Raw genomic sequence first — 42855 nt, forward strand, 5'->3', positions numbered from 1 at the left:
TCGCTGACGTCCGTACTCACCTAAGGAAAGCTAAAAAAAGATTGATTTAAGGAACAATCAAAACTAAAAATTATTTGGAGAAAAAATGTCAGAATATAAACATATCATCGTAACCGGTGGAGCTGGTTTCATCGGTTCAAACTTCGTACACTATGTCTACAACAACCATCCAGACGTACATGTGACTGTCCTTGACAAACTCACTTACGCTGGTAACCGTGCCAATATCGAAGAAATCCTTGGAGATCGTGTCGAGTTGGTGGTGGGAGACATCGCTGATGCTGAATTAGTTGACAAATTGGCTGCCAAGGCTGATGCTATTGTTCACTATGCGGCTGAAAGCCACAATGACAACTCCCTCAAGGACCCATCTCCATTTATCTACACAAACTTTGTTGGAACTTATACACTCTTGGAAGCTGCTCGTAAATACGACATTCGTTTCCACCACGTGTCAACAGACGAAGTGTATGGAGACCTTCCATTGCGTGAAGATCTTCCTGGACATGGGGAAGGTCCTGGTGAAAAATTCACTGCTGAAACCAAATACAACCCATCATCACCTTATTCATCAACCAAGGCTGCTTCTGACTTGATTGTGAAAGCTTGGGTTCGTTCATTTGGTGTTAAAGCAACGATTTCTAACTGTTCAAACAACTACGGTCCATACCAACACATTGAAAAATTCATCCCACGTCAAATCACCAACATCTTGTCTGGCATCAAGCCAAAACTTTACGGTGAAGGGAAGAACGTCCGTGACTGGATCCACACCAACGACCACTCAACTGGTGTTTGGGCGATTCTTACTAAAGGCCGTATCGGTGAAACTTACTTGATCGGTGCTGACGGTGAAAAGAACAACAAGGAAGTGCTTGAATTGATCCTTGAAAAAATGGGTCAACCAAAAGACGCCTACGATCGTGTAACAGACCGTGCTGGTCACGATTTGCGTTACGCCATCGATTCAACCAAATTGCGTGAAGAATTGGGTTGGGAACCACAATTCACAAACTTCGAAGCAGGTTTGGAAGACACCATCAAGTGGTACACAGAAAACCAAGATTGGTGGAAGGCTGAAAAAGAAGCTGTAGAAGCCAACTACGCGAAAACACAAAAAGTTTTGAAATAATAAAGAAAGTCCAAGTGGAAAATCGCTTGGACTTTTTCAGATATTTTTCTGAAAATAAAAAAATTAACCATGGATTTGTGGTATAATATGGTTAGTTTTTAGGATAAATCAATAAGGGGGATGTTATGAATCAAAAAGATTGGGTTGAATACTTTGAAGCGGTCAATGGTCGCAAGCCAAGTATGCAAGAATTTCAAGAAGCGCGTGAAAAAGGGGAGTTTGTCGTAGAGCGAAAAGAAGCACCAGCTCCAGCAACTAAAGCACAGGCTCCTGCTCAGGAAGCACCTGTTGCACCTAGCGCACCTCTTTCACAAGAGCAGAAAGCTTTTGTCCAACCGCAGCCATCGGCGAAAACCTTACAACCTGTTCCAAGACCGAAAAAATTGACATTTTCTTTCAATAAACAACCCCAAATTGGGGCCGCAGTTGCGGGACTTGTCGCAGTGATTTCCTTTGCTTGGTTCTTTTTCTTTTCAGGTGGACCAAGTGTAGATGGTGTTTGGTTGCGAAATACGGATTCAAGTCCGGTCACCTATGAATTAAATGGAAAGAAACAAAGAGTTAATGGTGATGAGACCATCAAAAAGGTTCTCAAGGGCAATGAAGCGAAAAAAGAATTTAATACAGCACTTTCTTTGTTAAATGCAAAGGACTTGCATTCACTTGCGGATGTCGATAAGAAATTTAACCTGAAAACGACAGAAATAGTTGTTATTAAATCTGGTGGGAACACACGCTATAATTTGCTCCAAAAAGACGGAAGCAATATTATTTTAAGAAATGATTTATTTGACTTGAAAACTTATAAATCATACGAAGGAAACTTTGAAGAAAATTTGGTCTATCACAAGGTTGAAACACCAAAGGCCATGGTTGGAAAGTGGAAGAATGTGACAGAAGGAGATAATACAACTGTTCAGATTTCAGATCACGGAATTATTAGTGATAAGTATTACGATAGCAAGGCTTACGCATTCTATTCTCTAGCTGATTCAGAAAAGTATGATGGAGACACGACTTCTAAAGAAGAGATCAAACACACATTTGAAGTAATTCAGGAAGCGGTGAAATCACAAGGCTATCAAGTGAAGAGCGCTAAGGAAGTCTATATACAAGCTAATTCAAATTATTGTTTCGTACCTGTCAACGGTGGAAAAAATATACTCGTCTTACGTGGTGGTAATGAATTTGCCGCAAAATTAGAAAAAGTGAAATAATCAAAGGACCGCAAGGTCCTTTTTGTTTCCAAACTTCTTACTGAAAAACTATTCATGTCTAGACAAAAATATGGTAAAATGGATAAGATGTGTCTGAGATGTCTATTGTTTCTCAGGCGACTACAGGTAATGGAGTAGAAAATGCAAAATAGACCTATTATTATTGGTGTTACTGGTGGTTCTGGTGGTGGAAAGACCAGTGTGTCTCGTGCCATTTTGGCCAATTTCCCGAATGAAAAGATTGCCATGATTGAGCATGATTCCTATTACAAGGACCAGAGTCATTTGACCTTTGAGGAGCGGATCAAGACCAACTATGACCATCCTTTTGCCTTTGATACGGACTTGATGATTGCGCAGATCAATGAACTCTTGGAGGGTCGTCCGGTAGATATCCCAACCTATGACTATGCAGAGCATACACGCAGCAGCAAGACCTATCGTCAGGAACCACAAGATGTTTTCATCGTGGAAGGAATCTTAGTTCTTGAAGACAAGCGTCTTCGGGACCTGATGGACATCAAGATTTTTGTTGATACGGATGATGATGTACGGATCATTCGCCGGATCAAGCGCGATATGGAGGAGCGTGGCCGGAGTCTTGATAGTGTCATTGAGCAATACCTTGGTGTAGTAAAACCGATGTATCACCAGTTCATCGAGCCAACCAAGCGTTATGCGGATGTGATCATTCCTGAGGGCGTGACCAACACAGTTGCGATTGACTTGATCACAACCAAGATTGAAAAAATCCTCAACGAAGCGCGTGAGGGAAAATAAAAATAGGGAGAAAGAGGGAAATCGATCTCCAATCCAATAACAATAGTTGGAATTACGGAATGTCGCAGTAGTTGGTGAGACTCGTCATTCGCCTAAAAGCTCGAAAGAGTTCTCAATCAATGTTGCGGGGGTGGTACGAGAAATGGTTTTTAACATTCTATACCACTCCCTCTTTTTCTTAGGGAGAGTGGAAATGAAAAGGGAGTTTCATTCGCGGACCAAGGCGTTCGCTTGTTTATTGACCATGTGTGCTGGTTTTTCAGATGCTTATACTTTTATTTGTCGGGGTGGGACCTTGGCGGCAGGCCAGACGGGAAATGTCGTCTTTCTATCGGTTGGTTTGATTGGCCAGCAGATCTCAGATGTGGAAGTAAAGTTAGCGACCATGCTGGCCTTTATGTTGGGAATCTTTTTGATGACGGTTTTGCGTCGCTTGATTGACAATTCAGTCTGGCGCCTCAGTACCTTGGTACCCTTTATTCTCACAACCTTGGTGACGGGATTTTTGCCAGCATCGGTAAAAAATGTCTTCATCGTGCCTTTTTTTGGCCTGAGTTTGGGAATCGTAGCGACCTCTTTTGGAGAAGTGGATGGCTACGCCTATAATCATTCCTTCATGACGGGAAATCTCAAGAAAACCATGGTGGCTTATGGGAATTTTGTCAGAGAAAAGGAGAAGAAATTCCTTTGGGAAGCTATCTTTATGACCTGCTTGATCGGGAGTTTCGTCTTTGGGGCCATTTTTTCGACCTATTTGATTCAGTTTTATGGATTAGAGACCATCTGGCTGGTGTCCATCATCTTGACGATCTTTTTAATCTACCGTGCCATTCAATATTTTGAAGTCTTTCACTTCAATCGGCGACATGAATAGATAAAGGTATCATAAAAAACTTTCCTTAGGTGAGTGCGGACGTCAGCGAACTTCTTCGAAGAAGTTCCATGACTAAATCAAGATACAAAGGGCGTCTGCGGATAAAGTCAAAATAGGAAGTTTGACGCAGAATCTTTCGATTCTAGGAGGACTTATCTTTTTGACACAATCCGCAGCCCGTGTTCAATTCATATTGAGCCCCTTCGCTCTTCAATTTCTGGGCTCAGGCTAAAACAGTTTCCCAAACTGTTTTACTCTCAATAATTCCGTGTGCCTGAAGCAGTTAAGCTTCAGGCACTTTTCTCACAGCGGAAAGTTTAGTATATTCTTGATCAATTTAAATTAATGAGACCTCGGTTTTATCTCTTTACAGAATCGCTTAAGTTATTTTACTAAAAATTAGTTTATCTATATTCCAGAGGCTGGGACAAAAGTCCTAGCCTCTCAATTGTTTTTGGATTGTCGAGCAAGACGCAGTTGTTGAGTGGGCTCTAATACGCTGATTTCATCAGCTTATACAGGCCTACTCAACTGTGCGGAGGTGGAACGACGAAATCGAATTCTAACGAATGACCGATTTCTGTCCCACTCTCTTTTTTTTCGCTGTTTGAAGCTTAATTTTTGGGCAAAGATTTGGTATAATGGAAGGTATGAAACATTCGGAAAAAGAATCACAATACCAGCTCTTGCTGGCTCAATTAGATGCTCTCTTAATGGGAGAAACCAATGCCTTGGCTAATCTGTCCAATGCCAGTGCTCTCTTAAATCAAGCCCTGCCTCGTTCGGTCTTTGCAGGTTTTTATTTGTATGACCAATCGGAATTGATCTTGGGACCTTTTCAGGGAGGTGTTTCTTGTGTCCATATCGCTCTCGGAAAGGGTGTTTGTGGAGAAGCGGCCCAGAAGCAAGAAACCATGATTGTCGATGATGTCCGCCAACATGCCAACTATATTTCCTGTGATAGTCGAGCCATGAGTGAGATTGTGGTGCCTATGGTCAAGGACGGCCAGCTCCTTGGGGTTTTAGACCTGGATTCGGAGTGTGTCTCTGACTATGATCAGCTGGATCAGGAGTATTTAGAAAAGTTTGTCGCTCTCTTGATCGAAAAGACAAACTGGGACTTTAAGATGTTTGGGGTTAAGAACTAATGTATCAAGCTTTATATCGGAAATACCGTAGCCAGACCTTTGGCCAATTGGTCGGCCAGCAAGTAGTGGCACGGACATTGAGACAGGCTGTCGAGCAGGAGAAGATCAGCCATGCCTATCTCTTTTCTGGTCCTCGTGGTACTGGAAAAACCAGTGTGGCCAAGATCTTTGCTAAGGCTATGAACTGTCCTAATCAAGTCAATGGGGAGCCTTGTAACGACTGCTATATCTGTGAATCCATTACCAATGGGAGCCTAGAAGATGTCATTGAAATCGATGCGGCCTCCAACAATGGGGTGGATGAGATTCGGGATATTCGCGACAAATCCACTTATGCTCCGAGTCTAGCCAAGCACAAGGTCTACATTATCGATGAGGTCCACATGCTCTCGACAGGGGCCTTTAATGCCTTGTTGAAGACGCTGGAAGAGCCAACGGAAAATGTAGTATTTATCCTTGCAACAACGGAGTTACACAAGATTCCTGCGACCATTCTGTCACGGGTGCAACGCTTTGAATTCAAATCCATCAAACTGCCAGATATTGTCCAGCATTTGGAAAATATCCTAGCTACTGAAGGGATTGCCTATGAAGCAGATGCTGTCCAGATCATCGCCCGGCGCGCTGAAGGTGGGATGCGGGATGCCTTGTCCATTTTGGACCAAGCCCTGAGTCTGACTGCGGGTAGTGAGTTGACGACAGCGATCGCTGAAGAGATTACCGGCTCTATCAGCCTAGCTGCGCTTGATCAGTACGTAGCTGCCATCCTGGCTCATGATGCGACAGCGGCGCTGGATCAGCTGGCGATTATCTTTGATAATGGCAAGAATATGGCCCGTTTCGTCACGGACTTACTTCAATACTTGCGGGATCTTTTGATTGTCCAGACAGGTGGAGAAAATACCCACAATAGTGACTTGTTTGCCGTTAATCTTGAAGCCGATCAAGCCCGTCTTTTTGCCCTGATTGACCAGGCGACGACCAGTCTAGCGGATATCAAAAATAGTCTGCAACCGCGCATCTACACTGAAATGATGACCATTAAATTGGCTGAAAGCACAGGCCAAGTTTCTAACTCAGCTACTGTGGAGGTTCCTTCCAATCTGCTAGCTCAGCTGGAAGATTTGAAGAAGGAAGTCGCTCAACTCAAGCAACAGTTAGCGCAATCAGGTAGCAGTCTTCCTGCTTCAAAACCAGCAGTAGCTCGTCCAACCAAGTCGAGCAAGGGCTACCGTGCAGATCGAAACAAGGTCAATGCCATTTTACAAGAGGCGGTTGAAAACCCAGAGTTGGCACGAACCAACTTGATCCGTCTTCAGAACGCTTGGGGGGAAATCATCGAGAGCTTGGCAGGTGCGGATAAAGCCCTCTTAATCGGATCCCAGCCGGTCGCTGCCAATGAAAATCACGCTATTTTAGCCTTTGAGTCTGCCTTTAATGCTGAACAGACCATGAAGCGGGACAACCTCAATACCATGTTTGGAAATATCCTCAGCAATGCTGCTGGCTTCTCGCCAGAGATTTTAGCGGTTTCGATGGAAGAATGGACTCAAATTCGGGCAGAGTTTTCGGCTAAGGCGCGTGGGCAAAAAGCGGAAGTGGTGGAAGAAGAGGAAAGTGTCATCCCTGAGGAATTTCACTTTTTATCCGATAAAATCACCCTGCAAGACGATTAATACATGAATTTTTTACTGAATCATGGTAAAATAATTTTATGAATAGAAAACAATTTGCAGTGATAGCAGTCTTTACTGCTATGGAGACATACTTTTTCAATGAAGCGACCATGGCGGGTCAAATGCTCTTTGCATGCTTTTGGGCCCTCTTGATCTTGCGCAATCTCCAGACGGCCTATATGGTGGAGAAGATTGCTAGTGCCATTGAAAAAGAAATCAGAAAGAAAAGAAAATAAAACCTTTGAAAAGAAATCCTTTTTCAAAGGTTTTTTCTTGTTTTAAAAGGCTTCTTGGCATTGTTTGCGGTAATCTCCTGGGGAGAGGCCGACCTTTTGTTTAAAAGCCTTTGTAAAGTAGGAGTAGTTGTCATAGCCCACCTGGAGGGCGACTTGGTAAATGGGGGTATCGCTTTGCGATAGCATCTCTTTTGCGGCGGCCATCCGTTTATCGGTGATGTATTTCACCAAGGTTTCGCCGGTGTCGCGCTTAAACACACGCGCTAGATGATCTGGACTAAGAAAAACCATTTCTGCCAGCTTGGTGCGACTGATATCCTCCTTGTAATGGTGATCGATGTAGTCAGTGATCCGCTGGATGAGATTGGATTGGTGTTCTAGATCGATCACATAATGGCGAGCAGAGCTCCAGTAATCCCCAATATAGGCTTCAAAAGCTTCGATGGCATGAAAACGTCGTTCGAAGAGAAATTGATGGTGTTTGTTTTGAAATAACTTGTGGGCGAGAATGCCGTTCTTGTCCAGATAAATCCCAATTTGCTGGGTCCAGTCTAGCTGGAGTTCACTCAGAGCTGAGAGCGGGATGCGATCTTGATTCTCTAAGCTATGGATGATTTGGAGGAGCTGTTCCGCCTCTAGCTGATTTGTAAAAGTGAGCGATGTCCGATGAGCGGGCTTTTGAGGTTGTGCATCCAAAGAAGTATAGGAGTGGATACTGTTCCAATGGAAGACTTGTTCTTCACTGTATTGGCAAAGTTGCAGAGCCTTTATCAAGAGCGTCTCAAGGGAAATGGCGTCTGAATAGAGAAGGATAGAGGATCGGTCTAAGTCTTGCTGGATCTTCTGCTGGATAGCCTTTAGGAAGTCTGCACACTCTGTAGTCTGATTCTTTTTGAAGAGGCAGAGGTAGCGATCGGTCTGGCTTTCGATTTTACTGAGGGCGCAGTAGTGGACAGGGAAATCTAGGGAGAGATCCTTGATACAATGGCGGAGTTGCAAGCGCCAAGAAGGGACACTGGGGTGAAAGTCTTCTTCAACTAAGTGGAGAGTGATGAGGACCAAGAGGTAGCCTTCATGTGGTTTGGGACTATAACCCCGTTTTGTCACTTCTTGAAGGAGCTGTTCTGCTTGAGATGGACGCGGTTTTCGCAAGTAGTCATGCCAAAATTCAGCTTCTTTTTGCCCTTGCTGGGCTAATTGGGTCGCACTCTTGTGGCGCTTGATCTTATTGAGGGCTTTTTGAATGATAAATTCTAAGCGGTCGGGGTCAATCGGTTTGAGGTAGTATTCAAAACTTTGGAGTTCAATGGCTTTTTGGGCATAATTGAAATCAGCATAATTGGTAAGGAAGATCGTTTGAATGTCATATTTTTCTGACCGGACCCAGGCTAGGAGATCTAGCCCACTGCCTTGTGGCATCTCGATATCACTGATCATGAGGGCAATCGGGTGACTTTGAATGATGGCTTGGGCTTGGCTCAGACTGGAGGCAGTATATACCTGCTCAATGCCCAAGGCTTCCCAATGGATGGTTTCCTGTAGGGCTTTAATGATAAAACGATCATCGTCAACGAGTAGGATATTCATGTGTGTCTCCTTTGTAGGGTTCATAAGGAAGGCTCAGTTGGATGCGGGCACCTCCTTGGGATCCATTTGAAAATTGAAGCGTGTAGTGATCTGGATAGAGGAGATCTAGTCGCTCCCGTGCATTGGTCAAACCAATGTGGTGGCCATCTTCAGTGACTAAGGATTTTTTCTCTTCTAGATCTTGTAAGATAGCGGAGCTAAAACCAGGACCATTATCCTGAAGAGAAATGGCAAGATGTTGGTTTGCTTCTTCATGAATGGAAAGCTGAATGTGAAAGGAATCTTGGAAAGAAAAGCCGTGTTTGATGGCATTTTCCACAAAGGTTTGTAAAAGCAGAGGGGGAATAGCCGCATCTTTCAGATGAGGATCCCAGTCCAGGTCAAAGTGGATGCTGTCCCCATAGCGGATTTTTTGGATTTCTAGGTAATTTCGGATATGTTGGATTTCATCTACTAAGCGATTGAAATCTTGGTTAGCTTGAAAGAGGTGACGCAAGTAGTTGGAAGTTACCTTGGTCAACTCCTCGATTTCCTTATAGTCCTTGGTCTGCAGCATGCTGTGAATCATGGAAAGCATGTTGAGGTAAAAATGGGGTCGAACTTGATTTTTGAGGTAATTGAGTTCGACTTTTTTGAGGTTGAGTTGCGCGTGGTAGGCTCGAATTTGAAGGTCTTTCATATGGATCAGGACCTGATTGAGCTTGTGATTGGCCTGATCGATCTCTAAGATCCCTTGGTCTTCGATCACATCTAGCTTGGTGGAAGCAGCGTCTAGCTGAGAAAGGCGTTGGGTGAGTCGTTTCATCGGTTGGATCATCCGTTGACGAATATAAAGGATCAGAATGGTAGAGAGAACGGCGATGATCAAAGGGACAAAGGAGAGAAGGGTTTCAAGTACGATATTTGTACGGAAAACGTCCCCGTAATCGACCGTCACATACAGATCAAAAGGCAGGTGGGTTTGATTGCTACCGGCTTGAATAACGGAATCTGTAGCATGGATCTGATTGGGGCGTTCGATGGATAAGCGCCCTTTTTTTCCAATATTGAGCTTTTGCAAGGGTCTTAAAATATCCTGGGTAGAAATGATGGCATAGATAGCCTTGCCCTTGTAATGAAGGGATTTCAAGAGATAATCATGCTGGTTCAGACTGATTCGTTGCCATTTTTGACGGGTCTTGTCTGTTTCTTTGTCATAGGTTTTAAGATGATCTTTCAATTGTACATAGTCCAGGTAGGGCAGTTGAAGACTGGAAGCGTTGAAAAAATGTGGGATATCTTTTGTCTCTATGAAAAAGGTAATGGGGCTATCCATCTGGTACTGAAACTCCGTGAAATCAATCCGCAGTTTTTTTAGATTTTCATGAAAATTTGTGAAATCAAGCGGAGTATTGAGCTCTGTCAAATAGTCGTTGTGACTAATGGTACTGTACATAAAACGCTCAACGGAGTGAAGCTCTGTATTTAAGGAATCCGCATAGATATGAATCGAGTCCTCTAAATGGAGCATATTTTGGTGTTTAATAAAATTTCGGCTAATCCCACCAATCAAAAGGTTGATCAAGGTATTGACAACTAAGAGGAGAAAGAGTAGGCGCGAAAAAAATTGAATCGAGTGATCTCGTGTACTTCTGTGAATAGCTTTCATAATGAGCACCTCACATATATTATAGCACTATTTGAAAACGGATTCATGAACAAAACCGATATTAAAGTAAAAAAAATCGGGAAAGTGCATGTTTTTGTGTGGAGAAAACGGAAAAGTGAATGAAGATGCACGAAAAAGTTCTATAAAGATGGAAAGGATTCCTATAAAATAGAGGAGAAAGAAAAGGAGGGCCTTATGAAAAGCGAAGTAAATGCGAAGCAGAGCAAATTTAAGAAAAATATTCCTTTATATGTGCTGCTCCTGCCATCGATTATTTTATTGATTTTATTTGCCTATATCCCTATGGCGGGTCTAGTCATCGCTTTTAAAGATTACTCTCCCGCTACTGGGATATTTGGAAGTCCTTGGGCTGGTCTCAAGTATTTTAACCAGTTCTTCTCATCCTTCCAATTTGCAACAACCATGAAGAATACCTTGAAAATTTCTATTTACAGTATTCTGGTTGGTTTTCCCTTGCCGATTGTTCTAGCCATCATTTGCAACCAGATTCGTGTGGGCAAGTTCAAAAAAATCTTTCAAGTAACAACTTATTTGCCTCATTTTATCTCGACCATGGTCATGTGTGGGATGATTATTCTTTTTCTCTCTCCAAGTAGTGGACTGTTAGCCAATGTCCTCAAATTGGTCGGCTTAAAGATGCCTGCCCTCTTATCCAAACCGGGTAGCTTTGCAGGTGTCTATGTCTGGAGCGATGTCTGGCAACATATCGGTTGGGATAGTATCATCTATCTAGCCGCTTTATCAGCCATTGATCCAACCTTTTATGAAGCAGCGACCATGGACGGGGCGAGTCGATTGCAAAAAATCCGTCATATTGACTTACCCTTACTGTTACCAACGGCGATGATTCTCTTGATTCTCAGAGCAGGAAGCCTACTCAGTGTTGGTTTTGAAAAGGTCTTGCTCTTGCAAAATCCACTTAATCTGGCAGGAAGTGAAATCATTTCGACCTATGTCTACAAAGTGGGGATGATTAATTTCCAATATAGTTATTCGACAGCGATCGGTCTCTTTAATACCTTGGTCAACTTGATCATCTTATTGTCGGTCAACTGGTTTGCGAAACGCTATACCAAGACGGGATTGTTCTAGAAAGGAGGAGAAATTGTGAAATTGTTTCAACATGCGAGAAAGACCAAGTCAGAAATCCTCTTTGATATTTTTATCTATGGTCTAGCGATTTGCTTGATTCTCTTGATTGTCTACCCTTTGTGGTTTGTCATTATTGCCTCCTTCAGTAATCCGTCTGATGTGGCAACTGGTAAGGTTTGGTTTATCCCGAGGGAATGGCGACTAGACGGCTATCAACGCTTGATTGAGCAACCATTGTTTCTAAAGAGCTATCTCAACACCATCCTTTACACAGTTGTGGGGACCATCGTTGCCCTGGTCATTAATATCCCGGCTGGTTACGCCTTGTCGCGAAAGGACCTCTTTGCTAAGAAATGGGTCAGTGTCTTCTTTATCGTTCCCATGTTTGTCTCTGGGGGCTTGATTCCCATTTATTTGACAGTGAAACAATTGGGATTGGTCGACACCTTCTGGGTAATGGTCGTACCGTTTGCAGTATCTCCTTACAATATTGTTGTAGCTCGAACTTTCTTTAACAATAGTATTCCAGAAGGAATGTGGGAAGCCGCTCAGATCGATGGTTGCGGAACCATTTATTACTTCAGAAAGATCGTGCTCCCTTTGTCCAAGGCTATTATTGCTGTTATTGGACTTTGGACAGCAGTAGGGATCTGGAATTCTTGGTTCAATGCTCTGATTTATTTGACCAATGAAAATCTTCAACCCCTGCAACTGATTCTGCGCCGTCTCTTAATTAGTAATCAAATGTTGCAATCGCAAGCAACAGGGGAGGTAGCTTCTGACCTCCGTATTAAGGCTGATATGATGAAATATGCAGCCATCGTTATATCAACAGCACCGATTATGATGCTGTATCCATTCGTCCAAAAATACTTTAATCAAGGTGTCATGATAGGTGCCTTGAAAGAATAGGAGAAGATCATGAAAAACAGGAAATTTGCCTATCTGCTCCTTGGAGCAGCTGCTTTAGCTGGCTTGACGGCTTGTGGAGCTTCCACAAATAAATCAAGCAATGACAAGAATGATGGAAATACCTTCAAGATCACGACCGTTCGTTGGTCGGATTGGGGGGAAGACTATCACAAAGGTTTTCTAGATGATTCAGCCAAGGAATCAGGTATCAAGATCAAATGGGATACCATGGTGGCTGCAGACTGGTCGGATAAGAAATCTGTCCTTGTAGCCAGTGGAGATTTACCAGACGCATTCTTGGGATCCAATGCCTTCACGGATTCTGAAATCGCTCAGAACCAAAACATGTTCATTCCATTGGAAGACTTGATCAAGGATAATATGCCAAACTTGAACAAGGCCTTTGAAAAAGAACCGAAATTAAAAGCTATGGTGACCAACCCAGATGGTCATATTTACAGCCTGCCTAAGAAATTGCCGATGCGGCCAATCGTCGGCAACCAGCTCTTTATTAATAAGAAATGGTTGGATAACCTTGGCTTGAAGATGCCAGAAACCTATGATGAATTGGTGACTGTTTTACAAGCCTTCAAGGATAAGGATGCCAATGGCAATGGGGATGTCAATGATGAAATTCCATTTGGTTCTGGTAACTTTGATCCGACTTTCTCTTATATCTTGCCATTCAACAACCGTCTGGGTGGAGATAATACCTATGAAATGTCCGTCAAAGATGGCAAACCGGTCTACCTCCGGACGGAAGAAAGTTATAAACAAGGGATAGCGGCTATGCATGAAGCCTACAAGAAAGGCTTGATCGACCCTGAACTCTTTACAGAAGATACCTCTATGTCTGTTGCCAAACGGATGGACAAGGGAGTGGCGCGTGTCGGTGTATCAAGTGGTTGGATAGCAGATGCAACCTTTGGCCAACATGCCAGCGAATATGCTCCTCTTCCAGCATTGAAAGGCCCTGATGGCAAACAATATGTCATTTCTGACCCAGATCATTTGAACTATGGACGCAATGAAATCTTGATCACGAATAAGTGCAAGGACCCTGCAAAATTGCTCAAATGGTTGGATAAATTCTACACGGATGATGCCAGCATCCAAAACTTCTATGGTTCCTTTGGCATTGCAACTGAAAAAGATGGTGACAAGTACAAGGTCTTGGCTCCAAAAGATGGTAAATCAGCCGATGAATGGGCTTGGATCAATTCCCTTCGTGACTTTGGACCAAAATATGTGTCAGATGATATCAATAGTCATGTCGACATCGACCAAACACAAGGTGATGGTCTCAAATTGAAGATGGACAAAGAATTGAAACAATATGCTTTGCCAGCATATCCAAATGTCATCTACTCTCAAGAAGAATTGAACAAATTGTCCTCTATTTATGTAGATATCAACTCTTATGTTACCCAACAAGCTTCTAAATGGGTAGTCGAAGGGGGAGTCGAAAAAGAATGGGATGATTACAAAGCAACCTTGAAGAAGATGGGCATTGATGACTTTATGAAGATTCAACAGGATGCCTATGATCGTTACCAAAAAGAAGTGAAGTAATAGGGGTCTAAATGGATTCAAGTAAATAACTCAGGGGCTCTACGCCCCTGAGTGCTTCCTTAGAGGAAGTAGCAGAAATTGGGATGAAGAACAAGGAGAAGAAGATGCAAAAATTATTTTCATTGGATGGACGCTTGGTCAAGACCTTGACTCGGTTGACAGACATCATTATCTTGAACACCTTGTTTATCGTTTGCTGCCTTCCGATTTTCACGATCGGTGCATCGCTTACGGCTTTAGCAACCATGTGGCACCGCTTGTTGAAAGGGGAAGATACGGATCTTGTCTTTCATTTTTTCCGTCTCTTTCGCGCTAATTTCAAGCAAGCGACGATGATTTGGCTGACTTGTCTAGGCTTATCAGTACTACTTTATCTGGATTACTGTCTTTTTTCAAATACGGCCTTCTTAAGCGAGTATGGGATTTGGATCTTGCTCCCTTTTATCGTCCTTTTATGTGGAGGGATGACCTTGATCTTCCCTTATATCGGTCTCTTTGAAGATCCTACAAGAAAGGTCTGTTTGAATAGCTTCCTCATTGCTCTCTTAAATCCTATTCAAACCATCTTTCTTGTCTTCTTCAATCTAGCAGTAGTTTATATCAGTCTTAGTAGTCCTGAACGGTTACTGACAGCTATTTATCTCTTTACCTTTGGTGGTTTTGCTCTTTGGAGCTTCTTGAATGTTCGACTGACCGATCAGATCTTTTCAAGGATCCAAGAAGGAGAAATCTTTGAAAAATAAGGTCAAGCAAGTGGGACGTATGTTATACAGAATATTATATAAATCGAATAAAGTTTCCTAGATTTTTAGAAAACTATAGAGAGTAACACAGCTTTTTTTGCAAAAAAACTAAGTGATGTTGAAAAGAATAAATGATATCGGCTTTTAACCTTATTCAAACATATGCTGAAACTTTCTGCTGTGAGAAAAGTGCTAGAAACATAATTGTTTCTAGCACTCGGGAGTTTTGGAACTTTAGGTCCAAAACTAAGTCATGGAACTTCGAAGAAGTTCGCTGACGTCCGTCCTCACCTAAGGAAAGTTTCTCTGGTGACTTTTTCTCAATCCGAAGTTTTCTAGAAAATCTAGGAAACTTTTTCTATTTCATAAACATTTCACATTTCTTTTCTATAATAACTATAACAAATGATGAAAGCGTCCACATTGCATTGCCGTGGACCTTGAAATGGAGGGTGAGATCATGCTCTTACAACAGGCAATCGCCTATATTTCTCGAAAAAGAACGAGGAATCTGGTCCTCTTTCTGATTCTGCTCTTAATCCTCTCTTGCTTGTATTTCTGTTTTTCACTGATGCAAGTGGGAGGAAGGTTAGAGGACCACATCAAGCAATCGGCTGGGACCAGTTTTGCTCTGACCAGTAAGCAGGGGGATAGGCCCTTTGCTCTGAAGGAGGCTGAAAAGGTGAAAGAGCTTTCTGGGGTGGGAGCCATGGTTCCCCAATATGAAAGTCCCGTTCGCATTCTTGGAAAAGAAGCGGTGACGGGACAGCAGTCGGTGGAGCGAGACGATTTGGGTCAGGAAGCCAAGCAAGCGCTAGGCGCTGTCTTTACCCAGAAGACAGACCAGCACCTGGATTTCCGCAGTGGCAGTTTCCAACTGGTGCAAGGCAAGCACTTATCCGAAAAGGCTCGCGGCCAGATCTTGATCCACCAAGAGTTGGCTAAGAAGAACAAGCTAAAGGTCGGAGATTCCTTGACCTTATCCAGCTTTCAGATGGGAGAGACTCCTGCCAAAGAGCAAACCTTTAAAATCGTAGGGATCTTTTCAGGTAAGAAACAGGAAAAATTCACAGGAATGACCTCTGATTTGAGTGAAAACCAAGTCTACCTCCCTTATGAGGATGCGACCAAGCTCCTAGGTCTCAGTCAGCAAGAAGTGACCCAGGTCACCTTTGGGGTCAAAGATTCTGAGAAAATCGATGCCCTCTTGAAGCAAGTCAAAAGCTTGGATCTGGATTGGCAGTCTCTACGCGTGATCGAAGATCGCAAGGCCTTTGACCAGATGAAAGAATCCTCTCAGACCCTAGAAGGCCTGGTACGAATCATGATGATCGTCCTCCTGGTGACGGGAGCAGGTGCCCTTTCTCTCTTACTGAGTCTCTGGACACGGGAGCGGATTCACGAAATCGGGGTGCTCTTATCCATTGGGAAGAGCAAGGGACGGATCTTTGGACAGTTCCTCTTGGAAGTGGTGCTGGTATCCTTACTAGCGGTGATCCCAGCCTTTCTCATCGGGCGGATGGTCAGCCATCGTTTCTTAGAGCAGTTTGTCGGACAGACTGGTCAACAGCAGACCCTAGACTTGCTCAACCAAATCCCTCAAGGCCTTTCCTTAGGAATCGCCTATGCTAGCCTCTTGTGCTTGATCCTTCTGTCGCTCGGTATAACTACCAGCATGATCTGGCGCAAGACCCCAAAAGAAATATTAACAAAAATGAGTTAAGGAGAAATGACACATATGTTAGAACTCAAACATGTATCCTATAGTTACCAAAGCTACCAAGAAGAGATCTTCTCAGACGTGAACTATCAGTTCAAAAATGGGACATTTTACAGCATTATCGGTCAGTCTGGAGCTGGGAAATCGACCCTCCTCTCTCTCTTGGCTGGTCTGGACAATCCTAAGAAGGGGCAGGTTTTCTTTGATGGGGAGGACATCCAGACCAAAGGGTCTAGCTACCACCGCAAGCACCATGTTTCTCTGGTCTTTCAGAATTACAATCTGATTGACTATTTGACGCCACTTGAAAATGTCCGCCTGGTCAACAAACAAGCTGGGAAAGACATTCTCTTGGAGTTGGGATTGGACGAAACGCAAATCAAACGCAATGTCCTTCAACTATCCGGAGGGCAGCAACAGCGGGTGGCCATTGCGCGTGCGCTCGTTTCAGAAGCACCTGTCATCTTGGCGGATGAGCCGACAGGAAACCTTGACGAACAGACAGCAGGTGACATCATTGCCATTTTAAAGAAACTGGCCAAGGAACGCCAAAAATGTGTCATCGTTGTCACTCACAGTAAGGAAGTGGCAGAGGCCTCCGATGTGGTCTTGGAATTGAGTCGCCGTAGCCTCGTTGAGAAGAGCAAGTAAGGAGGGAATGCTATGTTGCGAAATGCTTTTGCTTATATCACACGTAAATGGCCCAAGTCTCTCTTGCTCTTTGCCATCATTCTCCTCATGGGGACCTTGAGCTTGATCGGACTCTCCATGAAGGGAGCGACCCAAAAAGCTTCATCGGAAAGCCTGGGATCCATCACCAATAGCTTCTCCATGCAGATCAATCGACGTACCAATCCGGGAACCCCACGGGGAGCAGGGAATCTCAGAGGAGAAGATATCGAAAAAATCAGCCAGGTAGAGGGGATCACCTCCTCCATCAGGCGGATCAATGCCATCGCAGATATCCTAGACCACGAGATCATTGAGACCGAAGAAACCCTGCAAAATCAATCTCCAGAGCGGGCCAAGCACTTTAAGAATACCTTGATGGTGACGGGGGTCAATGACTCTTCTAAAGAAGATAAGTTTGTCTCTGGAGCTTACAAACTGGTCCAAGGGGAGCATCTGACGGATAAGGACAAAAACCAAATCCTCATGCACGAAGATTTGGCGAAAAAGAATGGCCTCAAGGTAGGCGATAAGGTTCGCCTCAAGTCCAATCTCTACGATGCTGACAATGAAAAAGGGGCCAATGAAACTGTCGAAGTGACCATCAAGGGCTTGTTCTCAGGGAAGAACCAAGCTCCTCTAACTTACGCCCAAGAGTTGTATGAAGATACGCTCATCTCTGACCTAGATACAGCTGCCAAGCTCTATGGTAATACCGTCCAAACAGCTACCTATGAGGATGCGACCTTCTTTGCCAAGGGGGATCAGGACCTGGATAAATTGATTGAAAAAATCAAAGCCTTGGATATCCCATGGAATTACTTTGACTTGGTTAAGAGCTCTTCCAACTACCCAGCCTTGCAAAAATCGATCAGCGGCATGTTCCAAGTGGCGGACTACTTGTTTATCGGTAGCCTCATCTTTGCTAGCTTGCTTCTCACCCTTCTCCTTGTCTTGTGGCTCAATGCCCGTCGCAGAGAAGTGGGAATCTTACTGGCTTTAGGACTTTCTAAGGTACAGATTGCGGGGCAATTCGTGGCAGAATTAGTCATGATTTCCATCCCAGCCTTCCTCCTCTCCTATGGAGTCGCAGGACTTCTAGCCAAAGCAGTGGGAGATACGGTGCTTAAGAACGTAACCAGTGGCATTGCCAAACAAATGGCTCAAGAATCTTCTGCAGCCAACCTTGGTGGAGGAGCTGAGGCAGAAAGCTTCAGTAAGACCCTGACGGAACTCCATATGGACATCCAACCGAGCCAATTGCTGGTGATTGTGTTGGTTGGTGGCCTCCTCTTGATTCTGGTATCCATCCTTTCTTCACAATGGCTCTTGCATAAGAAACCAAAGGAACTCTTGGTGGATGTCGAATAAGAGATTGTTTCCTAAAATAGAAATAGGGTATAATAGGAGGTAGAAGAAGTTTCTTAGATAAAGGAAAGTGTATGAAGATACTAATCGTAGAAGATGAAGTCCTGATTCGCGAAGGGATGAGCGACTATCTCATGGAATGTGGCTATGAAGTCTTTGAAGCAGGTGATGGGCAGGAGGCCCTGGACCTTTTTCACAGAGAGGCGCCGGATCTGGTCTTGCTGGATATCCAGCTCCCTATCCTCAATGGCTTGGAAGTGCTCAAGACCATCCGGAAGACCAGCTCAGTCCCTGTCCTCATGCTGACGGCCTTCCATGACGAGGACTATAAGTTAACAGCCTTTGGAGAATTGGCAGATGGCTACCTGGAAAAACCCTTCTCCTTGTCCCTCTTGAAGGTCCGCATCGAAGCTATTTTTAAAAAGCTCCAGCCTTCCCGGGTCTTCACCTATGGAGAGGCACGGGTGGATTTTGAGAGCTACACAGCCAGCCTAGCAGGGCAAGCCATCTCCATGAACGCCAAGGAGTTGGAAATCTTGGAATACTTGCTCCAGCATGAAGGCAAGGCCCGGACCCGCTCTCAGATCCTCGATGCCGTCTGGAAGGAGACGGAGGAGATTCCATTTGACCGGGTGATCGATGTCTATATCAAGGAACTACGAAAAAAACTAGAGCTGGACTGTATCGTCACGGTGCGCAATGTCGGCTATAAATTGGAGAGACCATGACCAAACGGAGTATCTTTGCAAAGATCTTTCTGATCACCTTTGCCCTTTTTAGTAGCTTAGTCATCCTTCTACATGCTTCGGTTTACTTTATTTTCCCGTCGACCTATATCGAGTCCCAGCGCCAGACGATTTTGAAGAAATCACAGGCCCTAGCCAAGAGTTTCCAAGGGCAGGAAGAAGGAACCATTGAGTCCGTCATCGACCTTTATTCCAAGACCAATGATATCAAGGTCTCAATCAAGGGCAAGGAAAAACAAAATGCCCTAGAGGTCAAGGATGACTTGCTCGTGAACCCGGACAGCCAGAACAATTCCCTGGTCATTGAGGAGCGAAAAATTCAGACCAAAGAGGGGAAGGACTTGACCTTGCAATTCTTAGCAACTGTCGATTCCCAAAAGGAAGCGCGGAACATCAGTCTAGGCTTCCTTCCCTATAGTCTCCTTGCTTCCTTTGTCCTGTCACTGCTTGCCTCCTATCTCTATGCCCGCCTGATTTCTGCTCCGATCTTGGAGATCAAGCAGATGACCAAGCGGATGAAGCGCTTGGATCGGACAGCCAGTCTTCCTGTTCACTCGCAGGATGAGATCGGTGTTCTCAAGCAACAGATCAACGACCTTTATCACCATCTCCTAGAAGTAATCGACAATCTGGAGCAGCAGAAACAGGAAAATCTGAAGTTGGAGCAGATGAAGGTCGAATTCCTACGGGGAGCCTCGCATGAGCTCAAGACGCCTCTAGCTAGCTTGAAGATTATCCTAGAAAATATGCGGGATAAGATCGGCCGCTACAAGGATCGGGACCGCTATCTGTCAGTCTCCCTCGATATCGTTGATGAGATGAACCAGATCGTCCTAGAAATTCTATCCCTGTCCTCTGTTCAAGAATTAGCCGGTGACAAGGAGTGGATCCAGCTGGATCTGGCCTTAGAGCAAATCCTCGACCAGTACAAGGTCTTGGCTCAATCTCGCTCGCTCACGATTGACAATCAGATCCCAGCTAAACCAATCTATATGGACCCAGCGATTCTGAAATTGGTCCTCTCAAATGTTATCAGTAATGCCGTTAAGCATTCGGATGCCGGTGGAGAGATCCAGCTCCGTCTCGAAGAGAAAGGGACGCATGTGGCTATTGAAAATACCAGCCAGGAAATGGTAGAGACCGCTGAGATGCCAATGATTGCTAGCCGTCAGAAGAAGGAAGGCGGTCTGGGACTCTTCGTGGTCCAACACTTGCTAGACCATGAAGAACTGGTCTACCAATTTGATAAAACAGCTATGGGCTTACGCTTCCGTATGGAACTGCCCAAAGAGCCTCAAGAATAACCCAAAAGTGAAACCAAGACTTTTTCTAACAGAAAAGAAGAGGCTGGGACAAAAGTCCTAGCCTCTCAATTGTTTTTGGATTGTCGAGCAAGACGCAGTTGTTGAGTGGGCTCTAATACGCTGATTTCATCAGCTTATACAGGCCTACTCAACTGTGCGTAGGTGGGACGACGAAATCGAATTCTAACGAATGACCGATTTCTGTCCCACTCTCGAAAAGGAGCGAAATAGCCCGTATTTTGGGGCTATTTCGCTCCTTTGTTTTTGAATAAGTTCACAAAAGCTTTTCAATCGTCTCCCATCTTTATTGGTGAAAGATTCGGTAAGTATCATCTTACTTATAAAATGAAGAAAGAAACTCGGTCTATCAAATTTTTCACTTACCATCGGAAAGAATCTAAAAGATACTTTTGCAAAGCATGTAAGTGGTAATTTCCACCTAATTCCGTCCATTCAAGGTTATGATAAAACCACCAAACCTTGCGATATTCTTGATCATTTTGAACTCTCCATGGTTCTTCATGAGGTAAATAGGAAATCATTCCTGGAAAATCTTGGCCTGTAGGTAAGGGATGATCTGCCTTGCATGTAGGATGATCAAGGTCGTTGTAGTCAACATCTAGCTCCAACCAATTCGATTTAGATAGACAATTGAAATCGTTTTGACCATCCCCTTCCAATTTCAATGACCTGTCACCTAGTTTCTCCATCATCGTCTGAGAGGTATTTTCCTTCTGACAAGCAGGAACATTTATGAAGAAAACCTTCGGAGTAACGGTTTCATGTTTCCGTGAAGCATAAGGAATTTTTACGGTGGCGATTGGATAGCCTTTTAAATCGATGCTAAATAAGCCCTCCAAATTTTTTGTAATAAGGATATTTTGGTCGAGGTACAGGGCTTTCTCTTCCTCCACAAAATCAACGATTAAAGAATGAAAACGATCAAAATCATCAAATGTTAAAGGGGTATTTTCAGATAGACGACAATCGATAATATCTGAATCAAACTCCTCTAATCGTCTTTTCATTTGTTGAAACCATTCATATGGGAAATCATGATGAATGAGATAAAAACGAATGGATCGGTTATGAAAACAAATCGATTTTATGACCGTATGAATGTTGTTCACATCATCAAAGTTGCAGGCTAAAATGATTGCTTTTTTCTCTTCTTGATGGATGTGAGAAAAATTGTTTAGTAACTCTCTTTTTTCCTTCATTTGATAAAAAATAGGAGATTTTGGTAATCCTCGATTTTCAATTTCTGAAATAAAGAAATTTAAGGAATCCCGATATCCTTTTTTATAGGCTCTTAGTGGATATCCTAGAGTCGCCAACATTGATAATCGTTCCTCTTGAATTAAAAGACTCTCATTAAACCAGTCAAGCGTCCAATTTCGTGATAAACTTTCTCCCCGATGTCGATAAATATAAGATCCTTTGTGGATGTAGACTATTTTTTCTGCTTTTAGGAAAACTTTCAAATTAAATACGGCATCTTCCCCCATCCGTCCCAATGGAAAGTGAAGATTATTAAGAATTTCTTTTCGATAAATTTTTGCCCAAGGAACAATTAAAGCGGAATTTTTCGACTCACTAGAATCGTTTAATAAGTTCATCACGGAATAATTGTCATAAATTTCTTCATAATAGTCATTTGACATATGGAAGTAAAAATTGGAATCTTCATCGTTGAAACTGGTATAATTTTGAAAAACAATGTCTGCTTGATATTCTTCAATTTTTTCATATAAGACTTCAACATAAGTCGGTTCAATCCAATCATCAGAGTCTATAAAGAGAACATAATCAGAAGTGACAGCATCTAATCCGACATTCCGCGCATCTGAAACACCGCCGTTTTCTTTTTTTAGATAAACAATTCGCTCATCAATTTTTGCATATTCTTGGCAAATGGTATCTGAACCATCCGTCGAACCATCATTCACAAGAATAATCTCTAACGGACGAAAAGTCTGTCTTAAAATACTATCCAAACATTGTCTTAAGTATTTTTCCACGTTATAAATCGGTACGATAATACTAACTAGTTTTTCCATTCATTTCTCTCTTCTTTCTCCACTCATCCTTCTGTGGAGATACTTTTTGTCGTTTCTTACTTACAGACCTTGAAACCTTGCAGATCAACCCTTCAAACAGAATAGGGGGGGCTTCATCGCATTTAATCTATTTATTACTTCCCTCACCATTCCGTCAAAGAGATTTCTCCGCTATTGAGCCAGATTTCTTCCTGATTGTCCAATTGGACCAAGAGTTGGCCGGTATCAGAGATATCTTTGGCGATGCCTTGATAGGTTTGCTGATTTTGCTCGAAAGTGACAGTTCGTCCTAGGACCAGAGAGCGCTCTTTATACAGGTAGACCAGTTCATCGATATCCGTTTGGAAGAATTCCTTCCAGATTTCGCTGATGAGGTCATTGCGGGTGATGGGACAAGGCCCTTCAAATAAGGAACCAGCCTTGCTTTGTAGCTCTTCTGGGAAAGTAGGGATGGCTAAATTGAGACCGACTCCGATAATGACATCTGTGACAAGACCAGTCTCGATCGACGTGATAGCTTCGGTAAGGATTCCCCCAATTTTTTTATGGCGGTAGTAAATATCATTGACCCACTTGATATCGATATCGATCAGGGTCAGGTTTTTAATAGCCTTGTAGATGGCTCCAGCGACCATGAGGGTATAAGGAGGGAGCTCTGCAGGTGGTAATTGAGGCTTGAGATGAAGGGACATGTAGATGCCCCCTTGATCGGGGCAATAGTAGTCACGACCAAAGCGGCCCTTTCCAGCGGATTGCGAATTGGCTAGGTAGAGCGCCTTGCCTTCTTGATGGGCTTCTATGCCTAATTTAGCATCCAATTGGGTGGAGCTACATTGTTCGTTTAAGGACACGGTCAACTGGGTATTTTTTGCGATCACTTCAGGAAGCAGAATATCGCCTGAGACCAATTTGTAGCCCTTCTTTTTTAGGGATTCGATGACGACCCCATCTTTTTCTAGACGTTGGATGGCCTTCCAGATAGAGGTGCGGGAAACACCTAGTTCTTTCGCCAGTTGCTCCCCGTTGACATAATCATCTGCCTGAGAAAGGGTTTGAAAGAGGATTTCGTGTGTTTTCATAAGACCTCCTAGCGACTGCTGTCACGAATCGTCAGTTTAGTGGCTAATTTGACCATATAGGGAACACTTGGTTGATTCCCTTGAAAGGCTTGCCGGAGCATTTGAATGGCTTGCTTACCCATTTCTTCTGTATAGACGGTTACTGTAGAGAGGGCAGGAAAGACATACTTAGCAATCGATGTATCATTGAAGGAAATGATACTGACACGATCAGGAATTGCGATTTGGTGCTCCTGAAGAGAGCGAAGGGCTCCGACAGCCAAGGCATCACTGGCCATGAAAAAGGCAGTTGGCAAGTCGTCGCCCAAGTCTTGAATCAGCTGCTCCATCATCTGATAACCCGACTCGGTCGAGAATTGCCCAACTGAGACAAATCGCTCCTCATAAAGTCCTTTTTCCGTGAGAAACTGTTGAAAGGTCCGTTGACGGGGATCCATTTGAAGCGGTGTCGCATCTGCTGTCTCTTCCTGACCAACCAAGAGCCCGATCTCCTTGTGGCCATGATCAAGGAAATACTCGAGAGCCGTGATGACAGAATCTTCTAGATCGGTCGTCACACAGGAATGCCCTAAATAGAGGGTATTGCTATCGACAAAGATCAGGGGTTTGCCGTAGCTTTCCAGATCTTGGATGGTCTTGGGGCTGAATTTCCCAAGAGCGATAATGCCGTCTGCTTCTTGAATCAAGGACCAATCGTCATTATTGAAGATACGAAAGATCTCATATCCTAATTCCTGGGCTTGTTTTTCTAACCCCATCCGAATGGCATAGTAGTAGAGGTCATCTAATTCTTCTTCGCGTGTGTACCATTCAAAGATGACGATTTTATGAAAATCCTCAACTGGTTGAGGCGCTGTTTTGCGGCTCTTCTTTTGGTAATGCAGGTCCTCAGCGATGCGAAGAATCCGACTGCGCGTGTCTTCACCGACCGATAAGGTTGCATCCTGGTTGAGGACGCGAGAGACCGTTGCCTGAGAAACGCCTGCTTTTTCCGCAATGTCTTTAATCGTTGCCATAGTTCATCCTTTATTGATTTCTACTTCCAGTATACTCTAAAAACTAGTAAAAAGAAATAAAATTTTACTAAATTTTATGTTTGCTGCGATATTGGCTAGGAGTCAGTAGGCTATAGGCCTTAAATGCCTTTGAAAAATAGAGGGGATCTGAAAAGCCCACCGAGTAAGCTACAATCTTAATGCTTTCGTCCGTATTGGTCAGTAACTGCTGGGCACGCTGCATGCGGACCGAGTGCAAGAATTCCTTGGGAGAGATCTGGTGAAACTCCTTAAAGACAGTTGTCAGATAGGAGCGATGGACATTGAGGTCATCGGCGATCTCTTGAATACTCAAGTGTTCTTTACCGTAATGCGTCTCAATCACATGCTTACAGGTCAGGTAGAGTTGATAGGTTGGAGAGAGATAGCTCTTTTGTATGTTGGGAGCTATTTCCCCAATGAGATAAAGCAGTTCATAGATCTGCGAGAGAAGGTGGAGTTGGTAATGAGAAGTCATTTTCGAAGCCTCTGCCTTGTGGACGAGCTGCTCCATAAACTGGCCGATCTTTTCTGTTTCCACCTCTGTTTTCTTTAAAAAGCCTTTTTCATGCAAGGTTGAAAAACGCATGAAATCACTCACCTTGGTGCCACTGATGCCAATCCAGTAGTAGGACCAAGGTTCTTCTTCATCTGCCTTGTAGTAGGTCACCTTATTTTTGGGGAGAAGGAAGAGATCCCCGGCCTCTAGGTGGATTTCTTTTTTATTGAAGTGGAAGACTCCCTTTCCCTTGGTAATAAAATGCAGAACAAAATTGTCCCGAACGCTGGGGCCAAATTCATAGTTTTTAGGACAATCTTCGTAGCCATAAAAATCAAGGGCTAGGTCAATGGTATCAGTTTGGTATTCAGAAAAGACTAACATAGGTAAACCTCCTACCTAACATTTTACCATATATGTCCAACAAAATTCTATTTTAGTAAACGTTTACATAATGTAAGATAAAGACATGTTAAAAAAGAAAGTTATTGGAACTGAATTTAAAAATACATAGTGATATTTTTGGGGTCCAATGGAGGAAGATATGGCAATTCGTATTGAACAGAATTTGTTCTATGTAGAAAGTAAGGGACTGAGCCTCATCCTTGAAAATCGGGATGGCTACCTGATGCTCAAGCATCTGGGACGTCCGATCCCGTCTTATCATTTTTCCAATACGGTGCATGAAAAAGATCATGCCTTCTCTGGGAATCCAACACCTGACAATCGAACCTTCAGCTTGGATACCCAGCGTCAGATCTTAGGACAGCACGGGCTTGGAGATTTCCGAAAGCCGTCTATTCAAATCCAGCACGGCGCCACAGAGGTGACGGATTTCCTCTATGTCGGAGCCAATATCTACTCTGGCAGTGTCGAGGCAACTGGTCTTCCGAATCCTCACTCGGTAGATCAGGCTGAAACCTTAGCCCTGGTCTTTGAAGATGATCAAGCAGCCCTCCGGTTGACCATCTACTACACAGCCTACGAGGACCGGGCAACCATCACCAGCTTTTCAAAGATTGAAAACTGCAGTGATGAAAGCGTCGTGATCCACAAGGCGCTCAGTGTGTTGGCAGATGTCCCAGCAGGTGACTATGATGTCATCACCCTTCAAGGGGCCTATGCGAGAGAAAAAACAGTTCGCCGTCAGCAAGTGGAACAAGGAATCTTCTCCATCATCTCCAACCGTGGTGCTTCTGGACACGCCCAGACCCCAGCCCTCATCCTTGCTGAGCATGAAGTGACAGAAGATGCGGGTTCAGCCCTTGCTTTCCAACTGCTCTACAGTGGGAATTTTGAAGGATTGGTTCAAAAGAATCAACTCAATGAAGTGCGGGTTGGATTGGGAATCAATCCAGAAAACTTCTCCTGGGAGTTAGCGCCAAATCAGAGTTTTGATACGCCGGTAGCCATGATCAGCTACTCACATGAGGGATTGACTGGTCTCAGTCAAGAGAGTCAAGCATTTGTCCAAAACCATATCATTCCAACACAGTTTGCCCATAAAGAACGTCCAATTCTGATCAACAACTGGGAAGCGACCTACTTTGACTTTAAGAAAGACAAATTATTGGAGTTAGCAGATGAGGCTCAAAAAGTAGGGATCGAACTCTTTGTTCTGGATGATGGCTGGTTCGGCAATCGCTATGATGACAATCGGGCTCTCGGTGATTGGACTGTCAATGAAGAGAAATTAGGAGGAAGTCTAGCAGAATTGATCCAAGGCATCCACGACAAGGGACTTCAATTTGGCCTTTGGGTGGAGCCAGAAATGATTTCTGTTGATAGCGACCTCTATCGGGCTCATCCGGACTGGGCTATTCAAGTCCCAGGCTATGAACACACCTATTCACGGAATCAACTAGTGCTTGATTTCGCAAATAAAGAAGTAGTGGCTTATATCAAGCAGGTCTTGGATGACTTACTTGGAAATCATGAGATCGACTATATCAAATGGGACATGAACCGTAATATCACCAAACTTGGAAATGGGAAAACCTACCTTGAAACCAAGATGCAATCCCATGCTTATATCTTAGGTCTCTATGAAGTAGTTTCTTACTTAACAGAGAAGTACGAGAACATCCTCTTTGAGTCCTGCTCTGGAGGTGGTGGCCGCAACGACCTTGGTATGATGCGGTACTTCCCTCAGGTCTGGGCAAGTGACAATACGGATGCCATTGCCAGACTTCCGATCCAGTATGGTTCTAGCTACCTCTATCCTACCATTTCTATGGGGGCTCACGTATCAGCGGTTCCAAATCACCAGATGGGAAGGATGACACCGCTTGAAACGCGTGGTCATGTGGCCATGATGGGAAATCTGGGCTATGAATTGGATTTAACCAGTCTTCCGAAAGAAGAGTTGGATCGGATCGCAGCACAAGTCGCTCATTACAAAACGATTCGACCACTTGTTCAATTCGGAAAACACTACCGCTTGATCAATCCAAGCCAAGGTAGCAATCAAGCAGCCGTCCAGTTCACTTATCAAGATCGCACGGTTGTAACTTATGTACGGGTCTTATCAACGGTTGAGGAGATCGAGCCGACCCTGAAACTCAAAGGATTGGAAGAAGATGCGCTCTATCGCTTAGAAGGGACGGATCAAGTCTATTCAGGAGCTGAGCTCATGTATGCTGGCTTAACCGTCGTTCTTCCTCAGGGAGATTTCCTCAGCAAACAATATGTTTTTGTCAAAAAATAAAAGGAGACAGCCAAATGAAATGGTATAAAAAAATCGGACTTCTTGCGACTACAGGCCTAGCCTTGTTTGGGCTTGGCGCTTGCTCCAACGATGGAAAATCTGCGGATGGCACAGTGACTATCGAGTATTTCAACCAGAAAAAAGAAATGACCAAAACCTTGGAAGAAATCGCGCGTGATTTTGAAAAGGAAAACCCAAAGGTCAAGGTCAAAGTCGTCAATGTACCGAACGCTGGTGAAGTATTGAAAACACGTGTCCTCGCAGGAGATGTGCCAGATGTGGTCAATATTTACCCACAGTCCATCGAACTACAAGAATGGGCAAAAGCAGGCGTCTTCGAAGATTTGTCCAATAAAGACTATCTGAAACGTGTGAAAAATGGCTACGCTGAAAAATATGCTGTAAATGGAAAAGTCTACAACGTTCCCTTTACAGCCAACGCTTATGGAATTTACTACAACAAAGATAAATTCGAAGAATTGGGCTTGAAGGTTCCTGAAACTTGGGACGAGTTCGAACAGTTAGTAAAAGACATTGTTGCCAAAGGACAAACTCCATTTGGGATTGCAGGAGCAGATGCTTGGACGCTCAATGGGTATAATCAATTAGCCTTTGCGACAGCAGCAGGTGGAGGAAAAGAAGCCAACCAATACCTTCGTTATTCTCAACCAAATGCCATTAAATTGTCTGATCCGATTATGAAGGATGACATCAAGGTCATGGATATCCTTCGCATTAAAGGTTCTAAGCAAAAGAACTGGGAAGGTGCAGGTTATACAGACGTTATCGGAGCCTTCGCGCGTGGAGATGTCCTCATGACACCAAATGGGTCTTGGGCCATCACAGCTATCAATGAACAAAAACCGAAATTTAAGATTGGGACCTTCATGATTCCAGGGAAAGAAAAAGGACAAAGCTTAACCGTTGGTGCGGGAGACTTAGCATGGTCTATCTCAGCTACTACCAAACATCCAAAAGAAGCCAATGCCTTTGTGGAATACATGACCCGTCCAGAAGTCATGCAAAAGTACTATGATGTGGACGGATCTCCAACAGCGATCGAAGGGGTCAAACAAGCAGGAGAGGATTCACCGCTTGCTGGGATGACCAAATATGCCTTTACGGATCGTCATTTGGTGTGGTTGCAACAATACTGGACCAGTGAAGCAGACTTCCATACCTTGACGATGAACTATGTCTTGACAGGTGATAAACAAGGAATGGTCAATGATTTGAATGCCTTCTTTAACCCGATGAAAGCGGATGTGGATTAGGAGTAGAGAGACGATGAAAAAAGTATTACAAAAATATTGGGCATGGGCTTTTGTGGTCATTCCCCTCTTATTACAAGCAATTTTCTTCTATGTGCCAATGTTTCAAGGAGCCTTTTACAGTTTTACTAACTGGACAGGTTTGACCTATAACTACAAATTTGTTGGCTTGAACAACTTTAAACTCCTCTTTATGGATCCAAAATTCATGAATGCTATTGGCTTTACTGCGATCATCACGATTGCTATGGTAGTTGGTGAGATTGCCCTTGGGATCTTCATTGCGCGTGTTTTGAACTCTAAAATCAAAGGCCAAACCTTCTTCCGTGCTTGGTTCTTCTTCCCAGCTGTTTTGTCTGGTTTGACAGTGGCGTTGATCTTCAAACAAGTCTTCAACTACGGTCTACCAGCGATTGGGAATGCCCTTCATATTGAGTTTCTTCAAACCAGTCTTTTAGGGACTAAGTGGGGAGCGATCTTTGCGGCTGTCTTTGTCCTTCTTTGGCAAGGGGTGGCCATGCCTATCATTATCTTCCTAGCTGGTCTACAATCTATTCCAACTGAGATTACAGAAGCAGCCAGAATCGATGGTGCGACGAGCAAGCAAGTCTTCTGGAATATTGAATTGCCTTACTTGTTGCCAAGTGTCTCTATGGTCTTTATCCTAGCCCTAAAAGGTGGGCTTACCGCCTTTGACCAAGTCTTTGCCATGACTGGAGGGGGTCCAAACAATGCCACAACCTCACTTGGACTCTTGGTTTATAACTACGCCTTTAAAAACAACCAATTCGGTTATGCCAATGCCATTGCCGTAATCCTGTTCTTCTTGATTGTAGTGATTTCGATCATCCAATTGAGAGTATCTAAGAAATTTGAAATTTAAGAGGAGAAGCACGATGAAACAAGATGAAAGAAAAGCCTTGATTGGCAAATACATTCTATTGATTCTAGGATCGGTTCTGATTTTAGTGCCACTCCTTGCCACTCTCTTTAGTTCCTTCAAACCCACCAAAGATATTGTAGATAATTTCTTTGGATTTCCAACCAACTTCACATGGGACAACTTTAGCCGTCTCTTAGCTGATGGCATTGGAGGCTATTATTGGAACTCTGTTGTCATCACTGTCTTGTCTTTACTTGCTGTGATGATCTTTATTCCTATGGCGGCCTACTCAATCGCCCGCAATATGAGTAAAAGAAAAGCCTTTACCATCATGTACACCCTCTTGATCCTTGGGATTTTCGTACCTTTCCAAGTCATCATGATTCCGATCACGGTTATGATGAGTAAACTCGGTTTAGCTAACACCTTTGGTTTGATCTTGCTCTACTTGACCTATGCGATTCCACAGACCCTCTTTCTCTATGTAGGGTATATCAAAATCTCTATTCCAGAAAGTTTGGATGAAGCAGCAGAAATCGATGGTGCTAATAAATTTACAACCTATTTCCGCATCATCTTCCCAATGATGAAACCGATGCATGCGACAACCATGATCATCAATGCCCTTTGGTTCTGGAATGATTTCATGTTGCCACTCCTTGTCTTGAACCGGGATTCAAAAATGTGGACCCTGCCTTTGTTCCAATACAACTACGCAGGCCAATATTTCAACGACTACGGACCAAGCTTTGCCTCTTACGTGGTCGGTATTATCAGTATCACCATTGTCTATCTCTTCTTCCAACGCCATATCATCGCAGGAATGAGCAACGGCGCAGTGAAATAAGAAATAAGATACAAAGGGACGATTCAGCTTGCTGAAAATTTCTGTAGTACCCTAGGGCATCCACATCCGTAAACTACTGAAGTAGTAACGGCTGTGGAAATATAGGAAATCGACGTAGTGTGCTTGCACACAAGGAGATTTATCTTTTTTCCTAAGAAATTAGTCCCGTGTTCAATTCCAGATACAAAGGGACGATTGAGCTTGTTGATTTAAATCGTATCCTAGGAAGCAATTCTAAAATAGAAAAACTCATGAAAGCCAGGTCCTCAAAGACTTGGCTTTCAAAAAAGAAAGGGAACCATTATGCCAATTCAAAACAAAACCATGTTAATTACTTACTCAGATAGCTTAGGAAATAACCTGAAGGATCTCTATGAAAATCTAGAGAAACATTTTGGAGATGCAGTAGGTGGAGTACACCTCTTACCATTTTTTCCATCAACTGGTGACCGTGGCTTTGCGCCTGTAGACTATGACCAAGTGGATCCAGCCTTTGGAGATTGGGAAGATGTCAAACGCTTGGGCGACAAGTACTATCTTATGTTTGACTTTATGATCAATCACATTTCTCGTCAGTCTAAATACTACAAGGACTACCAAGAAAAGCACGACCAAAGTGCCTACAAGGAGCTCTTTCTCAACTGGGACAAGTTCTGGCCGGAGAATCGTCCGACTCAAGCAGATGTAGATTTGATTTATAAGCGCAAAGACCGAGCTCCAAAACAAGCTATCACTTTTGCGGATGGGACGACTGAGCATCTCTGGAATACTTTCGGGGAAGAGCAGATTGACCTAGATGTGACCAAGGAAGTGACCATGGATTTTATTCGCAAGACCATCGAACACCTGGCGAGCAATGGCTGTGACCTCATTCGTTTGGACGCCTTTGCCTATGCGGTGAAGAAATTGGACACTAATGATTTCTTCGTGGAGCCAGATATTTGGGATTTGTTGGATAAGGTGCGCGATATGGCGGCAGGCTACGGTGCTGAGCTTCTTCCAGAAATTCATGAGCACTATTCTATCCAATTTAAAATTGCCGATCACGACTATTATGTCTATGACTTCGCGCTTCCAATGGTGACCCTCTATACCCTCTATAGTTCAAAAGTGGATCGCCTTGCCAAGTGGTTGAAGATGAGTCCGATGAAGCAGTTCACGACCCTCGATACCCATGATGGAATTGGGGTGGTCGATGTCAAGGATATCTTGACAGATGAAGAGATTGACTATGCTTCAAATGAGCTTTATAAGGTTGGGGCAAATGTTAAACGAAAATATTCCACAGCAGAATACAACAACTTGGACATCTACCAAATCAATTCGACTTACTATTCAGCCCTTGGAGATGACGATCGTAAGTACTTCCTAGCCCGTTTAATTCAAGCCTTTGCACCAGGTATTCCACAGGTTTATTATGTTGGATTCCTAGCTGGGAAGAATGATTTGGAACTCTTAGAAAACACCAAAGAAGGCCGCAATATCAACCGTCATTACTACAGCAATGAAGAAATCGCTCAAGAAGTAGAGCGACCAGTCGTGCAAGCCCTTCTCAAGCTCTTTAGTTTCCGGAACAACTCGCAAGCTTTTGACCTAGAAGGAAGCATTGAAGTGGAAACACCAGATGATCATACCATTGTCATCACGCGCCAAAATAAAGACCAAACTGTCACAGCAGTAGCCCGAATCGATCTTGCTGAGGGCACTTACCAAGTGACAGAAAACGGTCAAGAAATGGTATTTTAAAAAAATATGAACGAACTAAAGGATAAGTAAAAAATGCTTATCCTTTTTCTATTTTATATATTGCAACCGTTTACAAAACTATAAAACAATGGTACAATATCTATTGAAAGAAAGGAGGTCGCTTTATGAAAAAAATCATTTATCCATCTGCGGCCCTATTAACGGCTTTTGCTCTATTATCTGTTCAAACAGCAAAAGCAGACACAGCTCAAGCGTCGGATCAAGCCAATGAATCGGCAGCAACAGTAGAAGAGGTGGTGGCTTCTCCAACGCCAGAAAGCACTACAGAAAATCAGGGAGAAGTGGCTGAAACACCGACGACAACAGACCGTGCAGCTGTCCCTGCTGCCTCCCCAACGGTATCATCGACAGAGACGGCATCCCCTGAAGTGGAAAAACTGATTGAAAACATGCCACTCAAACAAAAAGTGACCCAAATGATTATGCCGGACTTCCGTAAGTGGCAGGAGGCTAATCAGGAGTCACCACAGGATCTCACCAAGGTCAATGCTGAAGTAGCAGATGCAATTGATAAATATGATTTTGGAGGCGTCATTCTTTTTGCTGAAAACGTCAAAGAGACCAAGCAAACTCTGGCTCTGACGCAAGATATGCAAAAGGCAGCGATTGAAAACAAAGCCAATAACGGGAAGATTCCACTATTGTTAGCCATCGACCAAGAAGGAGGGATCGTCTACCGCTTGGGTACGGGTACAGCCCTTCCTGGTAATATGGCTATTGGGGCTACCAATGATCCCAAACTAGCGAAAGAAGCCGGTCAAATCATCGGTCGAGAGCTTTCCGCGCTAGGCTTGAATGTGGACTTCGCTCCGGTGCTAGATACCAATAATAATCCTCAAAACCCTGTGATTGGGCTTCGTTCCTTCTCATCTGACCCGAACCGGGTTGCCTACTTGGGTATTCCGATGATGAAAGGCATTCAGGACTACAATGTGGCTGTAGCAGCCAAGCATTTCCCAGGTCACGGAGATACAGCGGTCGATTCACATACAGGTCTGCCATTGGTGGATAAATCACTTGCCGAGCTTGAAAAATTAGAACTCCTTCCATTCAAAAAAGCTATGGATGAAGGGGTAGACCTTTTGATGACGGCTCATATCCAATACCCGCAGATCGAAAAAGATCAGGTCGTGTCAAAAGAAACGGGTGAGAAAATCTATGTTCCAGCGACACTTTCAGATGATATTTTAACGGGCTTGGTACGGAAGAAATACGGCTATAAGGGCGTGATTGTCTCCGATGCCATGGGAATGGATGCCATCGCCAAGAACTTCGGTGAAGTGGAAGCTGTGAAGATGGCCATCAAAGCAGGGGTTGATTTGGTCTTGATGCCAACGACCCTTCGCAGTAAAGCCGATTTGAGCAAGATTGATACCATTGTCGATGCGGTGGTAGATGCTGTGAAAACCGGTGACATCTCAGAAGAGCGCTTAAATGAGTCGGTTCGCCGGATCCTGACCCTCAAAGAAAAACGTGGGGTCTTGAATTTTGATCCAAGTGCTCGGACGGCTGAAAAAGCAGAAGAAGCAGTCGGATCTAGCCTCAATCGTGAGTTGGAGCGTAAAATTGCAGCGGCAGCGGTGACGGTTGTAAAAAATGAAGACAATACCTTGCCATTTAAGGTGCAAACAGGGGACCATGTCTTACTCTTAGGAGCTTTTGAAAACGAAGTTCCTGGACTTGATTTGGGTATGCGTCGCTTAATTGCTGACGGAGTGCTTCCAAAAGATACCTCCTTTGTGGCCAAGAACTTCACTAAAGAATCTACCCTTGATAGTCTAAAAGAAGACCTCGAAAAAGCCACCCATATCGTAGTGATTTCAGAGATCGGTTATGAAGGGCAACTGGATAAAAATTTCTGGCGGACCAAGATCCCAACAGAAATCGTCAATTATGCCAATACCAACCATAAGAAGGCAGCTGTCCTTTCTATCTCTAAACCTTATGATGTAGCCAACTATCCAGCAGCCAAAGCCATTCTAGCAGTCTATGGAAATAAGGGAATGGATCCAACGGAATCCCTCAAACCAGACAATGCATTTGGTCCTAATATTCCTGCAGGAGTGGAAGTCATCTTCAATGGCAAGGAACATCTAGGTACCTTACCGGTGGATATTCCAAAAATTGTAGACGGAAAAATGTCGGAAACAGAGTACGCCTACCGCATTGGTCATGGTCTCTTCTATCCAGCACCTGCTCCATTGCCAACACCTGCTCCATTGCCAACACCTGCTCCACTGCCAACACCAGAAACCCAAGATCCAACTTCACCAGTTTTAGATCCAACCCATCAGACACAACCAGTAGAGATTGGTCACACTGGAATACAGGTTCTTGGTAACAAGCAAGAAAAAGTGACCCCTCTTGATGGACCACAAGTTACTCCAATCGCTGTGAAACAAGCCACTGCTCAGGCTCCTGCAAGTGTATCTGCTAGTCCTGCCTCATCGGTATTGCCAAAGACTGGTCAAACAGGGAACCTCCTAGCCCTTATGGGTGTCAGCATCTTAACCTTCCTTGGATCTTTTGTCTATCCAAGAAAGAAACACTAATGAATGAAGAATCTCAATTGGGTCATCTCCTAATTGAGATTTTTTGGTAAAAATTTACTAAAAATAACTCTAAATAGCAAGGGAGGAATAAAAGTTATAATCGGATGAAAAGCCTCTATTATCGCAATTTTTGATCCAATATAAAAAATTAATAAAAGTTTACTAAAAATAGTTGAATTTTTACTTCTAATCAGATATAATACAAGTATAAAAACGTTTACAAAACTAAAGGAGTTTCTCATGACGACAACAATCACATCTCAAGATTTACAAGCAAAATTCCAGGCTGTCTTTGGGGAAAAGGCTGACCACACTTTCTTCTCACCAGGACGGATTAATCTGATTGGTGAACACACTGACTATAATGGTGGCCATGTCTTCCCAGCAGCCATTACACTTGGTACCTACGGAGCTGCAAGAAAGCGTGAGGATAAGGTCTTGCGTTTCTTCTCAGGAAACTTTGAAGACAAGGGGATCATTGAAGTTCCACTTGAAAATCTCCACTTTGAAAAAGAGCACAACTGGACCAACTATCCAAAAGGCGTGCTCCACTTCTTGCAAGAAGCTGGTCATGTCATTGATAGCGGAATGGATGTCTATGTCTACGGTAATATTCCAAATGGATCTGGTCTTTCTTCTTCAGCTTCCCTTGAGCTCTTGATTGGCGTCATCGCTGAGAAACTATATGATCTTCACTTAGATCGTCTAGATCTGGTCAAGATCGGGAAACAAACCGAAAATCACTTCATCGGAGTCAACTCTGGGATCATGGACCAATTTGCCATCGGTATGGGAGCTGACCAACGGGCTATTTATCTCGATACCAACACCCTAGAGTATGATCTGGTACCGCTGGACCTCAAAGACAATGTCGTAGTCATCATGAATACTAACAAACGCCGGGAATTAGCGGATTCAAAATACAATGAACGTCGGGCAGAATGTGAAACTGCCGTTTCTGAACTCCAAGAAAAATTGGATATCCAAACCTTAGGGGAATTGGATCTCTGGGCTTTTGATGCTTACAGCTACTTGATCAAGGATGAAAATCGCATCAAACGAGCTCGCCATGCTGTACTTGAAAATCAACGGACCTTCCAAGCTCGTAAGGCACTTGAAGCAGGTGATTTAGAAGGCTTTGGCCGTCTCATGAATGCTTCCCACGTATCCTTGGAGCATGACTACGAAGTGACAGGTCTAGAATTAGATACCTTGGTGCATACAGCCTGGGAACAAGAAGGTGTCTTGGGCGCTCGTATGACAGGAGCAGGCTTTGGTGGTTGTGCCATCGCCCTTGTAAACAAAGATAAAGTTGAAGCCTTTAAAGAAGCTGTCGGCAAACGCTATGAAGAAGTCGTTGGCTATGCGCCAAGCTTCTATATTGCAGAAGTTGCGGCAGGGACACGAGTTTTAGACTAGGTGATAATAATGGAAGCTGTAATATTTGATTTAGATGGCTTATTAGCCGATACTGAAATCATTTCTCTAAAAGTTTATCAAGAATTGCTTAGAGATTTTGGAATTCCTTTCACAGAAGAAACTTATTCTAGAGACTACAGTGGACATAGGGAAGAGGAGAATGTTCAACGATTTTTGGATACCTATGATTTACCATGGAACTTTGACCAAACCTTGGCTAAAGTTTATGAACTAGAAGGTCGAATCTTAGCCCAAGGTGTTCATTTAAAAAAAGGTGCTAAAAATTTGCTTACTTTTTTGAAAACAGAGGGCATTCCAATCGCCTTAGCAACTTCAAGTGTTGAATCTCGGGCTAGAATGATCTTGGATAGCAATGGGGTACTGTCCCTATTTGACCATTTAGTTTTTGCAAAAGATGTCAAACGAAGCAAGCCATACCCAGATATATTTTTAAAGGCTTGTAGTGATTTGAATGCTTTACCAGAGAATTGCTTAGTACTAGAGGATAGTGAGGCAGGGATTGAAGCAGCCTATCGGGCTGGAATACCAGTCATATGTGTTCCAGATTTAAAAGTACCAGCACAGTCTTTCTTAACTAAAGCAGAACAAGTTTTCCAGGATTTGGATGCTGTCAGAGACTATTTAAAACGTAAGAAGGAGAATCAATGAATCAGGGAATTTTAGATGCATTTGTTACAGCCGTCATTGCGGCGAGTGACTACGAAGAGATGGATCGGATTTATCTAAAAAATCGCATCATGAGTCGCGTTGGAGAAGAAGGGCTAGATGCCACAGCTCAAAAAGAAGAGTTGATTGCGCTCAAAGATCAGCTGGTAGAGATCGCTGTTGCAAATAGCAAGATCCAAGATAGTATGGCCGCAAAAGACAGCCTAGGTGCGGAGTTGATGGATTGGATCACCCCTAGCCCTAGTCAGGTCAACCATCGTTTCTGGGAGACCTACCGTCAGTCCAAGGAAGACGCGATTGCTGATTTCTATGCCCTTTCTAAGCGCAATGATTACATCAAGGTCAAAGCCATTGCGCAAAACATTGCCTTTGAGGCTGAAACTCCCTACGGTTCTCTTGAAATCACCATCAATCTGTCAAAACCTGAAAAAGATCCTAAAGACATTGCAGCGGCCAAGCTTGCCAAAGCCAGTCATTATCCAGCCTGCCAATTGTGCTTTGAAAATGAAGGCTATCAAGGTCGCCTAGACCATCCAGCACGGGCCAATCACCGGATTATTCGCTTTGACATGGACGGTCATGATTGGGGTTTTCAGTATTCCCCTTATGCCTACTTCAATGAACACTGTATTTTCCTCGATAGCCAGCATGTTCCCATGGCCATTAGCCGCAAGACCTTTGAGCGACTCTTGACCATTGTCGAGACTTTTCCAGGCTATTTTGCAGGGTCCAATGCAGATCTGCCCATTGTAGGGGGATCCATCCTGACTCATGATCATTACCAAGGCGGACGACATACCTTCCCTATGGAGCTAGCTCCTGTTGAGGAAAGCTTTAGCGTTGAGGGATTTGAGGCTGTATCGGTAGGGATTGTTAACTGGCCCATGTCAGTTCTTCGTTTGAATTCAGATGACAAGGCGCAATTGATTGCCCTGGCAGACAATATCCTCACAGCCTGGCGAGGCTACTCAGATCCAGCTGTTCAAGTCTTAGCGGCATCCGACGGTCAGCCCCACCATACCATTACCCCCATTGCACGGATTCGTGATGGGCATTATGAACTGGACTTGGTGCTCCGTGACAACCAAACCTCACCAGAGCATCCCGATGGCATTTATCACCCACATGCAGATGTGCAACATATCAAAAAAGAAAATATCGGTCTGATTGAAGTCATGGGCTTGGCTATTTTGCCACCTCGCCTCAAGGAAGAGCTCAAGCAGGTTCAAGACTATCTCCTTGGACGTGAGAATACTGTGGCGACCTACCACCAGGCTTGGGCGGATGATTTGAAAACCACTCACCCAGCCATCACAGAAGAAGCAGAGGCAGAGGCCCTTGTCCATGAATCAGTCGGCCAGATCTTTGCGCGCGTGCTCGAAGATGCTGGAGTCTACAAGAGAACAGCAGAAGGACAAGCTGCCTTTAGACGCTTTGTTGCGACACTTTAAGTGTGGAGAAGAGGCAGAAATTTGGTACAATAAGAGAGAAGACAAAGAAGCGAAAGGAAAACAAATGGCAATACTCGTACTCGGAGGAGCTGGCTATATCGGTTCCCACATGGTGGACCGTTTGGTCAATGAAGGACAGGAAAAAGTCGTCGTGGTCGATAGCCTGGTCACAGGTCACCGTGCAGCGGTGCATCCAGATGCCGTCTTTTACCAAGGAGACCTGGCGGACCAAGACTTTATGCGCACTGTTTTTAAGGAACATGCAGATATCGATGCGGTCATCCACTTTGCGGCTTACTCACTAGTCGCGGAATCCATGGCCGATCCATTGAAATATTTTGATAACAATACAGCAGGCATGGTCAAACTCTTGGAAGTCATGCATGAATGTGGGGTCCACTACATCGTCTTTTCTTCAACTGCTGCCACTTACGGCATTCCAGAAGAAATTCCGATTCTTGAGACCACTCCACAAAAACCGATCAACCCTTATGGGGAAAGCAAGCTCATGATGGAAACCATTATGCGCTGGGCCGATCAAGCCTACGGCATCAAGTATGTGCCTCTTCGTTACTTTAATGTAGCAGGTGCTAAGCCAGATGGATCTATCGGAGAAGACCATGGACCAGAGACCCATCTCTTGCCGATCGTCTTACAAGTGGCCCAAGGCAAACGCGAAAAGATCTCTATTTTTGGAGATGACTACCAGACACCAGATGGCACCAATGTTCGGGACTATGTCCATCCATTTGACTTGGCAGATGCCCATCTTTTAGCAGTGGAGTATCTCCGAAAAGGGAATGAATCGACCGCCTTTAATCTGGGCTCATCGACTGGATTCTCCAATCTTCAAATCGTTGAAGCAGCCCGCAAGGTGACGGGACATCCGATTCCACTTGAGATGGCTGATCGCAGACCAGGTGATCCAGATACCTTGATCGCATCATCTGAGAAGGCGCGTGCCATCCTCGGCTGGCAACCAAAATTTGACAATATCGAAACCATCATCCAAACTGCCTGGGCTTGGCATTCCAGCCACCCAGACGGCTACAATGATCGATAAGGAGAGGATTGTGAACATCATTTTGAGGCTTTTCTGATAACATCTATATCTACAGTTGATCTTGCTACATGACTCATTTCAGACGTCAGTCATTTCCCTAACCATCAAAAAATGAGGTATTCAAGATGAATAAAACCACAAAAATGTTAGCCGTCTTCTTGACAGCGGGTCTTCTTTTAGCTGGTTGCGCACAAAAAGAGACTACAAAATCTACTAGTCCATCGTCTACTAAAGCGACCAGTAAAGCAACAAGCAAATCATCCGCTAAAGAAAAGACAAAAGAGTCATCAACTGATGAAAGCAAAAAAGAAGATGCACTAGCAGGTGCTCAAAAAACTGTTCTCGAAACGAGTGATGAAGCAGGTAAGTCAACTATCACCTTGTATTACAAGGGAGACACCTTGTTATTACAAGAAAAAGTTGATGATTACGACGTCTCAAAAGTGCCTGGTGAGAACCCTCTTGAAACTATGAAAGAAGCTGTTGCCAAGAGCCAAGAAAAATTCAAAGATCTGATGGGACATGGATTTGAACTGACATCAGAATACAAGGACGGAATCTTTTATATCCGCAATACCATTGATTACACAAAAATCGATTTTAATAAATTAAAAGAAATCGTACCAGGATTTAATCCCCTAGATGACAAAACAGTCAGTTATTCAGTAACGAAAGACAGTCTTATCAAGGGCGGAATGGTCGAAAAATAAACCAAATGGAGAGCAGCTCAGTTTGTTGCTCTCTTTTTGGTTGAGTATGAATTCATGGGTATATTTTGGTAGAATAGGATTTAAGGAAAAGAGTATTTAAATGAGTGATATCTTTTTAGAGAGTTCAAATCATGATTTGCATTTGTATGAATAAAATCTTTAGTTGAGTGATTACAGGAAAGCCGTCCACTGACGAGTAGGAAGTATTGAGAAGATCAATCCAGTATACTTATGCACTGATCAAACGATTCATCCCTTTTGAAATTAAAGATGTAATAGAAGGGGTTGGAAGAAATACAATTAAATATAAAAAAGAGGCTGGGACAAAAGTCCTAGCCTCTCTATTGTTTTTGGATTGTCGAGCAAGACGCAGTTGTTGAGTGGGCTCTAATACGCTGATTTCATCAGCTTATACAGGCCTACTCAACTGTGCGGAGGTGGAACGACGAAATCGAATTCTAACGAATGACCGATTTCTGTCCCACTCTCTTTTTGAGGTTAAGATGACCTCAATCTATCTGTGCCCGATGATGTATTGATCATGGTAAAACAAATCTTCGTGAGAAAGCAAGTCTACTCATTTTTTTGAATGATTAGTTCTCCAGATCTAATTTCCCAGACCTGGTCAAAGTTCTTTAGTGCTTCATTCTGTCGGTGTAAAGTAATGATGACAGCACACGGTAAGTCTAGTACTTTTTTCAATTCTGCCTCGAACTGATGAGCATCCAAGGCTGAAAAAGGTTCATCCATAATAACTAATGGACTCTGGCGGTTTTTTTCTCGATTGAGGTACATGCGTTGTTGTTGACCACCTGACAGGGATTGAGGAGGTGTTGCTTCGAACTCCGCATCCTTAAACTCTGCGAGGAAAGTATTGAATAGCGTAACATTATTTTCATAACTAGAGATGAAGCTATGCTCTTGTTGCAAGATCAGGCCAAATCTCCCCCAAAGCTGATTTAGAGGAAGATCATTCAGCAAGATCTCGCCTTGGAAATCCTCATCCGTACCATTTAAAATATTGAGCAGGCTACTCTTACCTGATCCGTTCTCTCCTATGAGGGCAATCTTATCTCCTTTGTGAATGGTGGCAAAAGAAATCTTCAATGTTGATTCCCCAAGTTGTTTAGAAAGATTCTTCAATGTGATCGTTTCAAAGGAAGGCTGTGGTGACTGAATTGAAGATGGATGCTTAACAATAGTTTGAAAGCTTTTAATTACAGGTTTTACCGACTCCAACATTTGCAGATCGTAAAGGATTTCTTGAATTGGTTCTGAGAAGGCTGTAATATAACCAAAACTAGCCACCACCTCAGGGATACCAATTTGCTGATGATATAGAGAGTAAGCTAGATAGGAAAAGAGAATAAGGCTAATGAATTCAAAAGAAATACCCGTCAAGAGAATACCTGTAATTTTAGTCAAACCATACCCAAGATACTTATCCTGCAAGTTTTTGAGAGAACTTCTTTGTTGCTCTATAAAATGAGGTAGAGTGAGTTTGTTAACTAGGTGATGTCCTCGGAATAGATCCTCCAAGGTCCGATAATAATCAGCTTGCTTTTCAAGATAGGTTTGTCTACGCTTCGCAGTCAATTGACCAACGATCTTTGGAATTTGAATACTGATGGCTGTTGAAATCAGTAGGATCAATGCCACTATAGGATTGATCGTTCTGGTAATAATGACGGTATAAATCAAAATTCGAAGAATCTGCTTAAAAAAACTCATCAGTGGAGGTAGATAATCTTTTTCCAGTGAATCAAGATCATTAGATTGATAAGAAATGTATTCTGCGACTGTTTTCTGCTTGAAATCATGGTGGGCAAGTCCTAAAAGAGATTGAAACCAATCGTTCTTTAGATTTGTCGAAAAGAGAATGGCCTGTTTCCAGTCAAGGCGCATTTGGATGTAGTTGCAAGTCAGGTAACCTATAACTGCGATGCAATAACCTGACAAAGCTATTTGATAGTGGCCACGAATTAATTCTTGTGTAAAGTATGGAAGAAGAGCCGTACAAATATTGGACAGTCCACTAAAGAGAAAATTAAAGAAAAGATACCAGCGCAGAGGCTTAAGGTATTGAAGCATAGACGAAACTCCTTGATAAAGCTATAACATAAAACTGATAATGACATAACAGCCCAGTTACATTAATGAGCAAATAGGGGCATTAGTTAGAAACTTTCATTTTTGTAAAATATAACTAAATTATAGCATATGATGAAGTCAGTTTATTAATTTAGAAGAAGTTTGTCCATGTATTTCTCAAAAAAATTTGATATTAGGATGATTCTGTAGGCGTGTTAATTTAAACAAAAGAATTGCTAGCGACAGGAGATGTTATCATCATCGAACATACGCAAAACGACGCTTACTGG

General features: G+C 43.5%; 34 protein-coding genes. 27 read left to right on the forward strand and 7 right to left on the reverse strand.

Going from position 1 to position 42855, the window contains the following annotated elements:
- Positions 1–85 precede the first annotated feature (85 nt).
- From rfbB to HMPREF2917_RS02240, 7 genes are all read left to right on the forward strand, one after another.
- On the forward strand, positions 86–1132 hold the full coding sequence (rfbB, locus tag HMPREF2917_RS02210) for a dTDP-glucose 4,6-dehydratase (RefSeq protein WP_070588870.1): 1047 nt from the start codon (positions 86–88) through the stop codon (positions 1130–1132).
- Between the two features lie 125 nt (positions 1133–1257).
- Complete coding sequence (locus HMPREF2917_RS02215; RefSeq protein ID WP_070588871.1) at positions 1258–2349, forward strand: hypothetical protein; 1092 nt, start codon at positions 1258–1260, stop codon at positions 2347–2349.
- Between the two features lie 141 nt (positions 2350–2490).
- A complete protein-coding gene (udk, locus tag HMPREF2917_RS02220) occupies positions 2491–3129 on the forward strand; it encodes a uridine kinase (RefSeq protein WP_003002524.1) in 639 nt (212 codons plus the stop codon).
- A 193-nt stretch (positions 3130–3322) separates the two neighbouring features.
- Complete coding sequence (locus tag HMPREF2917_RS02225) at positions 3323–4003, forward strand: YoaK family protein (protein WP_070588872.1); 681 nt, start codon at positions 3323–3325, stop codon at positions 4001–4003.
- Between the two features lie 650 nt (positions 4004–4653).
- On the forward strand, positions 4654–5151 hold the full coding sequence (locus HMPREF2917_RS02230; protein WP_070588873.1) for a GAF domain-containing protein: 498 nt from the start codon (positions 4654–4656) through the stop codon (positions 5149–5151).
- Entirely contained in the window at positions 5151–6827 is a 1677-nt protein-coding gene (gene dnaX / locus HMPREF2917_RS02235; RefSeq protein WP_070588874.1) for a DNA polymerase III subunit gamma/tau, read from the forward strand. Before HMPREF2917_RS02230 ends, dnaX begins: the two co-directional genes overlap by 1 nt.
- 38 nt (positions 6828–6865) lie before the next feature.
- Positions 6866–7063: a DUF3272 family protein gene (locus HMPREF2917_RS02240; RefSeq protein WP_003002577.1), complete on the forward strand. Its 198-nt coding sequence runs from the start codon at positions 6866–6868 to the stop codon at positions 7061–7063.
- 42 nt (positions 7064–7105) lie between these two features.
- On the opposite strand, the gene HMPREF2917_RS02245 is transcribed toward HMPREF2917_RS02240, so the two are convergent.
- Together HMPREF2917_RS02245 and HMPREF2917_RS02250 are read right to left on the reverse strand one after the other, a co-directional pair.
- Positions 7106–8650: a helix-turn-helix domain-containing protein gene (locus tag HMPREF2917_RS02245; RefSeq protein ID WP_070588875.1), complete on the reverse strand. Its 1545-nt coding sequence runs from the start codon at positions 8648–8650 to the stop codon at positions 7106–7108.
- Positions 8631–10298, reverse strand: coding sequence for a sensor histidine kinase (locus tag HMPREF2917_RS02250; RefSeq protein ID WP_070588876.1), 1668 nt, complete (start codon positions 10296–10298; stop codon positions 8631–8633). Before HMPREF2917_RS02250 ends, HMPREF2917_RS02245 begins: the two co-directional genes overlap by 20 nt.
- Before the next feature lie 195 nt (positions 10299–10493).
- Between HMPREF2917_RS02250 and HMPREF2917_RS02255 the strand changes: the two genes are divergently transcribed.
- The 9 genes from HMPREF2917_RS02255 to HMPREF2917_RS02295 all read left to right on the forward strand — a co-directional run bounded on the left by HMPREF2917_RS02255 (position 10494) and on the right by HMPREF2917_RS02295 (position 20445).
- Positions 10494–11411 carry an ABC transporter permease gene (locus HMPREF2917_RS02255; protein ID WP_021153492.1) on the forward strand — a complete coding sequence of 306 codons (918 nt, stop codon included), beginning with the start codon at positions 10494–10496 and terminating at the stop codon, positions 11409–11411.
- Positions 11412–11426: 15 nt separating this feature from the next.
- Positions 11427–12323 carry a carbohydrate ABC transporter permease gene (locus HMPREF2917_RS02260; RefSeq protein WP_023918477.1) on the forward strand — a complete coding sequence of 299 codons (897 nt, stop codon included), beginning with the start codon at positions 11427–11429 and terminating at the stop codon, positions 12321–12323.
- Between the two features lie 9 nt (positions 12324–12332).
- Positions 12333–13895 carry a type 2 periplasmic-binding domain-containing protein gene (locus HMPREF2917_RS02265; protein WP_070588877.1) on the forward strand — a complete coding sequence of 521 codons (1563 nt, stop codon included), beginning with the start codon at positions 12333–12335 and terminating at the stop codon, positions 13893–13895.
- A 104-nt stretch (positions 13896–13999) separates the two neighbouring features.
- Positions 14000–14638, forward strand: a complete 639-nt coding sequence (locus HMPREF2917_RS02270; RefSeq protein ID WP_070588878.1) for a YesL family protein — start codon at positions 14000–14002, stop codon at positions 14636–14638.
- 460 nt (positions 14639–15098) lie between these two features.
- On the forward strand, positions 15099–16361 hold the full coding sequence (locus HMPREF2917_RS02275; RefSeq protein WP_070588879.1) for an ABC transporter permease: 1263 nt from the start codon (positions 15099–15101) through the stop codon (positions 16359–16361).
- A 6-nt stretch (positions 16362–16367) separates the two neighbouring features.
- Positions 16368–17009, forward strand: a complete 642-nt coding sequence (locus tag HMPREF2917_RS02280; protein ID WP_061604887.1) for an ABC transporter ATP-binding protein — start codon at positions 16368–16370, stop codon at positions 17007–17009.
- A 12-nt stretch (positions 17010–17021) separates the two neighbouring features.
- Entirely contained in the window at positions 17022–18398 is a 1377-nt protein-coding gene (locus tag HMPREF2917_RS02285; RefSeq protein WP_070588880.1) for an ABC transporter permease, read from the forward strand.
- 71 nt (positions 18399–18469) lie between these two features.
- Positions 18470–19123 carry a response regulator transcription factor gene (locus HMPREF2917_RS02290; protein WP_009731294.1) on the forward strand — a complete coding sequence of 218 codons (654 nt, stop codon included), beginning with the start codon at positions 18470–18472 and terminating at the stop codon, positions 19121–19123.
- Positions 19120–20445 carry a sensor histidine kinase gene (locus HMPREF2917_RS02295; protein ID WP_070588881.1) on the forward strand — a complete coding sequence of 442 codons (1326 nt, stop codon included), beginning with the start codon at positions 19120–19122 and terminating at the stop codon, positions 20443–20445. Before HMPREF2917_RS02290 ends, HMPREF2917_RS02295 begins: the two co-directional genes overlap by 4 nt.
- Before the next feature lie 380 nt (positions 20446–20825).
- On the opposite strand, the gene HMPREF2917_RS02300 is transcribed toward HMPREF2917_RS02295, so the two are convergent.
- The 4 genes from HMPREF2917_RS02300 to HMPREF2917_RS02315 form a co-directional block, all read right to left on the reverse strand.
- Positions 20826–22505, reverse strand: coding sequence for a glycosyltransferase family 2 protein (locus HMPREF2917_RS02300; protein WP_070588882.1), 1680 nt, complete (start codon positions 22503–22505; stop codon positions 20826–20828).
- A 143-nt stretch (positions 22506–22648) separates the two neighbouring features.
- Positions 22649–23584 carry a bifunctional biotin--[acetyl-CoA-carboxylase] ligase/biotin operon repressor BirA gene (birA, locus tag HMPREF2917_RS02305; RefSeq protein WP_070588883.1) on the reverse strand — a complete coding sequence of 312 codons (936 nt, stop codon included), beginning with the start codon at positions 23582–23584 and terminating at the stop codon, positions 22649–22651.
- Positions 23585–23592: 8 nt separating this feature from the next.
- Positions 23593–24600, reverse strand: coding sequence for a LacI family DNA-binding transcriptional regulator (locus HMPREF2917_RS02310; RefSeq protein ID WP_070588884.1), 1008 nt, complete (start codon positions 24598–24600; stop codon positions 23593–23595).
- Positions 24601–24667: 67 nt separating this feature from the next.
- A complete protein-coding gene (locus HMPREF2917_RS02315; RefSeq protein ID WP_049488378.1) occupies positions 24668–25501 on the reverse strand; it encodes an AraC family transcriptional regulator in 834 nt (277 codons plus the stop codon).
- 160 nt (positions 25502–25661) lie between these two features.
- Between HMPREF2917_RS02315 and HMPREF2917_RS02320 the strand changes: the two genes are divergently transcribed.
- From HMPREF2917_RS02320 to HMPREF2917_RS02370, 11 genes are all read left to right on the forward strand, one after another.
- A complete protein-coding gene (locus HMPREF2917_RS02320) occupies positions 25662–27824 on the forward strand; it encodes an alpha-galactosidase (RefSeq protein ID WP_070588885.1) in 2163 nt (720 codons plus the stop codon).
- A 14-nt stretch (positions 27825–27838) separates the two neighbouring features.
- Entirely contained in the window at positions 27839–29098 is a 1260-nt protein-coding gene (locus tag HMPREF2917_RS02325) for an extracellular solute-binding protein (protein ID WP_014713531.1), read from the forward strand.
- Between the two features lie 13 nt (positions 29099–29111).
- Positions 29112–29978, forward strand: coding sequence for a carbohydrate ABC transporter permease (locus HMPREF2917_RS02330; RefSeq protein WP_000757161.1), 867 nt, complete (start codon positions 29112–29114; stop codon positions 29976–29978).
- 13 nt (positions 29979–29991) lie between these two features.
- Positions 29992–30825, forward strand: a complete 834-nt coding sequence (locus HMPREF2917_RS02335; protein ID WP_021153463.1) for a carbohydrate ABC transporter permease — start codon at positions 29992–29994, stop codon at positions 30823–30825.
- 303 nt (positions 30826–31128) lie between these two features.
- Positions 31129–32571 (forward strand): sucrose phosphorylase, encoded by a 1443-nt coding sequence (gene gtfA / locus HMPREF2917_RS02340; protein WP_070588886.1) that lies wholly within the window; start codon positions 31129–31131, stop codon positions 32569–32571.
- Between the two features lie 125 nt (positions 32572–32696).
- Positions 32697–35144, forward strand: coding sequence for a glycoside hydrolase family 3 N-terminal domain-containing protein (locus HMPREF2917_RS02345; protein ID WP_070588887.1), 2448 nt, complete (start codon positions 32697–32699; stop codon positions 35142–35144).
- Positions 35145–35384: 240 nt separating this feature from the next.
- The gene (locus HMPREF2917_RS02350) at positions 35385–36563 is read left to right on the forward strand and encodes a galactokinase (protein WP_371106496.1); all 1179 of its coding nucleotides are present in this window, start codon (positions 35385–35387) and stop codon (positions 36561–36563) included.
- 9 nt (positions 36564–36572) lie between these two features.
- A complete protein-coding gene (locus HMPREF2917_RS02355; protein WP_003019011.1) occupies positions 36573–37232 on the forward strand; it encodes an HAD family hydrolase in 660 nt (219 codons plus the stop codon).
- Complete coding sequence (gene galT / locus HMPREF2917_RS02360) at positions 37229–38701, forward strand: UDP-glucose--hexose-1-phosphate uridylyltransferase (RefSeq protein WP_070588888.1); 1473 nt, start codon at positions 37229–37231, stop codon at positions 38699–38701. The genes HMPREF2917_RS02355 and galT overlap by 4 nt, the downstream gene beginning before the upstream one ends.
- Before the next feature lie 64 nt (positions 38702–38765).
- Positions 38766–39764 (forward strand): UDP-glucose 4-epimerase GalE, encoded by a 999-nt coding sequence (gene galE / locus HMPREF2917_RS02365; RefSeq protein ID WP_041826364.1) that lies wholly within the window; start codon positions 38766–38768, stop codon positions 39762–39764.
- 125 nt (positions 39765–39889) lie between these two features.
- Entirely contained in the window at positions 39890–40474 is a 585-nt protein-coding gene (locus HMPREF2917_RS02370; protein ID WP_045759595.1) for a DUF1307 domain-containing protein, read from the forward strand.
- Positions 40475–41047: 573 nt separating this feature from the next.
- Here the strand turns inward: HMPREF2917_RS02370 and HMPREF2917_RS02375 are convergent.
- Positions 41048–42565 carry an ATP-binding cassette domain-containing protein gene (locus HMPREF2917_RS02375; RefSeq protein WP_049488363.1) on the reverse strand — a complete coding sequence of 506 codons (1518 nt, stop codon included), beginning with the start codon at positions 42563–42565 and terminating at the stop codon, positions 41048–41050.
- Positions 42566–42855 lie beyond the last annotated feature (290 nt).

It is taken from the genome of Streptococcus sp. HMSC061E03 (assembly GCF_001813505.1).
In the GTDB taxonomy this organism is placed as follows: Bacteria; Bacillota; Bacilli; order Lactobacillales; family Streptococcaceae; genus Streptococcus.

Excerpts from the sequence above, each read along its gene's own strand:
- rfbB (WP_070588870.1), top strand. The coding sequence starts at position 86 with ATGTCAGAATATAAACATATCATCGTAACCGGTGGAGCTGGTTTCATC.
- HMPREF2917_RS02215 (WP_070588871.1), top strand. The coding sequence starts at position 1,258 with ATGAATCAAAAAGATTGGGTTGAATACTTTGAAGCGGTCAATGGTCGC.
- udk (WP_003002524.1), top strand. The coding sequence starts at position 2,491 with ATGCAAAATAGACCTATTATTATTGGTGTTACTGGTGGTTCTGGTGGT.
- HMPREF2917_RS02225 (WP_070588872.1), top strand. The coding sequence starts at position 3,323 with ATGAAAAGGGAGTTTCATTCGCGGACCAAGGCGTTCGCTTGTTTATTG.
- HMPREF2917_RS02230 (WP_070588873.1), top strand. The coding sequence starts at position 4,654 with ATGAAACATTCGGAAAAAGAATCACAATACCAGCTCTTGCTGGCTCAA.
- dnaX (WP_070588874.1), top strand. The coding sequence starts at position 5,151 with ATGTATCAAGCTTTATATCGGAAATACCGTAGCCAGACCTTTGGCCAA.
- HMPREF2917_RS02240 (WP_003002577.1), top strand. The coding sequence starts at position 6,866 with ATGAATAGAAAACAATTTGCAGTGATAGCAGTCTTTACTGCTATGGAG.
- HMPREF2917_RS02245 (WP_070588875.1), bottom strand. The coding sequence starts at position 8,650 with ATGAATATCCTACTCGTTGACGATGATCGTTTTATCATTAAAGCCCTA.
- HMPREF2917_RS02250 (WP_070588876.1), bottom strand. The coding sequence starts at position 10,298 with ATGAAAGCTATTCACAGAAGTACACGAGATCACTCGATTCAATTTTTT.
- HMPREF2917_RS02255 (WP_021153492.1), top strand. The coding sequence starts at position 10,494 with ATGAAAAGCGAAGTAAATGCGAAGCAGAGCAAATTTAAGAAAAATATT.
- HMPREF2917_RS02265 (WP_070588877.1), top strand. The coding sequence starts at position 12,333 with ATGAAAAACAGGAAATTTGCCTATCTGCTCCTTGGAGCAGCTGCTTTA.
- HMPREF2917_RS02270 (WP_070588878.1), top strand. The coding sequence starts at position 14,000 with ATGCAAAAATTATTTTCATTGGATGGACGCTTGGTCAAGACCTTGACT.
- HMPREF2917_RS02275 (WP_070588879.1), top strand. The coding sequence starts at position 15,099 with ATGCTCTTACAACAGGCAATCGCCTATATTTCTCGAAAAAGAACGAGG.
- HMPREF2917_RS02280 (WP_061604887.1), top strand. The coding sequence starts at position 16,368 with ATGACACATATGTTAGAACTCAAACATGTATCCTATAGTTACCAAAGC.
- HMPREF2917_RS02285 (WP_070588880.1), top strand. The coding sequence starts at position 17,022 with ATGTTGCGAAATGCTTTTGCTTATATCACACGTAAATGGCCCAAGTCT.
- HMPREF2917_RS02290 (WP_009731294.1), top strand. The coding sequence starts at position 18,470 with ATGAAGATACTAATCGTAGAAGATGAAGTCCTGATTCGCGAAGGGATG.
- HMPREF2917_RS02295 (WP_070588881.1), top strand. The coding sequence starts at position 19,120 with ATGACCAAACGGAGTATCTTTGCAAAGATCTTTCTGATCACCTTTGCC.
- HMPREF2917_RS02300 (WP_070588882.1), bottom strand. The coding sequence starts at position 22,505 with ATGGAAAAACTAGTTAGTATTATCGTACCGATTTATAACGTGGAAAAA.
- birA (WP_070588883.1), bottom strand. The coding sequence starts at position 23,584 with ATGAAAACACACGAAATCCTCTTTCAAACCCTTTCTCAGGCAGATGAT.
- HMPREF2917_RS02310 (WP_070588884.1), bottom strand. The coding sequence starts at position 24,600 with ATGGCAACGATTAAAGACATTGCGGAAAAAGCAGGCGTTTCTCAGGCA.
- HMPREF2917_RS02315 (WP_049488378.1), bottom strand. The coding sequence starts at position 25,501 with ATGTTAGTCTTTTCTGAATACCAAACTGATACCATTGACCTAGCCCTT.
- HMPREF2917_RS02320 (WP_070588885.1), top strand. The coding sequence starts at position 25,662 with ATGGCAATTCGTATTGAACAGAATTTGTTCTATGTAGAAAGTAAGGGA.
- HMPREF2917_RS02325 (WP_014713531.1), top strand. The coding sequence starts at position 27,839 with ATGAAATGGTATAAAAAAATCGGACTTCTTGCGACTACAGGCCTAGCC.
- HMPREF2917_RS02330 (WP_000757161.1), top strand. The coding sequence starts at position 29,112 with ATGAAAAAAGTATTACAAAAATATTGGGCATGGGCTTTTGTGGTCATT.
- HMPREF2917_RS02335 (WP_021153463.1), top strand. The coding sequence starts at position 29,992 with ATGAAACAAGATGAAAGAAAAGCCTTGATTGGCAAATACATTCTATTG.
- gtfA (WP_070588886.1), top strand. The coding sequence starts at position 31,129 with ATGCCAATTCAAAACAAAACCATGTTAATTACTTACTCAGATAGCTTA.
- HMPREF2917_RS02345 (WP_070588887.1), top strand. The coding sequence starts at position 32,697 with ATGAAAAAAATCATTTATCCATCTGCGGCCCTATTAACGGCTTTTGCT.
- HMPREF2917_RS02350 (WP_371106496.1), top strand. The coding sequence starts at position 35,385 with ATGACGACAACAATCACATCTCAAGATTTACAAGCAAAATTCCAGGCT.
- HMPREF2917_RS02355 (WP_003019011.1), top strand. The coding sequence starts at position 36,573 with ATGGAAGCTGTAATATTTGATTTAGATGGCTTATTAGCCGATACTGAA.
- galT (WP_070588888.1), top strand. The coding sequence starts at position 37,229 with ATGAATCAGGGAATTTTAGATGCATTTGTTACAGCCGTCATTGCGGCG.
- galE (WP_041826364.1), top strand. The coding sequence starts at position 38,766 with ATGGCAATACTCGTACTCGGAGGAGCTGGCTATATCGGTTCCCACATG.
- HMPREF2917_RS02370 (WP_045759595.1), top strand. The coding sequence starts at position 39,890 with ATGAATAAAACCACAAAAATGTTAGCCGTCTTCTTGACAGCGGGTCTT.
- HMPREF2917_RS02375 (WP_049488363.1), bottom strand. The coding sequence starts at position 42,565 with ATGCTTCAATACCTTAAGCCTCTGCGCTGGTATCTTTTCTTTAATTTT.